The organism is Pseudomonas sp. I2 (assembly GCF_040984075.1).
In the GTDB taxonomy this organism is placed as follows: domain Bacteria; phylum Pseudomonadota; class Gammaproteobacteria; order Pseudomonadales; family Pseudomonadaceae; genus Aquipseudomonas; species Aquipseudomonas guariconensis_B.
The window spans coordinates 1-55,818 of sequence record NZ_JBCGFQ010000022.1 but is presented as its reverse complement, the minus strand read 5'-3'; the positions used below and the strand labels follow the sequence as shown (position 1 = coordinate 55,818).

General features: G+C 61.0%; 59 protein-coding genes, 5 tRNA genes and 1 pseudogene (1 of these 65 only partly in view). 4 read left to right on the top strand and 61 right to left on the bottom strand.

Annotated elements, in window-relative coordinates; genetic code table 11:
• Positions 1 to 570, bottom strand: partial view of a helix-turn-helix transcriptional regulator gene (locus WCE05_RS13335; RefSeq protein ID WP_225788795.1) — the 5' portion only. 243 nt of this gene lie to the left of the window's left edge; only the first 570 of its 813 coding nucleotides appear in the window; its start codon is at positions 568 to 570; the stop codon falls past the left edge of the window.
• 179 nt (positions 571 to 749) lie between these two features.
• Here WCE05_RS13335 and WCE05_RS13330 point away from each other — a divergent pair, with 179 nt between their 5' ends.
• Positions 750 to 2,192: a sodium:alanine symporter family protein gene (locus WCE05_RS13330; protein WP_225788796.1), complete on the top strand. Its 1,443-nt coding sequence runs from the start codon at positions 750 to 752 to the stop codon at positions 2,190 to 2,192.
• A 72-nt stretch (positions 2,193 to 2,264) separates the two neighbouring features.
• The gene (locus tag WCE05_RS13325) at positions 2,265 to 3,254 is read left to right on the top strand and encodes an asparaginase (protein WP_225788797.1); all 990 of its coding nucleotides are present in this window, start codon (positions 2,265 to 2,267) and stop codon (positions 3,252 to 3,254) included.
• Positions 3,255 to 3,328: 74 nt separating this feature from the next.
• Here the strand turns inward: WCE05_RS13325 and WCE05_RS13320 are convergent.
• From WCE05_RS13320 to fdnG, 7 genes are all read right to left on the bottom strand, one after another.
• A tRNA-Sec gene (locus tag WCE05_RS13320) sits at positions 3,329 to 3,424 on the bottom strand.
• A 6-nt stretch (positions 3,425 to 3,430) separates the two neighbouring features.
• Positions 3,431 to 5,353 (bottom strand): selenocysteine-specific translation elongation factor, encoded by a 1,923-nt coding sequence (gene selB, locus WCE05_RS13315; protein ID WP_368816052.1) that lies wholly within the window; start codon positions 5,351 to 5,353, stop codon positions 3,431 to 3,433.
• A complete protein-coding gene (selA, locus tag WCE05_RS13310; RefSeq protein ID WP_368816041.1) occupies positions 5,350 to 6,777 on the bottom strand; it encodes an L-seryl-tRNA(Sec) selenium transferase in 1,428 nt (475 codons plus the stop codon). The genes selB and selA overlap by 4 nt, the downstream gene beginning before the upstream one ends.
• A gap of 92 nt (positions 6,778 to 6,869) precedes the next feature.
• Positions 6,870 to 7,796, bottom strand: coding sequence for a formate dehydrogenase accessory protein FdhE (gene fdhE, locus WCE05_RS13305; protein ID WP_368816040.1), 927 nt, complete (start codon positions 7,794 to 7,796; stop codon positions 6,870 to 6,872).
• A gap of 4 nt (positions 7,797 to 7,800) precedes the next feature.
• Positions 7,801 to 8,457 carry a formate dehydrogenase subunit gamma gene (locus tag WCE05_RS13300; protein WP_253079908.1) on the bottom strand — a complete coding sequence of 219 codons (657 nt, stop codon included), beginning with the start codon at positions 8,455 to 8,457 and terminating at the stop codon, positions 7,801 to 7,803.
• Positions 8,454 to 9,404, bottom strand: coding sequence for a formate dehydrogenase subunit beta (gene fdxH / locus WCE05_RS13295; RefSeq protein ID WP_225788801.1), 951 nt, complete (start codon positions 9,402 to 9,404; stop codon positions 8,454 to 8,456). The genes WCE05_RS13300 and fdxH overlap by 4 nt, the downstream gene beginning before the upstream one ends.
• Positions 9,404 to 12,472 (bottom strand): formate dehydrogenase-N subunit alpha, encoded by a 3,069-nt coding sequence (gene fdnG, locus WCE05_RS13290; protein WP_253091369.1) that lies wholly within the window; start codon positions 12,470 to 12,472, stop codon positions 9,404 to 9,406. The genes fdxH and fdnG overlap by 1 nt, the downstream gene beginning before the upstream one ends.
• A gap of 245 nt (positions 12,473 to 12,717) precedes the next feature.
• Here fdnG and WCE05_RS13285 point away from each other — a divergent pair, with 245 nt between their 5' ends.
• Positions 12,718 to 13,221: a heme-binding protein gene (locus WCE05_RS13285; protein ID WP_225788803.1), complete on the top strand. Its 504-nt coding sequence runs from the start codon at positions 12,718 to 12,720 to the stop codon at positions 13,219 to 13,221.
• Between the two features lie 190 nt (positions 13,222 to 13,411).
• Here WCE05_RS13285 and WCE05_RS13280 read toward each other — a convergent pair.
• From WCE05_RS13280 to WCE05_RS13270, 3 genes and pseudogenes are all read right to left on the bottom strand, one after another.
• Positions 13,412 to 13,616: pseudogene (locus tag WCE05_RS13280) on the bottom strand (hypothetical protein); the annotation flags it as partial.
• Between the two features lie 427 nt (positions 13,617 to 14,043).
• On the bottom strand, positions 14,044 to 14,586 hold the full coding sequence (locus WCE05_RS13275; RefSeq protein WP_225788804.1) for a single-stranded DNA-binding protein: 543 nt from the start codon (positions 14,584 to 14,586) through the stop codon (positions 14,044 to 14,046).
• 9 nt (positions 14,587 to 14,595) lie between these two features.
• Positions 14,596 to 15,990, bottom strand: a complete 1,395-nt coding sequence (locus WCE05_RS13270; RefSeq protein WP_225788805.1) for an MFS transporter — start codon at positions 15,988 to 15,990, stop codon at positions 14,596 to 14,598.
• Between the two features lie 129 nt (positions 15,991 to 16,119).
• Here WCE05_RS13270 and uvrA point away from each other — a divergent pair, with 129 nt between their 5' ends.
• Positions 16,120 to 18,954 (top strand): excinuclease ABC subunit UvrA, encoded by a 2,835-nt coding sequence (gene uvrA, locus WCE05_RS13265; protein WP_368816039.1) that lies wholly within the window; start codon positions 16,120 to 16,122, stop codon positions 18,952 to 18,954.
• Between the two features lie 129 nt (positions 18,955 to 19,083).
• On the opposite strand, the gene bfr is transcribed toward uvrA, so the two are convergent.
• The 50 genes from bfr to birA form a co-directional block, all read right to left on the bottom strand.
• Complete coding sequence (bfr, locus tag WCE05_RS13260) at positions 19,084 to 19,548, bottom strand: bacterioferritin (RefSeq protein ID WP_225788807.1); 465 nt, start codon at positions 19,546 to 19,548, stop codon at positions 19,084 to 19,086.
• Between the two features lie 162 nt (positions 19,549 to 19,710).
• Positions 19,711 to 21,150, bottom strand: coding sequence for a catalase (locus tag WCE05_RS13255; protein ID WP_368816038.1), 1,440 nt, complete (start codon positions 21,148 to 21,150; stop codon positions 19,711 to 19,713).
• A gap of 171 nt (positions 21,151 to 21,321) precedes the next feature.
• Complete coding sequence (rplQ, locus tag WCE05_RS13250; RefSeq protein ID WP_043210290.1) at positions 21,322 to 21,708, bottom strand: 50S ribosomal protein L17; 387 nt, start codon at positions 21,706 to 21,708, stop codon at positions 21,322 to 21,324.
• A 42-nt stretch (positions 21,709 to 21,750) separates the two neighbouring features.
• Positions 21,751 to 22,752, bottom strand: a complete 1,002-nt coding sequence (rpoA, locus tag WCE05_RS13245; RefSeq protein WP_003255452.1) for a DNA-directed RNA polymerase subunit alpha — start codon at positions 22,750 to 22,752, stop codon at positions 21,751 to 21,753.
• Positions 22,753 to 22,774: 22 nt separating this feature from the next.
• The gene (rpsD, locus tag WCE05_RS13240) at positions 22,775 to 23,395 is read right to left on the bottom strand and encodes a 30S ribosomal protein S4 (RefSeq protein ID WP_084857327.1); all 621 of its coding nucleotides are present in this window, start codon (positions 23,393 to 23,395) and stop codon (positions 22,775 to 22,777) included.
• Between the two features lie 15 nt (positions 23,396 to 23,410).
• Positions 23,411 to 23,800, bottom strand: a complete 390-nt coding sequence (gene rpsK, locus WCE05_RS13235) for a 30S ribosomal protein S11 (protein WP_003255454.1) — start codon at positions 23,798 to 23,800, stop codon at positions 23,411 to 23,413.
• An 18-nt stretch (positions 23,801 to 23,818) separates the two neighbouring features.
• Complete coding sequence (rpsM, locus tag WCE05_RS13230) at positions 23,819 to 24,175, bottom strand: 30S ribosomal protein S13 (RefSeq protein WP_003255457.1); 357 nt, start codon at positions 24,173 to 24,175, stop codon at positions 23,819 to 23,821.
• Between the two features lie 131 nt (positions 24,176 to 24,306).
• The gene (gene rpmJ, locus WCE05_RS13225; RefSeq protein WP_011531897.1) at positions 24,307 to 24,423 is read right to left on the bottom strand and encodes a 50S ribosomal protein L36; all 117 of its coding nucleotides are present in this window, start codon (positions 24,421 to 24,423) and stop codon (positions 24,307 to 24,309) included.
• 28 nt (positions 24,424 to 24,451) lie between these two features.
• Positions 24,452 to 25,783, bottom strand: coding sequence for a preprotein translocase subunit SecY (secY, locus tag WCE05_RS13220; RefSeq protein ID WP_225788809.1), 1,332 nt, complete (start codon positions 25,781 to 25,783; stop codon positions 24,452 to 24,454).
• On the bottom strand, positions 25,784 to 26,218 hold the full coding sequence (gene rplO / locus WCE05_RS13215; RefSeq protein ID WP_003257107.1) for a 50S ribosomal protein L15: 435 nt from the start codon (positions 26,216 to 26,218) through the stop codon (positions 25,784 to 25,786).
• A gap of 3 nt (positions 26,219 to 26,221) precedes the next feature.
• A complete protein-coding gene (gene rpmD / locus WCE05_RS13210) occupies positions 26,222 to 26,398 on the bottom strand; it encodes a 50S ribosomal protein L30 (RefSeq protein ID WP_009397493.1) in 177 nt (58 codons plus the stop codon).
• Positions 26,399 to 26,400: 2 nt separating this feature from the next.
• Complete coding sequence (gene rpsE, locus WCE05_RS13205; RefSeq protein WP_023382626.1) at positions 26,401 to 26,901, bottom strand: 30S ribosomal protein S5; 501 nt, start codon at positions 26,899 to 26,901, stop codon at positions 26,401 to 26,403.
• 3 nt (positions 26,902 to 26,904) lie between these two features.
• Positions 26,905 to 27,255 (bottom strand): 50S ribosomal protein L18, encoded by a 351-nt coding sequence (rplR, locus tag WCE05_RS13200; RefSeq protein WP_225788810.1) that lies wholly within the window; start codon positions 27,253 to 27,255, stop codon positions 26,905 to 26,907.
• A gap of 10 nt (positions 27,256 to 27,265) precedes the next feature.
• A complete protein-coding gene (gene rplF, locus WCE05_RS13195) occupies positions 27,266 to 27,799 on the bottom strand; it encodes a 50S ribosomal protein L6 (protein ID WP_225788811.1) in 534 nt (177 codons plus the stop codon).
• A gap of 12 nt (positions 27,800 to 27,811) precedes the next feature.
• Entirely contained in the window at positions 27,812 to 28,204 is a 393-nt protein-coding gene (gene rpsH / locus WCE05_RS13190; protein ID WP_225788812.1) for a 30S ribosomal protein S8, read from the bottom strand.
• A gap of 209 nt (positions 28,205 to 28,413) precedes the next feature.
• On the bottom strand, positions 28,414 to 28,719 hold the full coding sequence (gene rpsN, locus WCE05_RS13185) for a 30S ribosomal protein S14 (protein WP_225788813.1): 306 nt from the start codon (positions 28,717 to 28,719) through the stop codon (positions 28,414 to 28,416).
• 13 nt (positions 28,720 to 28,732) lie between these two features.
• Positions 28,733 to 29,272, bottom strand: coding sequence for a 50S ribosomal protein L5 (rplE, locus tag WCE05_RS13180; protein ID WP_225788814.1), 540 nt, complete (start codon positions 29,270 to 29,272; stop codon positions 28,733 to 28,735).
• A gap of 20 nt (positions 29,273 to 29,292) precedes the next feature.
• Positions 29,293 to 29,607, bottom strand: coding sequence for a 50S ribosomal protein L24 (gene rplX, locus WCE05_RS13175; RefSeq protein ID WP_023382629.1), 315 nt, complete (start codon positions 29,605 to 29,607; stop codon positions 29,293 to 29,295).
• 11 nt (positions 29,608 to 29,618) lie between these two features.
• Entirely contained in the window at positions 29,619 to 29,987 is a 369-nt protein-coding gene (rplN, locus tag WCE05_RS13170; RefSeq protein WP_225788815.1) for a 50S ribosomal protein L14, read from the bottom strand.
• Positions 29,988 to 30,010: 23 nt separating this feature from the next.
• Positions 30,011 to 30,277, bottom strand: a complete 267-nt coding sequence (gene rpsQ, locus WCE05_RS13165; RefSeq protein ID WP_031303185.1) for a 30S ribosomal protein S17 — start codon at positions 30,275 to 30,277, stop codon at positions 30,011 to 30,013.
• Between the two features lie 2 nt (positions 30,278 to 30,279).
• Positions 30,280 to 30,471: a 50S ribosomal protein L29 gene (gene rpmC, locus WCE05_RS13160; RefSeq protein ID WP_002555481.1), complete on the bottom strand. Its 192-nt coding sequence runs from the start codon at positions 30,469 to 30,471 to the stop codon at positions 30,280 to 30,282.
• A complete protein-coding gene (gene rplP, locus WCE05_RS13155) occupies positions 30,471 to 30,884 on the bottom strand; it encodes a 50S ribosomal protein L16 (protein ID WP_225788816.1) in 414 nt (137 codons plus the stop codon). The genes rpmC and rplP overlap by 1 nt, the downstream gene beginning before the upstream one ends.
• Positions 30,885 to 30,896: 12 nt before the next feature.
• The gene (rpsC, locus tag WCE05_RS13150; RefSeq protein ID WP_060392311.1) at positions 30,897 to 31,583 is read right to left on the bottom strand and encodes a 30S ribosomal protein S3; all 687 of its coding nucleotides are present in this window, start codon (positions 31,581 to 31,583) and stop codon (positions 30,897 to 30,899) included.
• A gap of 13 nt (positions 31,584 to 31,596) precedes the next feature.
• On the bottom strand, positions 31,597 to 31,929 hold the full coding sequence (gene rplV / locus WCE05_RS13145) for a 50S ribosomal protein L22 (protein ID WP_003304070.1): 333 nt from the start codon (positions 31,927 to 31,929) through the stop codon (positions 31,597 to 31,599).
• An 11-nt stretch (positions 31,930 to 31,940) separates the two neighbouring features.
• Positions 31,941 to 32,216 (bottom strand): 30S ribosomal protein S19, encoded by a 276-nt coding sequence (rpsS, locus tag WCE05_RS13140; RefSeq protein WP_010486981.1) that lies wholly within the window; start codon positions 32,214 to 32,216, stop codon positions 31,941 to 31,943.
• 16 nt (positions 32,217 to 32,232) lie between these two features.
• Positions 32,233 to 33,057 carry a 50S ribosomal protein L2 gene (gene rplB, locus WCE05_RS13135; RefSeq protein ID WP_225788817.1) on the bottom strand — a complete coding sequence of 275 codons (825 nt, stop codon included), beginning with the start codon at positions 33,055 to 33,057 and terminating at the stop codon, positions 32,233 to 32,235.
• 14 nt (positions 33,058 to 33,071) lie between these two features.
• Entirely contained in the window at positions 33,072 to 33,371 is a 300-nt protein-coding gene (rplW, locus tag WCE05_RS13130) for a 50S ribosomal protein L23 (RefSeq protein WP_225788818.1), read from the bottom strand.
• Positions 33,368 to 33,970, bottom strand: a complete 603-nt coding sequence (gene rplD, locus WCE05_RS13125) for a 50S ribosomal protein L4 (protein WP_225788819.1) — start codon at positions 33,968 to 33,970, stop codon at positions 33,368 to 33,370. The genes rplW and rplD overlap by 4 nt, the downstream gene beginning before the upstream one ends.
• Positions 33,971 to 33,982: 12 nt before the next feature.
• The gene (gene rplC / locus WCE05_RS13120; protein WP_225788820.1) at positions 33,983 to 34,618 is read right to left on the bottom strand and encodes a 50S ribosomal protein L3; all 636 of its coding nucleotides are present in this window, start codon (positions 34,616 to 34,618) and stop codon (positions 33,983 to 33,985) included.
• Positions 34,619 to 34,698: 80 nt separating this feature from the next.
• Positions 34,699 to 35,010 (bottom strand): 30S ribosomal protein S10, encoded by a 312-nt coding sequence (gene rpsJ, locus WCE05_RS13115; RefSeq protein ID WP_003186070.1) that lies wholly within the window; start codon positions 35,008 to 35,010, stop codon positions 34,699 to 34,701.
• A gap of 141 nt (positions 35,011 to 35,151) precedes the next feature.
• Positions 35,152 to 36,345, bottom strand: a complete 1,194-nt coding sequence (gene tuf, locus WCE05_RS13110; RefSeq protein WP_253079911.1) for an elongation factor Tu — start codon at positions 36,343 to 36,345, stop codon at positions 35,152 to 35,154.
• A 30-nt stretch (positions 36,346 to 36,375) separates the two neighbouring features.
• A complete protein-coding gene (gene fusA, locus WCE05_RS13105; protein WP_225790921.1) occupies positions 36,376 to 38,508 on the bottom strand; it encodes an elongation factor G in 2,133 nt (710 codons plus the stop codon).
• A gap of 30 nt (positions 38,509 to 38,538) precedes the next feature.
• Positions 38,539 to 39,009: a 30S ribosomal protein S7 gene (rpsG, locus tag WCE05_RS13100; protein WP_003246741.1), complete on the bottom strand. Its 471-nt coding sequence runs from the start codon at positions 39,007 to 39,009 to the stop codon at positions 38,539 to 38,541.
• A 103-nt stretch (positions 39,010 to 39,112) separates the two neighbouring features.
• Entirely contained in the window at positions 39,113 to 39,484 is a 372-nt protein-coding gene (gene rpsL, locus WCE05_RS13095; RefSeq protein ID WP_058070022.1) for a 30S ribosomal protein S12, read from the bottom strand.
• A 211-nt stretch (positions 39,485 to 39,695) separates the two neighbouring features.
• Positions 39,696 to 43,895 (bottom strand): DNA-directed RNA polymerase subunit beta', encoded by a 4,200-nt coding sequence (gene rpoC / locus WCE05_RS13090; protein ID WP_225790920.1) that lies wholly within the window; start codon positions 43,893 to 43,895, stop codon positions 39,696 to 39,698.
• A gap of 64 nt (positions 43,896 to 43,959) precedes the next feature.
• Positions 43,960 to 48,033, bottom strand: coding sequence for a DNA-directed RNA polymerase subunit beta (rpoB, locus tag WCE05_RS13085; RefSeq protein ID WP_225790919.1), 4,074 nt, complete (start codon positions 48,031 to 48,033; stop codon positions 43,960 to 43,962).
• Between the two features lie 219 nt (positions 48,034 to 48,252).
• Positions 48,253 to 48,624, bottom strand: coding sequence for a 50S ribosomal protein L7/L12 (gene rplL, locus WCE05_RS13080; RefSeq protein ID WP_225790918.1), 372 nt, complete (start codon positions 48,622 to 48,624; stop codon positions 48,253 to 48,255).
• Positions 48,625 to 48,704: 80 nt separating this feature from the next.
• Complete coding sequence (rplJ, locus tag WCE05_RS13075; protein WP_225790917.1) at positions 48,705 to 49,205, bottom strand: 50S ribosomal protein L10; 501 nt, start codon at positions 49,203 to 49,205, stop codon at positions 48,705 to 48,707.
• Between the two features lie 199 nt (positions 49,206 to 49,404).
• Entirely contained in the window at positions 49,405 to 50,100 is a 696-nt protein-coding gene (gene rplA, locus WCE05_RS13070) for a 50S ribosomal protein L1 (protein WP_225790916.1), read from the bottom strand.
• The gene (gene rplK, locus WCE05_RS13065; protein ID WP_070094635.1) at positions 50,100 to 50,531 is read right to left on the bottom strand and encodes a 50S ribosomal protein L11; all 432 of its coding nucleotides are present in this window, start codon (positions 50,529 to 50,531) and stop codon (positions 50,100 to 50,102) included. Before rplK ends, rplA begins: the two co-directional genes overlap by 1 nt.
• Before the next feature lie 119 nt (positions 50,532 to 50,650).
• A complete protein-coding gene (gene nusG / locus WCE05_RS13060) occupies positions 50,651 to 51,184 on the bottom strand; it encodes a transcription termination/antitermination protein NusG (protein WP_011531880.1) in 534 nt (177 codons plus the stop codon).
• Between the two features lie 9 nt (positions 51,185 to 51,193).
• On the bottom strand, positions 51,194 to 51,562 hold the full coding sequence (gene secE / locus WCE05_RS13055; RefSeq protein ID WP_225790915.1) for a preprotein translocase subunit SecE: 369 nt from the start codon (positions 51,560 to 51,562) through the stop codon (positions 51,194 to 51,196).
• Positions 51,563 to 51,606: 44 nt separating this feature from the next.
• Positions 51,607 to 51,682, bottom strand: a tRNA-Trp gene (locus tag WCE05_RS13050).
• 55 nt (positions 51,683 to 51,737) lie between these two features.
• Complete coding sequence (tuf, locus tag WCE05_RS13045) at positions 51,738 to 52,931, bottom strand: elongation factor Tu (protein ID WP_368816037.1); 1,194 nt, start codon at positions 52,929 to 52,931, stop codon at positions 51,738 to 51,740.
• A gap of 85 nt (positions 52,932 to 53,016) precedes the next feature.
• A tRNA-Thr gene (locus WCE05_RS13040) sits at positions 53,017 to 53,092 on the bottom strand.
• 25 nt (positions 53,093 to 53,117) lie between these two features.
• Positions 53,118 to 53,191: transfer RNA gene (locus WCE05_RS13035), tRNA-Gly, on the bottom strand.
• Between the two features lie 23 nt (positions 53,192 to 53,214).
• A tRNA-Tyr gene (locus tag WCE05_RS13030) sits at positions 53,215 to 53,299 on the bottom strand.
• Positions 53,300 to 53,444: 145 nt separating this feature from the next.
• Positions 53,445 to 53,870: a hypothetical protein gene (locus WCE05_RS13025; RefSeq protein WP_225790950.1), complete on the bottom strand. Its 426-nt coding sequence runs from the start codon at positions 53,868 to 53,870 to the stop codon at positions 53,445 to 53,447.
• A gap of 7 nt (positions 53,871 to 53,877) precedes the next feature.
• Complete coding sequence (locus WCE05_RS13020) at positions 53,878 to 54,627, bottom strand: pantothenate kinase (RefSeq protein ID WP_368816036.1); 750 nt, start codon at positions 54,625 to 54,627, stop codon at positions 53,878 to 53,880.
• On the bottom strand, positions 54,617 to 55,576 hold the full coding sequence (birA, locus tag WCE05_RS13015) for a bifunctional biotin--[acetyl-CoA-carboxylase] ligase/biotin operon repressor BirA (protein WP_225790952.1): 960 nt from the start codon (positions 55,574 to 55,576) through the stop codon (positions 54,617 to 54,619). Before birA ends, WCE05_RS13020 begins: the two co-directional genes overlap by 11 nt.
• Positions 55,577 to 55,818 lie beyond the last annotated feature (242 nt).

Genomic DNA, 55,818 nt, shown 5'->3' with positions numbered 1-55,818 from the left:
GAGGATGGTCTGGCTCATCTCGTTGAGGGTCAGCGACTCGTAGTCGATCAGAAATACCCGGTCCTGCAGCTGGAAAGCCGCGCCCAGGTAGCGGCAGCGTATTTCGGCGTGCACGTCGGTGGCGCTGGTGCGCTCCTGCCGCTCCTGGCGCTCGAACAGGAAACGGCCGCGTTCCTCCCATAGATGCACCAGCGACACCAGGACCGAACCGGGTACCGACATGCAGTTGGAATACTCGAAGTAATAGCCGCAATAGCGCGACAGGTTGCCGGCGTGCTCGTGCAACGGCCTGAACAGCTCGCTGATCGGGTCATCGTGCTGCCCCGCCTGCGTGGACAGGTTGCGCACACCGATCAGGCGGGCGAACTGCTCCGGCGGCAGGCCCAGCTCGTAACCCTCGACGCCGAAAAAGTCGCCGATGCGCTTGAGGTTGTAGGCCGTCGGACGGCTCTGACCGCTCAGGTACTTGTTGAACTGCGCGCGGTTGATCGACAGTTGCCGGCAAACCTCCGAGATAGAGCGGTAATGGCTGCAGGCCAATTTGAGGTTGGTAGCGAAGTGATCGCCCATGAAACGATGTCCAGCTGATGCGAGTGACGCCATTCTAGCATCAAGTCGCATCAACTCAGAGCAACCCGCGAAATTGTAACCATTGGTGTCATGACCAACCATGCGCGCCAACGAAAGCGGCGCGTCCTTGCGCCCGCTGTTCTTTCCACGCGAAGAATAAGAATCGAGGTCATTTCCCAATGCTCGAAGCACTCAACGATTTCCTTTCGGGGAAACTCCTCATCGTGCTGATCGTCGGACTCGGCGGTTACTTCACCCTCCGTTCGCGGTTCGTCCAGTTCCGCCACTTCGGCCACATGTTCGGCGTCTTCAAGGAGTCGCTGCGTGGCCAGGCCGGCCAGTTGAGCTCGTTCCAGGCCCTGATGCTGAGCCTCGCCGGGCGCGTTGGCGCAGGCAATATCGCCGGTGTCGGCATCGCCGTGACCCTGGGCGGCCCGGGGGCGGTGTTCTGGATGTGGGTCACCGCGCTGGTGGGCATGTCCAGCAGCTTTTTCGAATGCACCCTGGCCCAGGTCTACAAGCGCACCGACGGCGATGGCCTGTACCGTGGCGGCCCGGCCTACTACATCCTGCACGGCCTGAAGCTCAAGAGCATGGCGGTGGTGTTCTCCATCCTGCTGCTGGTGACCTACGGCTTCGCCTTCAACGGCCTGCAGTCGTACACCGTCACCCACTCGCTGCAGAACGCCTTCGGCTTCGCCCCGAACCACACCGGTATCGCCCTGGCCGTGCTGCTGGCGATCGTCTTCCTCGGTGGCATCAAGCGCATCGCCGCGGTCTCGGACCTGCTGGTGCCGGTCAAGACCTTGGCCTACATCGGCGTGACCCTGTACGTGATCGGTAGCCAGATCGAGCACGTCCCGGCCATGCTGGAAACCATCTTCAAGAGCGCCTTCGGCCTCGACCCGGCCTTCGGCGGCCTGCTCGGCAGCGCCATCGTCATGGGCGTCAAGCGTGGTGTGTTCGCCAACGAAGCGGGTCTGGGCAGCGCCCCGAACGTTGCCGCCGTGGCGGCCGTGAAACACCCCGGTGCCCAGGGCGTGGTGCAGGCGTTCAGCGTGTTCCTCGATACCTTCGTGATCTGCACCTGCACCGCGCTGCTGATCCTGCTGTCGGGTTTCTATACCCCAGGCTTCGAAGGCGACGGTATCGTCCTGACCCAGAACTCCCTGGCGGCAGTGGTCGGTGACTGGGGCCGCCTGTTCGTCAGCGTTGCCCTGTCGCTGTTCGTCTTCACCTGCATCCTCTACAACTACTACCTGGGCGAGAACAGCCTGCTGTTCCTCAGCCGCAACCGCGCGGTGCTGATGGGCTACCGTGGCCTGGTGCTGGCGCTGGTCATCTGGGGTTCGGTGCAGGACCTGTCCACGGTGTTCGCCTTCGCCGACATCACCATGACCTGCCTGGCGTTCGTCAACCTGATCGCCCTGGCCCTGCTGTTCAAGATCGGCCTGCGGGTGATGCGCGACTACGACGCCCAGCGCCGTGCCGGTATCGCCCAGCCGGTATTCGACTCGGCCAAGTTCACCGACCTGGACCTGGACCGCAACGCCTGGCCTGCCAATCCACAGGCTGAAACAGCCGCTGACAACGCCGTCGGCCAAGTCCAGCCGCAGCGCTGATATCCTCCCCTGCCCAGCCGCCCCGTCCGCGGGCGGCTGCCCTTTCTCCGCTCACCGCTACGGAAGGTTCCCATGCGTGCAGTCAAGAATCTCCTCGTTCTCTATACCGGTGGCACCATCGGTATGCTGCAGTCACCCGAAGGCCTGGCACCGGCCGGCGGTTTCGAAGCGCGAATGCGCGAATACCTGGCGCAACAGGCCGATGCGCCGCGCCTTGCATGGGCCTTGCGCGAGCTCGACCCGCTGATCGATAGCGCCAACATGCAGCAGGCCAACTGGCTGGCCATGCGCGAGGCCATCGTCGAGGCGGTGGAACGCCAGGGCCATGACGGCGTGCTGGTGCTGCACGGCACCGACACCCTGGCCTACAGCGCCGCGGCCCTGTCCTTCCTGCTGCTTGGCCTGCCGGTACCGGTGCTGCTGACCGGCTCCATGCTGCCGGCAGGCGCTCCGGGCAGCGACGCCTGGAGCAACCTGTGCGGAGCCTTGCGCCTGTTCGAGAGTGGCCTGGAGGATGGCGTGCAGCTGTATTTCCACGGTCAGCTGTTGCACGGCTGCCGCACGTCGAAACTGCGTAGCGAAGCCTTCGATGCCTTTGCCGCCCTGCCCCGCCAGCGCGACGGTGAACGCGCCCCGGCGATTCCACCGGCGCTGGACTATCGCCAGCCGCGCCAGCCGGTGAACCTTGCGGTGCTGCCAGTCGTCCCCGGTTTGCGGGCGGATCTGCTGCAGGCCGTGTTCGACAGCGGCGTGCAGGGCCTGGTGCTGGAGTGCTATGGCAGCGGCACCGGCCCATCCGACGACCAGGCCCTGCTCGATGCCCTGCACGACGCGCGCCAGGGCGGGGTGATGATCGTGGCGATCAGCCAGTGTCCGGAGGGCTCGGTGGTGTTCGATACCTATGCCGCTGGCAGCCGCCTGCGCGATGCCGGGCTGGTCAGTGGCGGCGGCATGACCCGGGAAGCGGCGCTGGGCAAGTTGTTCGCCCTGCTGGGGGCTGGGTTGGATGTGCAGGCGGCCGAGCATTGGTTTGCCCTGGACCTTTGCGGCGAGCGGGCATGACGGCGGCGTCCGTACGGACGCACTCGCGGGGGGCTGCCGTCAACCGAGTCGTCTTAATGGGGCTGCTGGGAAAGTGGCGGAAGGCAGCGGGAGTCGAACCTGCCCGGGAACGGCTGCCGTCCCCAACCGGGTTTGAAGCCCGGCCGCGCCACCGGGCGCGATTGCCTTCCTTGTATTCAGTGCCTGGCCTGCTGCTGGGCCAGGGCGCTGTCGGCGCGGATATGACGCTGGTCGGCGACCCTCCGGGTCAGGCCGATACGGTCGAAGTATTCGAGGATCTGCACGGTGCGCTTGCGACCGATGCCCAACATATCGCGAAACGCGGCGACCTGCACTATCGGCGTACTGGCCGAATGCTGCAAGAGCATATCGGCCATGCGCCGCAGGGTCGCCTCGGGATAGAACAGGTCGCGCACCACCTGGTGCACCAGGCCAAGCCGGGCCAGCTTGCGCAGCAGAAGGCGCACTTGGGCCTCCTCTACGTTCTGCGCCCCGGCCAGCGTCCTGACCCAGGGCGGCTCGAACCCACCGGCCAGTAGCTGCGACTGCACACGCTCCCAGAGCGCGGCGTCAGCCTCGCTCAACTGCACCTTGTGGCCTGGCAGGTGCAACCACGGGCCGCTGCTGTCGATGGCCACCTCGGCCAGCAATTCGTCCAGCAGGCTGACGAAAGCCGGCCGCTCCAGGGGCAGCGCGACGAAACGGCGCAAGCGGTCGCGGTCCGGGCCCAACTGGTCCGGCTCCTGTTCATGGAACTGCGCCAACTGCTCCAGCACCTGATGCTTCAGCGCTTGCCAATGGCCAGTGGCGAACAGCAACTGGCCCTGGCGCGTGGCGACCACCAGCACGTCCTGCGGCAGATGCCAGGTGCCGCGCAGCCGGTTGAACTGGCGCTCCAGGCGCTGCGGGTCGAGCCCGGCAGGTGCGGCATCGAGCAAGGCAGGCAATGCCTGCTCCAGGTCCCGCGCAGTACGCAATACCTGCAACTGGCGCAGGCGCGCCTCGCTGCGGCGCTGCCGGCTCGGGGCGAAGGGGTCGAGCACCTGGCCGCCGCCAAGGGTTCGTTGTGCGCGCTGGTCGCGCAGCACCAGCCTGTCGCCGTGCACCGCCTGCAAAGGCGCGTTGAGCAACAACTGGGCGAACATGCGCTGGCCGGGCAGCAGTTTCTCACCTTCCAGCAGTGCCACCCGCGCCGTGACATCCTGGGTGCCTAGGTGCACATGCACGGCGCCGAAATGCTCGAACGCCCGTGTCTCGCCGGGCAACAACGCCAACTCGATGTCGACGCGGGTACTGGGCGCATGCAGCCACTCGGCCACCAACCAGTCACCGCGGTGGATCTGCTCCACGGCCAGGCGCTCGGCGCTGATGTTCAAGGCCACCCGCTGCCCGGCCTCGGCCACCAGCGCCGCCTGGTTCTGCGCATGCAGGCCTCGGACCCGCACCGGTTTGCCGGCCTTGCCCAGCAATAGCGTATCGCCCGCAGTCACGCGGCCGGCCAACGCGGTACCGGTGACCACGATACCTGCGCCCGACACGGCGAAGGCCCGGTCGATGGCCAGGCGAAAACCACCGGCCACGCTGCGCCGGGCCACGTCACCCTGGGCCTCGCGCAGGGCCTGGCGCAGCTCTTCGACACCTTCACCGGTGACGCTCGACAACGGGAACTGCGGCGCTCCAGCGTAAGGCCCCGGCGCCAGCAAGTCGGCCACCTGCGCCTGTACCTCGGCCAGGCGCGCCGGCTCCACCCGGTCGCACTTGCTGATCGCCACCAAGGCCCGGGGAATCCCCAGCAACTCGATGATCGCCAGGTGCTCACGGGTCTGCGGCATGACGCCATCGTCGGCGGCCACCACCAGCAACACCAGGTCGATGCCATGGGCGCCGGCAAGCATGTTGTGGATAAAGCGCTCGTGGCCCGGCACATCGATGAAGCCCGTCAGAGGCGCATCCTCGGCCAGGGCGGCGTAGCGGTAGCCCAGGTCGATGGTCATGCCTCGGGCACGTTCCTCCTGGCGCTGGTCGCCGGCCTGGCCGGTCAGGGCCTGGAGCAGCGCGGTCTTGCCATGGTCGATATGCCCGGCGGTACCGACGATCACTGCGCCGGCCCCACCTGCAGCGCAGGCAACTGCGCCAGCCATTGGGCTTCGTCATCCAGCTGGCGCAGGTCGAGCCAGAGGGCGTCGTCGTCGATACGCCCGAGCACCGGCACCGGCAGGCTGCGCAGGGCTCGCTCGAGCACATGCAGGCTGCGCCCACGCAGCTTCTTCGACACCTGCGGGCGCAGGCACAAGGCAGCACTGGGCAGACGTGCCACGGGTTGGCTGCCGCTGCCGATCATGCCCAGGGCCGGCTCGGCGCTCACAGTCCATTGCGGCCCCAGGCAGGCAGCCAGTGCCGGCGCCAGGCGCTGGGCCTGGGCCATGATCTCGGCCTGGGGACGGGTCAGCAGGCGCAGGCTGGGCAAGCGCTCGGCCAGGCGGTCGGGATTGCGGTAGAGCGCCAGCACCGCCTCCAGGGCGGCCAGGGTGATCTTGTCGACGCGCAGGGCGCGCTTGAGCGGGTTCTTCTTGATCCTGGCGATCAGCGCCTTGCGCCCGACGATGATGCCGGCCTGCGGCCCACCGAGCAGCTTGTCGCCACTGAAGGTGACGATATCGGCACCGTCGAGCAGGGCCTGGCGCACCGTCGGCTCTGCAGGCAGGCCCCAGCGGGTCAGGTCGAGCAGGCTGCCGCTGCCCAGGTCCTCGAGCAAGGGCAGGCCATGCTCATGGGCGATCCTTGCCAGTTCGGCGGTAGCCACCTGGGTGGTGAAGCCCTGGATGCTGTAGTTGCTGCAGTGCACGCGCATCAGCAGGCCGGTGCGCGGGTTGATCGCGCCCTCGTAGTCGCGGGCATGGGTACGGTTGGTGGTGCCGACCTCGTGCAGGCGCACACCGGCGCGGGCCATGATGTCGGGGATGCGGAAGGCGCCGCCGATCTCGATCAGCTCGCCACGGGAAATGATGCCCTCCTTGCGCGCGCCCAGGCTGTTGAGCGCCAGCAGCACGGCGGCGGCGTTGTTGTTGACCACGGTGACCGCCTCGGCGCCGGTGAGCTCGCGGATCAGGCCTTCGATCAGATCGTCGCGGTCCCCGCGCTTGCCGCTGGCCAGGTCGAACTCCAGGTTCAGCGGATAACGGGCGGCGGCCTGCATGGCCTCGACGGCTTCCTCGGGAAGCAGTGCGCGGCCGAGGTTGGTGTGCAGGACGGTGCCGGTAAGGTTGAAGACCCTGCGCACCTGGCTGCGTTGCTGGATGGCCAGGCGCTCGCCGGCGCGGCCGAGCAAGACTTGCGGGGCCAGCTCCAATGCATCGAGCTGGCCAAGCCGGGCCGGTTCGCGCAGGTCGTCGAGCAACTGGCGCAGCGCGGCCAGCACGGCGTCACGGCCGTGGCGCTCGATCAGCGGGTGGCCGTTCGGGTGTCGCAGCAGGGTATCGATGGAGGGGATGCGCGGGGTGTCGCTGGCGAGGCTCGAGGGCATGCGGTACTACCTTGCTCAAACGGGTCCGTTGTCTGTTCTGGCCCATACGCGGTTTGGCGCGTATGGGCCGTTCGCTGTTCCAGTGTAGTGCCTCAGCCACCTCCCGGTGCGAGCATCAGGTTCGGCGCCAGCCGATGGAAGCCCTCCTCGTCCAGGCGCATGTCCAGGGCCAGGCTGGCGAGGTCGTCGGCCAGCGGCTCCGCCGCGCTGTCGTTTTCCAGGTAGCACTGCTTGAGATAGCTGTCGCAGCCGGGGCAACACTCGGCCCTCAGCGGCGCCTTGCCGGCGGCGTGGCGATCGTCCTGCAGGTTGGTGTAGCGCAGGTCCTTGCTCGACTCGCAGTACACGCACTTGACCCGCACCACATGCCATTCGCAGGCACACAGCGAGCAAGCCAGGTAGCGCAGGCCGTTGTGCCGGCCGCGGTTGCGCACCACCCCGGCCATCGCCGGAGCGCCACAGGCCGGGCACTGGGCCAGGCTGCCCGTGGGCTTGAGCTCAGGCCCGGGCAAGCTCAGCAGCCAATGGCTCCAGGCCGCCTGCAGGGCTGCGCCGATGAACGGCACCAGGGCTGCCGGCACGGCATCGTACTGGCCGCCGAGCAAGGCGATACCCCAGCCTTTGCGCTGGCTTTCGTCGCTCTGACGCAGTTGCTCCAGTGCCTGGCCAGGCGGCCCGGTGGGTGCGTCGTCGAAACGTTCGAGCAGTGCCTGCAACCAGGCCAGCCACGGCCCTTCACGCACCAGGCTGTCGGCAGCCAGGGGCGGCAGGCCGTGGCTCAGGCACAGGCGTTGACGCTCCTCGGCCACCGGCAGCTCACTCGGTGGCTGCGCCAGCAACTGCTGCTGGATCCGGCACAACCGGGCGACCAACCGTAGGTAATCGCCCAGGACATGCCCTTCGGCCAGTTGTTCCAGGCGCGCGGCGCGCACGTCGAAAAGCGTGGCAGGTGGCAGGTGGAGGAACGGCGGCGCGCTCGCCGCCGCTTCAATCTGCCCGGGTTCGAGTAATGTGCTCAAGCGGTCATCCTTCTTTGCTACCCGGGCCGTGGGGCGTCTTGTCGCCGGTCACGTCCCGGTACCACAGTTCATGGTGCTTGCGCGCCCAGGCTCGACTGACCCAGCCATGCAGCATGGCGCCGACCGAGCCCTTGATCCAGATGCCGGCGTAGATGTGCACGATGATGCTGAGGATCAGCACGAAGGCCGCCAGCGCATGCAGCAAGGTGGCCAGGCGAATGGCGCCGATATCGAAGTAGTGGCTGAAATAGGCACGCCAGATCACCACGCCACTGACCAGCAGCACCAGCATGCACAACAGCAGGGTCCAGAACAGCAGCTTCTGCCCGGCGTTGTACTTGCCGATCGGCGGCACGCCCTCCTCCTGGTTGCGCATCACCCGGTCGATGCGGCGCAGCCACTGACGGTCGTTGGCGGTGATGAAGTTGGCACGCCAGAAGCGCAGCACCAGGCCGAGGAAGAACACGAACATCGCCACGCCCAGGAATGGGTGCAGGATACGCGTCCAGGGCCCGCCGCCGAACAGGTGGCTGAGCCAGAACAAGGCCGGGTGGAACAGCGCCAGCCCCGACAGCCCGGCCAGGACGAACAGGATCGCGACGATCCAGTGGTTGGTCCGTTCGTTGGCGTTGTAGCGCAGGATCGGTTTGTTGTCGTTCATGGCCGCTGCTCCCCTTGCCCGCCGGGCTTGGTCGGATCATAGACATGGACCGACGGGTCCACCTGGTGCACGCTGTCGTCGGCGGGCAGCGGGTGTTCGTCCTCCTCGACCCGCTGCGGCCCGACCCGCACATAGTGGAAGAACCCGGCCAGCACCGCCGCGCCCATGGCCAGCAGCGCCAGTGGCTTGCTGATGCCTTTCCACAGCCCGACCAGCGGGCTGATCACCGGCTGGTCCGGCAGGCCGGCATAGATCCTGGGCGTATCGGCGTGGTGCAACACGTACATCACATGGGTGCCGCCGACGCCGTCCGGGTCGTACAGCCCGGCATTGTCGTAGCCACGGGACTTGAGATCAGTGATGCGCTCGGCGGCATGATCCTTCATGTCCTGCTTGCTGCCGAAGACGATCGCCCCGGTCGGGCAGGTCTTCACGCAGGCCGGCTCCAGGCCCACGGCCACGCGGTCAGAACACAGGCTGCACTTGTAGGCCTTGTGGTCCTTCTGCGAGATCCGCGGGATGTTGAACGGGCAGCCGGTGATGCAGTAGCCGCAACCGATGCAGTGGTCCTGGTTGAAGTCGACGATGCCGTTGACGTGCTTGATGATCGCGCCCGGGCTCGGGCAGGCCTTCAGGCAGCCAGGGTCGGCGCAGTGCATGCAGCCATCCTTGCGGATCAGCCACTCCAGGTTGCCATCGTCGCGCTCGTGCTCGGTGAAGCGCATCAGGGTCCAGGTTTCGGCGGTGAGGTCCTGGGGGTTGTCGTAGGTGCCATGGTTGTGGCCGACCTCGTCACGCAGTTCGTTCCACTCCGAGCACGCCACCTGGCAGGCCTTGCAACCGATGCACTTGGTGGTGTCGATCAGCTTGGCCACTTCCTGCTGCTGGCGTACCGAGGGCGGTACGGTCGTGGTGGCCGAGCGGGCGATGATATCTTGCTGGGCCATCAGATTTTCTCCACGTTGACGAGGAACGACTTGGACTCCGGCGTCTGGGTGTTGCCATCACCGAGGAACGGCACCAAGGTGTTGGTCAAGTAGCCATGCCGGGTCGTCCCGGTGAAGCCCCAGTGCAGCGGGATGCCGATCTGGTGCACGGTCTGGTTGTTGACCTGCAGCGGACGGATCCGCTTGGTCACCACCGCCACCGCCTCGATATGCCCACGCTTGCAGGTGACACGCACGCGGTCGCCGGCCTTGATGCCTTTCTCGTTGGCCAGCACCTCGCCGATCTCGACGAACTGCTCGGGTTGCAAGACGGCATTGATCGGGCAGTGCTTGGTCCAGAAGTGGAAGTGCTCGGTCAGCCGGTAGGTGGTCGCCGCGTAGGGGAATTCCTGGTGATTGCCCAGGGTGTCCCACACCGAGTCGAAGATGCGGCCGGCCGGGTTGCTGGTCGCCTTCTTGTTCTGCGGGTGCAGCGGGTTGATGCCGATCGGCGTCTCGAACGGCTCGTAGTGTTCGGGGAACGGCCCCTCGGCCATCTTGTCGATGGCGAAGAAACGCGCGACGCCCTCGGGGTTCATGATGAACGGGTTCATCCCCGCTTCAGGTGGCGAGTCGACCTTGTAGTCCGGCACGTCGGTACCGGTCCAGGCCTTGCCGTTCCACCACACCAGGCGCTTCTTCTCCGGGTCCCAAGGCTTGCCTTGGGGGTCGCTGGAAGCGCGGTTGTAGAGGATCCGCCGGTTAGCCGGCCAGGCCCAGGCCCAGTTCTGCACCTGGTGCATGCCGTACGGGTCGCTGTTGTCGCGCCGGGCCATCTGGTTGCCCTGCTCGGTCCAGCAGCCGGTGAAGATCCAGCAGCCCGCCGCGGTGCTGCCGTCGTCCTTGAGCTGGGCGAAACTGGCCAACTGCTGGCCGCCCTTGATCACGGCGCCGGTGGCGTCGGCCTGGTCGGTCACCGCCCAGCCGTTCATCTCCTTGGCCAACTCCTCAGGCGAAGGCTCCTCGGGGACCTTGTACGGCCAGCTGATGTTGAGCAGCGGGTCGGGATAGGCGCCGCCCTCGGCCGTGTAGCGCGCGCGCAGGCGCAGAAACAGCTCGCTCATGATGTGCACGTCGGTACGGGCCTCGCCCGGGCCGTCGGCGCCTTTCCAGTGCCACTGCAGCCAGCGGCTGCTGTTGACCAGCGAGCCGTCCTCCTCGGCGAAGCAGGTGGTGGGCAGGCGGATCACCTCGGTCTGGATGTTGGCCGTGTCGACATCGTTGTACGGGCCTGCGTTGCGCCAGAACTCCGAGGTCTCGGTAGCCAGCGGGTCCATGATGACCAGCCACTTGAGCTTGCCCAGCGCCGCAGTGACGCGGTTCTTGTCCGGCAGCGCGGCGATCGGGTTGAAGCCTTGGCACATGTAGCCGTTGACCTTGCCCTGGCCCATCATCTCGAACATGCGCAGCACGTCGTAGGCCGGTACGTCGAGCTTGGGCAGCCAGTCGTAGCCCCAGTTGTTCTCGGCAGTGGCGTTGTCGCCATACCAGGCCTTCATCAGGCTGACGTGGAACTTGCCGTAGTTCTGCCAGTACGACAGCTGGCCCGGGCGCAACGGCTTCGATGCACGTTTGTCGATGAACGCGGCGTAGTCCTGCTCGGCATCGCCGGCCAGGGTCAGGTAGCCCGGCAGCGAGTTGGACAGCAGCCCCAGGTCGGTCAGGCCCTGGATGTTGGAGTGACCACGTAGGGCGTTGACCCCGCCACCCGGCATGCCGACGTTGCCCAACAGCAGCTGGACCATGGCCGCGCTGCGGATGATCTGCGCACCGATCGAATGCTGCGTCCAGCCCAGGGCATAGAGGATCGTCATGGTCTTGCCCGGTTGCGAGCAGGTGGCGATCTCTTCCCAGATCTTCATCATCTGGTCCTGGGGCATGCCGCAGGTCATGCTCGCCAGTTCCGGCGTGTAGCGGCTGTAGTGCTGCTTCATCAGCTGGTACACGCAACGCGGGTGCTGCAAGGTCGGATCGACCTTGGCGTAGCCATCCTCACCGAGCTCGTAGCCCCAGCCGGACTTGTCGGCATAGATGCGCTTGTCCGCGTCATAGCCGCTGAACAGCCCATCCTCGAAGCCATAGTTCTCTTTGACGATGAACGACACGTCGGTGTAGTTGCGCACGTACTCGTGCTGGATCTTGTCGTTGCTCAGCAGGTAGTTGATCAACCCGCCCATGAAGGCGATGTCGGTACCGGTACGGATCGGCGCGTAGTAGTCCGCTACCGAAGCGGTACGGGTAAACCGCGGGTCGACCACGATCAGCCGCGCCTTGTTGTGCGCCTTGGCCTCGGTCACCCACTTGAAGCCGCAAGGGTGCGCTTCTGCTGCGTTGCCACCCATCACCAGGACCAGATTCGCGTTGGCGATATCGGACCAGTGGTTGGTCATGGCACCACGGCCATACGTCGGGGCAAGACTTGCCACCGTCGGGCCGTGTCAGACACGCGCTTGGTTATCGAACCCCAGCATGCCCAGCGAACGGATGACCTTGTGGGTCAGATAGCCGGCTTCGCTGGAGGCGGCGGATGCGGCGAGAAAACCGGTGGAGAGCCAGCGGTTGACCGTTTGGCCCTGGTCGTTCTTCTCGATGAAATTGGCGTCGCGGTCCTGTTTCATCAGCTCGGCGACGCGGTCGAGCGCCTCGTCCCAGCTGACCCGGGTCCACTCCTTGCTGCCCGCCTTGCGTACCTGGGGGTACTGCAGGCGGTTGGGGCTGTGGATGAAGTCCAGCAGGCCGGCGCCCTTCGGGCACAGGGTGCCGCGGTTGACCGGGTGGTCCGCGTCGCCCTCGATGTGGATGATGTTCTGCTTGACGTTCTTGCCCGCGTCCCCCTGGCTGTACAGGATCAGGCCGCAGCCGACCGAGCAGTAGGGGCAGGTATTGCGGGTTTCTTTGGTGTGGGCCAGCTTGAAGTGACGCACCTGCTCGGCGAACGCGGGTGTCGGGGCCATGCCCAACGCCGCGAGGCTCGAGCCTCCAAGGCCGACGGCGGCGACCTTGAAGAACTGCCGACGGTTGAGGTCCATCGTGCACTCCTGATCAGGTTCTGGGCCCCGGGACGTTGCCGGTGCCTCTAGGACAATCACGGTGGCGGCAAACTGATGGCCGCCAATCGTTAAGATTAGTCAAGAATCAGGAAAGTGCGCTGACCTGGATCACGAATGCGCCTTGCCGCATTCACCGATAAGCCCTACATCCATCAAGGAAAGAGACTACATCCTTACGCATAAATCTCCTGAAAGGTTGTCCCAAACCTCCATGGACGATAAATATGAACAAAATATGCACACTGGCTGGGCTCATGATAGGCGCTTCACTGCTGGCGATGCCCGCCGTGGCCGATCCACAACCAGTCGATCGAACCCGCGCAGGACAACCTTCCCCCATTACCGCAGAACGCGCCCGCAGCATGGCCAAGGCCGCTGAGCGCGCTGCCCGCGCCGAAGGCTTCGCCATCGTCATCAGCATCGTCGACAACCATGGCAACCTCAAGCACTTCCACCGCATGGACGGTACCAGCAGTGGCAGCATCAAGGTCGCCCAGCTCAAGGCATCGACGTCTGCCCGCTTCCCTTTATCTTCCAGGTCACTCGCAGAACGCAGCGCCGCGCTGCCGGCGAGCCCATATGCATCACTGCCGGGATTCACCTTACTGGAGGGCGGGTTGCCGATCATGGACGCAAACGGCGAGCATGTTGGTGGCATCGGGATCAGCGGCGCAACACCAGAACTGGATACGCAGTTTGCCCAGGCCGCGCTCGATAGCGAAGGTTGAGACGGAGTATGGAGCCCCGTACCAGCAAGCCTTCCCTCATGAAGTCCATGCGGGGCAGCGCTGCTGGGAGGTTGTCATCATGAGAACCGGCTTGCCGGTAATAGGAAAACTCCGAACAAGCCACTCAGCAACCGGCAATGACTGGCGTTATGGGCGCGTCAATGATCGCGGCATCGACAATCGTGCCCTAGCGCAACGACAGGTCCTTGTCTCGCTGGTAGTCGTTGATGGTCTCCAGAATTCCCGCCGCCACCTGCCTTTGGGTAATACGGCTCGATCAACGCAACCAATCTGCTCCACCGCACGACTTGCTCCATCTCGGCCAGGAAACGCTTGCGGCGGTTTTGCTTGCGCTTACCGGCGTACTCGAAATCGGAAAAGCTCATCTGACTCATGGAATGGAGGGCTTGCTGGAGGCAGTTGAACGGAGGGCTCTTTCAGTACAGGCCGGACAGTCTGTACTGACTTGATCGAAAAATCCCTAAAGACGGGGTATCGGTAACTCTTATACCGATATCGATGTTTTCAGCAATGAAGTACAGCCCTCTTCATTCGCAATGAGTTGAGAACTAACACCAGGATAACGTTCGAGAAGCTCGGAAACCAGTTGATGACATGAGCGGGGTACCACGATGCGAATAAGCCCTTGCGGGCTTTCAAGAAAGCGTTCTTTGAGTCGAAATACATTTGCCGAAGACTCAAGCAACTCTTTGCAATGCGAATAGATCTGAGCACGTTATTTTTTACATACCCAAAACGAAGAAAACCCCGCAAGTGCGGGGCTCTCCAAGGAAAACTTTACAGTTTTCGCTAAGGTGCTCTCTAGAACGGAATATCGTCATCGAAGCTGTCGAAGTCAGCGGCAGGCTGCGGAGCCGGCTGCTGCGGCGCAGGACGTTGTGGCGCCTGCTGCGGGCGCGGGGCCTGCTGGCGTGGCGCTTGGTTGTACTGCTGCTGGCCGCCCTGATTGTAGTTGCCACCACCCTGGTTGTACGGATCGCCACCCTGCTGCTGGTTCTGCGGGCGGCCGCCGAGCAGCTGCATGGTGCCCTGCATGTCGACGATGATCTCGGTGGTGTAGCGCTTGATGCCGTCCTTTTCCCATTCGCGGGTCTGCAGCTTGCCCTCGATGTACACCTGCGAGCCTTTGCGCAGGTACTCACCGGCAATTTCCGCGACCTTGCCAAACATGGCCACGCGGTGCCACTCGGTGCGCTCGACCTTCTGGCCGGTTTGCTTGTCGGTCCACTGCTCGCTGGTGGCCAGGCTCAGGTTGGTCACGGCGTTACCGTTGGGCAGGTAGCGGACTTCGGGATCCTGGCCACAGGTGCCGACCAGAATGACTTTGTTAACCCCACGGGCCATAACGTTCTCCTAGGCTTCGCACGCCGAAGAGGCCGGATTCACCAGACGCTCCAGGGTCGCACGGTCCAAAATTTTCGTATCCAGTTTGATGTAGATGGCGGCTTCTTCCGCCACCACCACGGCGTCGGTCACACCCGGCACGGCCATCAGGCGTTCGGTCAGCCCGGCTTCCCGGACCGCCTCTGGCGTCAGCGACATGCGCAGGCTGGTCACGTAGGGCGGCTCGTTCATGCGCAACGCAGTGACCAGCCACACGGCACACAGGCCTGCACAACCGAGGAACACCATGCCCAGGCCACCGTGCTGGAACAACCAGCCACCGATGATTCCTCCCAGGGCAGCACCAAGGAACTGGCTGGTGGAATAGACCCCCATGGCCGTCCCCTTGCCGCCGGCGGGCGACACCTTGCTGACCAGCGAAGGCAAGGATGCCTCCAGCAGGTTGAAGGCAGTAAAGAATACCACGGTGCCAATCACCAGTCCGCGCAAGTTGTCAGCCCATTGCCAGAAGAACAGCTCGACCACCAGCAATACACTGACCGCGCCAAGCAACACGCGTTTCATCTTGCGCTTTTTTTCGCCGTAGATAATGAACGGGACCATTGCAAAAAATGAGACGAGCAAAGCGGTCAGGTAGACCCACCAGTGCTGCTCCTTGGGCAGGCCTCCGCGCTCGACGAACGCCAGGGGCAGCGCGACGAAGCTGGCCATGAGGATGGCATGGAGGACAAAAATGCCCACGTTCAGGCGCAACAGGTCCGGATGACGCAGTGTCGGGCCCAGTGCCTGGCGCGCTACCCCCGACTCCCGGTGCTGCAAGGCACCATGGGCATGGGGTACGACGAAGGCGATCAGGCCGATGCCGACCAGAGCGAGCCCGGCGGTGACGAGGAACAATCCTGACAGGCCGAAGGCACGTGTCAGCAATGGGCCGGCGACCATGGCCACGGCGAACGACAGGCCGATGCTCATGCCGATCATGGCCATGGCCTTGGTCCGGTGCTGCTCGCGGGTGAGGTCGGAAAGCAGTGCCATCACCGCCGCGGAAATGGCCCCGGCACCTTGCATAATACGCCCGGCGATCACACCCCAGATCGAGTCGGCCTGGGCTGCCAGCACACTGCCCAGGGCGAAGATCACCAGCCCCAGGTAGATCACCGGGCGGCGACCGATGCGGTCGGAAATCACCCCGAACGGTATCTGCAGCACGGCCTGGGTCAGCCCGTAGGCACCGATGGCCAGGCCGATCAGCGCGGGCGTCGCGCCAGCCAGGTCCATGCCGTAGGTCGCCAGCACCGGCAAGACCATGAACATGCCCAGCATACGAAAGGCAAAGACCAGGGCCAGGCCGCCTGCGGCGCGGGTTTCGCTGCCACTCATGCGTTCGTTGTGAGTGTCGTGCATGGATTAACCTCGTGTGAACCGGCGGCGATTCTATCAGTCCGACGGCTTGACGGCATCTGCGCGACGCTTTGCCGCGTACTGGCCGCGCGCCTTATACTTCCTTGTTTATGCCCGCCGAGCGAGGCCTTAGTGGACAAGATCCTGATCCGTGGGGCACGTACCCACAACCTGAAGAACATCGACCTGACCCTGCCGCGTGACAAGCTGATCGTGATCACCGGCCTGTCCGGATCCGGCAAGTCGTCCCTGGCCTTCGACACCCTGTACGCCGAAGGCCAGCGCCGTTACGTCGAGTCGCTGTCGGCCTACGCCCGGCAGTTCCTGTCGATGATGGAAAAGCCCGATGTCGACACCATCGAAGGATTGTCGCCGGCCATCTCCATCGAGCAGAAGTCGACTTCGCACAACCCGCGCTCGACGGTCGGCACCATCACCGAGATCTACGACTACCTGCGCCTGCTCTATGCACGGGTCGGCACGCCGCGCTGCCCGGACCACGACATTCCGTTGGAGGCGCAAACGATCAGCCAGATGGTCGACCTGGTGCTGGAAAAGCCCGAGGGCAGCAAGTTGATGCTGCTGGCACCGGTGGTGCGCGAGCGCAAGGGCGAGCACCTGGCGGTGTTCGACGAGCTGCGTGCGCAGGGGTTCGTCCGCGCCCGGGTCAATGGCAAGCTCTACGAGCTCGACGAGCTGCCCAAGCTGGACAAGCAGAAAAAGCACAGCATCGATGTGGTGGTGGACCGCTTCAAGGTCCGCGAAGACTTGCAGCAACGCCTGGCCGAGTCGTTCGAGACGGCGCTCAAGCTGGCGGACGGCATCGCCTTGGTAGCGCCGATGGACGACGAAGCAGGCGAAGAGATGATCTTCTCCGCGCGCTTCGCCTGCCCCGTGTGCGGCCATGCGATCAGCGAACTGGAGCCGAAGCTGTTCTCCTTCAATAACCCGGCCGGCGCCTGCCCGACCTGCGACGGCCTGGGGGTCAAGCAGTTCTTCGACACCAAACGCCTGGTCAACAATGAACTGACCCTGGCCGAGGGTGCCATCCGCGGATGGGACCGGCGCAACGTCTATTACTTCCAGATGCTCGGCTCCTTGGCCGCGCACTATGGCTTCAGCCTCGAAGAGCCCTTCGGCGAGCTGTCGGCCGAGCACCAGAAGGTCATCCTGCACGGCAGCGGCAAGCAGAGCGTCGACTTCAAGTACCTCAACGACCGTGGCGACATCGTCAAGCGCTCGCACCCGTTCGAAGGCATCGTGCCGAACCTGGAGCGACGCTATCGGGAAACCGAGTCGGCCACCGTGCGCGAGGAGCTGGCCAAGTACCTCGGCACACAGCCCTGCCCGGACTGCCGCGGCACCCGCCTGCGTCGTGAAGCGCGTCATGTGTGGGTGGGCGAGAAGACCCTGCCGGCGGTCACCAACCTGCCGATCGGCGAGGCCAGCGACTATTTCGACAGCTTGAGCCTGACCGGCCGGCGCGGCGAGATCGCGGCGAAGATCCTCAAGGAAATCTGCGAGCGTCTGCAGTTCCTGGTCAACGTCGGCCTCGACTACCTGACCCTGGACCGCAGCGCCGAGACCCTGTCCGGCGGCGAGGCCCAGCGCATCCGCCTGGCCAGCCAGATCGGCGCTGGCCTGGTGGGCGTGATGTACATCCTCGACGAACCGTCCATCGGCCTGCACCAGCGCGACAACGACCGCTTGCTGGCAACCCTCAACCACCTGCGCGACCTGGGCAACACGGTGATCGTGGTGGAGCATGACGAGGACGCCATCCGCCTGGCCGACTACGTGGTGGACATCGGCCCGGGCGCGGGTGTGCATGGTGGGCGGATCGTTGCCGAAGGCTCGCCCGAGGAAGTCATGGCGCACCCCGACTCCCTCACCGGCAAGTACCTGTCCGGGCGCAAGAAGATCGTCGTCCCGGCCAAACGCACACCACGCAACAAGAAGCTGTCGCTGAAACTCAAGGGCGCGCGTGGCAACAACCTGCAGAACGTCGACCTGGAAATCCCGATCGGCCTGCTGACCTGCGTCACCGGGGTTTCCGGCTCGGGCAAGTCGACGCTGATCAACAATACCCTGTTCCCCTTGGCAGCCACCGCGCTCAATGGCGCCACCAGCCTGGAGGCGGCACCGCACAACAGCCTGGACGGGCTGCAGCACCTCGACAAGGTGGTCGACATCGACCAGAGCCCGATCGGCCGCACGCCACGTTCCAACCCGGCGACCTACACCGGCATCTTCACCCCGATCCGCGAGCTGTTCGCCGGCGTGCCGGAGTCCCGTGCCCGCGGCTACGGCCCGGGGCGTTTCTCGTTCAACGTCAAGGGTGGCCGCTGCGAGGCCTGCCAGGGCGATGGCCTGATCAAGGTGGAGATGCACTTCCTGCCGGACATCTACGTACCGTGCGATGTGTGCAAGAGCAAGCGCTACAACCGCGAGACCCTGGAGATCAAGTACAAGGGCAAGAATATCCACGAGGTCCTGGAAATGACCATCGAGGACGCCCGCGCCTTCTTCGATGCGGTACCGGCCCTGGCGCGCAAGCTGCAAACGCTGATGGACGTGGGGCTTTCCTACATCAAGCTGGGGCAGTCGGCCACGACGCTCTCAGGCGGCGAGGCGCAGCGGGTCAAGTTGTCGCGCGAGTTGTCCAAGCGTGACACGGGCAAGACTCTGTACATTCTCGACGAGCCGACCACCGGCCTGCACTTCGCCGATATCCAGCAGTTGCTGGACGTGCTGCACCGCCTGCGCGACCACGGCAACACCGTGGTGGTGATCGAACACAACCTGGACGTGATCAAGACCGCCGACTGGCTGGTGGACTTGGGGCCGGAAGGCGGTTCGAAAGGCGGCCAGATCATCGCCTGCGGTACGCCCGAAGAGCTGGCCAAGATGAAACAGTCCCATACAGGGCACTATCTGAAACCGCTGCTGGAGCGGGATCGGGCCTGATCCCTAGGGGCGCCTTCGCGCTCCTCTCGCGACAAGGCCGCTCCCACGAGTAACGCGCACCCCATCATGAGGGCGCGATACTCGTGGGAGCGGCCTTGGTCGGAAGGCTGCTCGGAATCCCAGCCGGGCTTACATCTGCGACTGCAGGTAGTTCTCCAGGCCGATGGACTTGATCAGGCCCTGCTGCTTTTCCAGCCAGTAGGTGTGGTCTTCCTCGGTATCGGCCAGTTGCGCGCGCAGGATGTCGCGGCTGATGTAGTCCTTGTGCAGCTCGCACAACTCGATGCCCTTGCACAGCGCAGCACGCACCTTGTACTCCAGGCGCAGGTCGGCAGCGATCATGTCCGGCACGGTGGTGCCCACGTCCAGGTCGTCCGGGCGCATGCGTGGCGTGCCCTCGAGCATCAGGATGCGGCGCATCAAGGCGTCGGCGTGTTGCGTCTCTTCTTCCATCTCGTGGTTGATGCGCTCATAGAGCTTGGTCAGGCCCCAGTCTTCGTACATCCGCGAGTGAATGAAATACTGGTCGCGTGCTGCCAGTTCGCCCGTCAGCAACGTGTTGAGGTAGTCGATTACGTCCGGGTGACCTTGCATCGCCCTGCTTCTCCTAGTGGAACCTTATTAGCACATAGTGTGAACCAGGATTGGCCGAAGGTCACTGAAAAGTGCGCAATAACATGCAAAAAAACCGGCAAACAGTAGTGATATTCATTGAAAAACCGCCCAAATGAGGGCGGTTCTCCTTATCACTTCGAGTTAGGCGAAATTCACGCCCAACGCTTTGGCGATACCCTCGCCGTAGGCCGGGTCGGCCTTGAAGAAATGCTGCAGTTGACGCTGCACCACATCCTCGCTGACGCCTGCCATCGCACCGGCGATGTTGTTGATGAGCAATGCCTTCTGTTCGGCATCCATCAGGCGGAACAACGCCCCGGCATGGCTGTAGTAGTCGTCGTCCTCGCGGTGATCGTAGCGATCGGCCACACCTTGCAGGGCCAATGCAGGCTCCGCGTGACGAGGCGACTGCTTCGGCGCATCGCCATAGCTGTTGGGCTCGTAGTTCGGCGCGCTGCCGTAGCTGCCCAGGGCCATCGAACCGTCACGCTGGTAGCTGTGCACTGGGCAACGCGGGGCATTGACCGGCAGCTGCTGATGGTTGGTACCGATACGGTAGCGGTGGGCGTCAGCATAGGCGAACACCCGGCCTTGCAGCATGCGGTCCGGCGAGAGACCGACACCCGGCACCATGTTGCTTGGGCCGAAGGCGGCCTGCTCGACTTCGGCGAAGTAGTTGAGCGGGTTACGATTCAGCTCCAGCACGCCGACCTCGATCAGCGGGTAGTCCTTCTGCGACCAGGTCTTGGTCACGTCGAAGGGGTTTTCCTGGCGGTTGGCGGCTTCCTCTTCGCTCATTACCTGGATGCAGACGGTCCAGCGCGGGTAGTCACCACGCTCGATGGCCTCGAACAGGTCACGCTGGGCGTAGTCCGGGTCGCTGCCCGCCAGGCGCGCTGCCTCGGCCGGTGCCAGGTTCTTGATGCCCTGCTGGGTCTTGAAGTGCCACTTGACCCAGGTGCGCTCGCCGGTGGCGCTGATCAGGCTATAGGTGTGGCTACCGAAGCCGTGCATGTGGCGGTAGCCATCCGGGATGCCCCGGTCGGAGAAGAGGATGGTGACCTGGTGCAGCGCTTCGGGCGAATGCGACCAGAAGTCCCACATCATCTGGGCATTCTTCAGGTTGGTCTGCGGATGGCGCTTCTGCGTGTGGATGAAGTCCGGGAACTTCAGCGGGTCACGGATGAAGAACACTGGCGTATTGTTGCCGACGATGTCCCAGTTGCCTTCCTCGGTATAGAACTTGACCGCGAAACCGCGTGGATCCCGCTCGGTGTCGGCCGAGCCACGCTCACCACCGACGGTAGAGAAACGCAGGAAGGTTTCGGTCTGCTTGCCGACCTGCTCGAACAGCTTGGCGCTGGTGTAGCGGGTGATGTCACGCGTGACGGTGAAGGTGCCATAGGCGCCCGACCCTTTGGCGTGCACACGGCGCTCGGGGATGTTCTCACGGTTGAAGTGGGCGAGCTTCTCGATCAGGTGAATGTCATCGAGCAGCAGCGGGCCGCGTCGGCCTGCCGAACGGGAATTCTGGTTGTCGGCTACAGGTGCACCGCTGGCGGTGGTGAGAATCTTGCTCATGGGCTCTCCTTATCGGTCTTGAACTGCCGGCTAATCGGCTTGGTGATAAGTATCCGCGAGCTGTATTACAAGAACTAATTCATTGATCCATTCGCTTCGATAGAAAATAACAATTCATACGCGCACAAAAAACCGGGCACGAGGCCCGGCTTCTTGCAGCAGACAGACGTCTTACTCGGCAGCTTCTACAGCACCACCGACCGGACGATCAACCAGCTCGACGTACGCCATAGGCGCGTTGTCGCCAGCGCGGAAACCGCACTTCAGGATGCGCAGGTAGCCGCCCTGACGAGTGGCGTAACGCTTGCCCAGGTCGTTGAACAGCTTGCCAACGGCAGCTTTCGAACGGGTACGGTCGAAAGCCAGACGACGGTTGGCGACGCTGTCTTCCTTGGCCAGGGTGATCAGCGGCTCGGCAACGCGGCGCAGTTCCTTGGCTTTCGGCAGGGTGGTTTTGATCAGCTCGTGCTCGATCAGCGACACTGCCATGTTCTGGAACATGGCCTTGCGGTGAGAGCTGGTACGGCTCAGGTGACGTCCACTTTTACGATGACGCATGATTCATTCCTTACCAAACACTACGTTCGGTGATTACGACGATCAGGCAGTCGCCTTGTCGTCTTTCTTAAGACTTGCAGGCGGCCAGTTGTCGAGGCGCATGCCGAGAGACAGACCACGAGAGGCCAGGACGTCCTTGATTTCGGTCAGGGACTTCTTGCCCAGGTTCGGAGTTTTCAACAGTTCTACTTCGGTACGCTGAATCAGGTCGCCGATGTAGTAGATGTTCTCCGCCTTCAGGCAGTTGGCCGAACGTACGGTCAGTTCCAGATCGTCAACCGGACGCAGCAGGATCGGATCGATCTCGTCTTCCTGCTCGACTACGACAGGCTCGCTGTCACCCTTGAGGTCGACGAACGCGGCCAGCTGCTGCTGCAGGATGGTCGCGGCGCGGCGGATAGCCTCTTCAGGGTCCAGGGTGCCGTTGGTTTCCAGATCGATGACCAGCTTGTCCAGGTTGGTACGCTGTTCAACACGGGCGTTCTCGACCACGTAGGCGATACGACGCACCGGGCTGAACGAGGCGTCCAGCTGCAAGCGGCCAATGCTGCGGCTTTCGTCTTCGTCGGTCTGACGCGAGTCGGCCGGCTCGTAACCACGACCACGAGCTACGGTGAGCTTCATGTTCAGGGCGCCGTTGGACGCCAGGTTCGCGATTACGTGATCGGGGTTGACGATCTCGACATCGTGATCCAGCTGAATATCGGCAGCGGTAACCACCCCCGAACCCTTTTTCGACAAGGTCAGCGTAACTTCGTCACGACCGTGCAGCTTGATAGCCAGGCCTTTGAGGTTCAACAGGATTTCAATGACGTCTTCCTGTACACCTTCGATCGCGGAGTACTCGTGGAGTACGCCATCGATCTCGGCCTCGACTACTGCACAGCCAGGCATGGAGGACAACAGGATGCGGCGCAGCGCGTTGCCCAGGGTATGGCCGAAACCACGCTCGAGAGGCTCGAGCGTGATCTTGGCGCGGGTTGGACTGACGACCTGCACATCGATGTGGCGGGGCGTCAGGAACTCATTTACCGAAATCTGCATGGATGCACCTATTTTCTAGCCCTTACTTGGAGTAGAGCTCGACAATCAGGTTTTCGTTGATGTCGGCGGACAGGTCGCTGCGAGCAGGAACGTTCTTGAAAACGCCCGACTTCTTGGCAGCATCCACGTCAACCCACTCAACGCGGCCACGCTGGGCGCACAGTTCAAGGGCTTGAACAATGCGCAGCTGGTTCTGCGACTTCTCGCGAACCGCGACCACGTCACCCGGACGAACTTGGTAGGATGGAATGTTTACGGTCTTGCCGTTAACGCTGATTGCCTTGTGCGAAACCAGCTGACGGGATTCGGAACGAGTCGAACCGAAGCCCATGCGGTAAACGACGTTGTCCAGACGGCATTCGAGCAGTTGCAGCAGGTTCTCACCGGTAGCGCCTTTCTTCGAGGCTGCCAGCTGGTAGTAACCGCGGAACTGACGTTCCAGAACACCGTAGATACGACGGACTTTCTGTTTCTCGCGCAGCTGGGTGCCGTAGTCGGACTGACGGCCACGGCGCTGACCGTGGATACCCGGGGCTGCTTCGATGTTGCACTTCGATTCCAGAGCGCGAACGCCGCTCTTCAGGAACAGATCGGTGCCTTCACGACGAGACAGTTTGCATTTTGGACCAATGTAACGTGCCATTTATCTGTCTCCTGATTACACGCGACGCTTCTTCGGCGGACGGCACCCGTTGTGCGGGATTGGCGTCACGTCGGTGATGCTGGCGATCTTGTAGCCGCAGCTGTTCAGAGCACGAACAGCGGACTCACGACCTGGACCTGGGCCCTTGACGTTGACGTCGAGGTTCTTCAGGCCGTATTCCAGCGCAGCTTGACCAGCGCGCTCGGCAGCGATCTGGGCTGCGAACGGGGTGGATTTGCGCGAACCACGGAAACCCGAACCACCGGAGGTCGCCCAGGACAGTGCGTTGCCCTGACGGTCGGTGATGGTCACGATGGTGTTGTTGAAAGACGCATGGATGTGGGCGATGCCATCAACCACTGTCTTTTTGACTTTCTTACGAGGACGAGCAGCAGGTTTTGCCATGTCTATATTCCTGGGCGATTACTTGCGGATCGGCTTACGCGGGCCCTTACGGGTGCGTGCGTTGGTCTTGGTGCGCTGACCGCGAACCGGCAGACCTTTACGATGACGCAGGCCGCGGTAGCAACCCAGGTCCATCAAGCGCTTGATCTTCATGTTGATGTCACGACGCAGGTCACCTTCGGTGGTGAACTTCGCGACTTCGCCACGCAGGGTTTCGATTTGCTCGTCGCTCAGATCCTTGATCTTAGCGGCTGGGTTGACCCCAGCGTCTGCACAGATCTTCTGCGCAGTGGTGCGACCGACACCATAGATGTAGGTCAGCGAGATAACAGTGTGCTTGTTATCTGGAATGTTGACGCCTGCAATACGGGCCATTCAGTGGGACTCCAATTGACAGCTACCTACGCCCCGGAAGCCAAGAAATAGGGCGCGAGATAATATCGCTGTAGAAACGAATAATCAACCCAGCAGCGCACTAGCTGCTGGGTTTGAAGCGCGAATCACACTCAGCCTTGGCGCTGCTTGTGACGCGGTTCCGCGCTGCAAATCACTCGCACGATACCTTCGCGGCGAATAATCTTGCAGTTACGGCACAGCTTTTTCACCGATGCACGAACTTTCATTACCGACTCCTCGAACCTTAGGGGCCTATCAGCGCAGCAGACCGCTGCCGCCGTAGCCTTTCAGGTTAGCTTTCTTCATCAGGGATTCGTACTGGTGCGAAACGAGGTGCGATTGTACTTGGGACATGAAGTCCATCACAACCACTACCACAATCAGCAACGAGGTCCCGCCAAGGTAGAACGGAACGTTTGCCGCCACCACCAGGAACTGGGGCAGGAGGCACACGGCCGTCATGTAAAGAGCACCGAACATGGTCAGACGGGTCAGAACGCCATCAATGTAGCGCGCCGACTGCTCACCAGGACGGATACCCGGAATAAAGGCACCGGACTTCTTCAGGTTTTCCGCTACGTCTTTCGGATTGAACATCAGCGCCGTGTAGAAGAAGCAGAAGAAAATGATCCCTGCACTAAACAGCAGAATGTTCAACGGCTGACCAGGAGCGATCGACTGCGAGATGTCCTGCAGCCAGCCCATACCTTCGGACTGACCGAACCAGGCACCCAGCGAAGCCGGAAACAGCAGAATGCTGCTGGCGAAAATGGCCGGGATGACCCCTGCCATGTTCACCTTGAGCGGCAAGTGGCTGGTCTGCGCAGCGAAGACCTTGCGGCCCTGCTGACGCTTGGCGTAGTGAACGGCGATACGACGCTGACCACGCTCGATGAACACCACGAAGCCGATAATCGCTACTGCCAGCAAACCGATAGCGACCAGGGCGAAAATGTTGATATCGCCTGTGCGTGCAGACTCGAAAGACTGCCCGATTGCTCTCGGAAGACCGGCAACGATACCCGCGAAGATCAACATCGAGATACCGTTGCCCACACCGCGCTCGGTGATCTGCTCGCCCAGCCACATCATGAACATCGCGCCCGCCACGAACGTGGAGACGGCGACCACATGGAAGCCCAGGCCCGCAGAAAACGCCACGCCCTGGTTGGCCAGGCCAATGGACATGCCAATGGCCTGGACCAGCGCCAGGATAACGGTGCCGTAGCGGGTGTACTGGCTGATCTTGCGACGGCCAGCTTCACCTTCCTTCTTCAACTGCTCCAGTTGCGGGCTGACCGCGGTCATGAGCTGCATGATGATCGACGCCGAGATGTACGGCATGATCCCCAGTGCGAAAATGCTCATGCGCTCCAGCGCGCCACCGGAAAACATGTTGAACAAGCTAAGAATGGTCCCCTCATTCTGTCGAAACAGATCCGCCAGACGGTCCGGGTTGATGCCGGGCACCGGGATATGCGCACCTATCCGATAGACGATGATCGCCATGAACAGGAAGCGCAGACGAGCCCAGAGTTCCGACATCCCGCCCTTACCGAGCGAAGAGAGAGCACCTTGCTTAGCCATTTATTCCTCGAACTTGCCGCCAGCTGCTTCGATAGCCGCACGCGCACCCTTGGTGGCTGCGATACCCTTGATGGTGACTGCACGAGTGACTTCGCCCGACAGCATGATTTTCACACGCTGTACGTTCTGGCCGATCACGTTGGCATCCTTCAGGGATTGCACGGAAATCACGTCGCCTTCCACCTTGGCCAGCTCGGACAGACGCACTTCGGCGCGGTCCATGGCTTTCAGGGAAACGAAGCCGAACTTCGGCAGGCGACGGTGCAGCGGCTGTTGACCGCCTTCGAAGCCCGGAGCGATCGAACCACCGGAACGGGAGGTCTGACCCTTGTGGCCGCGGCCACCGGTCTTGCCCAAACCGCTACCGATACCACGACCCGGACGATGCTTCTCGCGACGGGAACCCGGCGCTGGACTCAGATCATTGAGTTTCATCGATTAACCCTCGACGCGCAGCATGTAGTAAGCCTTGTTGATCATCCCGCGGTTCTCGGGAGTATCCTGGACTTCTACAGTGTGACCGATGCGGCGCAGACCCAGGCCCTTAACGCACAGCTTGTGGTTGGGCAGGCGGCCGGCGGTGCTTTTGATCAGCGTTACTTTTACGGTTGCCATGATCAGATGATCTCCTCAACGCTCTTGCCGCGCTTGGCAGCAATGGACTCAGGAGATTGCATGGCTTTCAGACCCTTGAAGGTGGCATAGACCACGTTCACTGGGTTGGTCGAACCGTAGCACTTGGCCAGGACGTTCTGGACGCCAGCAACTTCCAGGACAGCACGCATTGCGCCGCCGGCGATGATACCGGTACCTTCGGAGGCAGGCTGCATGTAGACCTTCGAGGCGCCATGGGCGGCCTTGGTGGCGTACTGCAGGGTGGTGCCCTTCAGGTCGACCTGGATCATGTTGCGACGGGCAGCTTCCATGGCTTTCTGGATCGCGGCAGGTACTTCGCGCGACTTGCCACGGCCGAAGCCGACACGGCCCTTGCCATCACCTACCACGGTCAACGCGGTGAAGGTGAAGATACGGCCGCCTTTGACGGTTTTTGCAACGCGGTTAACTTGAACCAGCTTCTCGATGTAGCCTTCGTCGCGCTTTTGGTCGTTATTTGCCATAACTTAGAACTCCAGCCCGCCTTCACGAGCAGCATCGGCCAGCGCCTTGACGCGGCCGTGGTACTTGAAGCCAGAACGGTCGAAAGCAACTTGAGAGATGCCGGCGGCTTTCGCGCGCTCAGCTACCAGCTTGCCAACCTTAGTGGCCGCGTCGATGTTGCCGGTGGCGCCATCACGCAGTTCTTTGTCCAAGGTAGAGGCGCTTGCCAGAACCTTGCTGCCGTCGGCCGAAATGACCTGGGCGTAGATGTGCTGCGAGGAGCGGAACACGCACAGACGCACGACTTCGAGTTCGTGCATCTTCAGGCGTGCTTTGCGAGCGCGACGCAGTCGAGTAACTTTTTTGTCGGTCATTTGCTAGGCCCTACTTCTTCTTGGCTTCTTTACGACGGACTACTTCGTCCGCGTAACGCACACCCTTGCCTTTGTAAGGCTCTGGCGGACGGAAGTCGCGGATTTCAGCGGCCACCTGACCAACCAGCTGCTTGTCGATACCCTTGATCAGGATGTCGGTCTGGCTGGGGGTTTCAGCGGTGATGCCGGCTGGCAGTTCGTAGTCCACGGGGTGCGAGAAGCCCAGAGCCAGGTTCAGGACATTGCCCTTGGCCTGCGCCTTGTAACCAACACCGACCAGCTGGAGCTTGCGCTCGAAGCCTTGGCTTACGCCCTGGACCATGTTGTTGACCAGGGCACGGGTGGTACCGGCCATGGCGCGAGCTTGCTGGTCACCATTGCGAGCAGCGAAACGCAGTTCGCCAGACTCTTCGATAACTTCAACAGACGAGTGAACGTTCAGTTCGAGAGTGCCCTTGGCACCCTTCACCGAAAGCTGCTGGCCGGCGAATTTGATTTCGACGCCTGCTGGCAGCTTAACGGGGTTCTTAGCGACGCGAGACATGCTTATCCCCCCTTAGAACACTGTGCAGAGAACTTCGCCGCCAACACCGGCAGCACGCGCAGCACGATCAGTCATCACACCCTTGTTGGTGGAGACGATGGACACGCCCAGGCCGCCACGAACTTTCGGCAGGTCTGCAACGGACTTGTACTGGCGCAGGCCTGGACGGCTGGCGCGCTTCAGTTCCTCGATGACCGGACGGCCTTCGAAGTACTTCAGCTCGATCGACAGGGAGGGTTTGACTTCGCTGCTGACCTGGTAGCCAGCGATGTAACCTTCGTCTTTCAGAACTTTGGCTACCGCTACCTTCAGGTTCGAGGAAGGCATGCTTACGACGGACTTTTCAGCCATCTGGGCATTACGGATGCGAGTTAGCATGTCCGCTAACGGGTCCTGCATACTCATGGGCTAGATGCTCCTGATACAAGAAATATTAGCCTTGCGGCTATCACAACCACCCGAGCAGGCAGGGCAAAAAACCCGGGCTCAGGTGAGCCGGTCATTCTAGACACAAGACAGAAACGAAACAAGCCCCATATAGGGGCTTGTTTCGTTGCGAGGTCACCGGCGGTCGGAAGATTGCTCCCCTTGCGCCGGGATCACACCAACCGCGATTACCAGCTGGCCTTGACCAGACCTGGAACATCACCGCGCATTGCAGCCTGGCGCAGCATGTTACGGCCCAGGCCGAACTTACGGTAGACACCGTGCGGACGACCGGTCAGGCGGCAGCGGTTGCGCAGGCGCGAGGCGCTGGCGTCACGCGGCTGCTTCTGCAGGGCGACTACGGCGGCGAAACGCTCCTCAGGGGAGACGTCCTGGTTGACGATGATCGCTTTCAGCTCGGCACGCTTCTTGGCGTACTTGGCTACCGTGAGCTGACGCTTCAGCTCGCGGTTTTTCATGCTCTTCTTGGCCATTTTCCTACTCCAATCAGTTGCGGAACGGGAATTTGAAAGCACGCAGCAGGGCGCGGCCTTCTTCATCCGTACGAGCAGTGGTGGTCAGGGTGATGTCCAGACCGCGCAGAGCATCGATCTTGTCGTAGTCGATTTCCGGGAAGATGATCTGCTCTTTCACACCCATGCTGTAGTTGCCACGACCATCGAAGGACTTGGCATTCAGGCCGCGGAAGTCGCGGACCCGAGGCAGGGAGATCGACAGCAGACGATCCAGGAATTCGTACATACGGTCGCGGCGCAGGGTTACCTTGACGCCGATCGGCCAACCTTCACGAACCTTGAAACCCGCAATGGACTTGCGAGCGAAAGTCACGACCGGCTTCTGACCGGTGATCTTTTCCAGGTCGGCAACAGCGTTCTCGATGACTTTCTTGTCACCGATCGCTTCGCCCAGGCCCATGTTCAGGGTGATCTTGGTAACGCGCGGAACTTCCATCACGTTCGCGAGCTTAAGTTCTTCCTTAAGCTTGGGAGCGATTTCGTTCCGGTAAATCTCTTTCAGTCGTGCCATTGTCTTCTACCTAGCAGTGTTCAAGCATCAACCGCTTTCTGGGTCGACTTGAAGACACGAATTTTCTTGCCGTCTTCGACTTTGAAGCCAACGCGGTCAGCCTTGTTGGTTTCACTGTTGAAGATGGCAACGTTGGAAGCGTGCAGAGGCGCTTCTTTCTCGACGATACCGCCCTGGACGCCTGCCATCGGGTTAGGCTTGGTATGACGCTTGACCAGGTTGACACCGCCAACGACCAGACGGTCGTCAGCGAGGACCTTCAGCACCTTACCGCGCTTGCCCTTGTCTTTGCCGGCGATCACGATGATCTCGTCGTCACGACGAATCTTTTGCATGTCGGATCTCCTTACAGCACTTCAGGGGCGAGCGAGACGATCTTCATGAACTTCTCGGAACGAAGCTCACGGGTCACTGGCCCGAAGATGCGAGTGCCGATCGGCTCTTGCTTGTTGTTCAGCAGAACAGCAGCGTTGCCGTCGAAACGAATGATGGAACCGTCAGCGCGGCGAACACCGTGCTTGGTGCGGACGACGACAGCGGTCATCACCTGGCCTTTCTTGACCTTGCCGCGCGGAATCGCTTCCTTCACGGTCACCTTGATGATGTCACCGATGCCGGCGTAACGGCGGTGGGAACCGCCGAGCACCTTGATGCACATGACGCGACGAGCGCCGCTGTTATCGGCCACATCGAGCATGGATTGAGTCTGAATCATAAAATATCTCCGACCCTTCGCCCTTAGACTTCAACAGCGCGTTCGAGAACTTCAACCAGGGCCCAGGACTTGGTCTTGGCCAGCGGACGGGTTTCACGGATGGAAACCTTGTCGCCGATGTGGCACTGGTTGTTTTCGTCGTGCGCGTGCAGCTTAGTCGAACGCTTAACGTATTTACCGTAGATCGGGTGCTTGACGCGACGCTCGATCAGAACGGTGATGGTCTTGTCCATTTTGTCGCTGACGACACGGCCAGTCAGCGTACGGACGGTTTTTTCAGCTTCAGCCATGATCACTTACCTGCCTGCTGGTTGAGCACAGTTTTCACGCGAGCGATGTCACGCTTAACTTGCGAGAGCAGGTGCGACTGCCCCAACTGGCCAGTTGCCTTCTGCATGCGCAGATTGAACTGGTCGCGCAGCAAGCCGAGCAGTTGCTCATTCAGTTGCTGTGCCGATTTTTCACGAAGTTCATTCGCTTTCATCACATCACCGTCCGCTTAACAAAGGAGGTGGCGAGAGGCAGCTTTGCAGCAGCCAGGGCGAAAGCCTCGCGCGCCAGCTCTTCAGAAACACCCTCGATCTCGTACAGGACTTTGCCTGGCTGGATCTGGGCAACCCAGTACTCCACGGAACCCTTACCTTTACCCATACGCACTTCGAGAGGCTTCTTGGTAACCGGCTTGTCCGGGAATACACGGATCCAGATCTTGCCGCCACGTTTTACGTGACGGGTCAGGGCACGACGTGCCGACTCGATCTGGCGGGCGGTGAGACGACCGCGGGATACAGCTTTCAGGGCGAATTCGCCGAAGCTGACCTTGCTACCGCGCAGGGCCAGACCACGGTTGTGGCCGGTCATCTGCTTGCGGAATTTTGTACGCTTTGGTTGCAACATTTGGCGTACCCCTTACTTAGCAGCTTTTTTACGAGGCGCTGGTGCTTGAGGCTTCAGCTCTTCCTGGCGACCACCAATAACTTCGCCTTTGAAGATCCAAACCTTGACACCGATCACACCGTAGGTGGTGTGGGCTTCGTAGGTGGCATAGTCGATATCGGCACGCAGGGTGTGCAGTGGCACACGACCTTCGCGATACCATTCAGTACGTGCAATCTCGGCACCGCCGAGACGACCGCTCACCTGGATCTTGATGCCCTTGGCACCAATACGCATGGCGTTCTGCACGGCGCGCTTCATGGCGCGACGGAACATTACGCGGCGCTCCAGCTGCTGGGCTACGCTCTGGGCAACCAGCATGGCGTCGAGTTCCGGCTTGCGGATCTCTTCGATGTTGATGTGCACAGGCACACCCATCTGCTTGGTCAGGTCCTGACGCAGCTTCTCAACGTCCTCACCTTTCTTGCCGATAACGATACCGGGACGAGCGGTGTGGATGGTGATGCGTGCAGTTTGAGCCGGACGATGAATATCGATACGGCTTACGGACGCGCTTTTTAGTTTGTCCTGGAGGTACTCACGCGTTTTCAGATCCTTGAGCAGGTAATCTGCGTAAGTAGCGCCGTCTGCATACCAGACGGAGGTGTGCTCCTTGACGATTCCCAGGCGAATGCCAGTGGGATGTACTTTCTGACCCATCTGATCGACTCCGTTACTTGTCCGCAACCTTGACAGTGATATGGCAAGACCGCTTGACGATGCGATCAGCGCGGCCTTTGGCACGCGGCATGATGCGCTTCAGCGAACGCCCTTCGTTGACGAAAACGGTGCTGACCTTCAGGTCATCAACGTCTGCGCCTTCGTTATGCTCGGCGTTGGCAACGGCCGACTCGAGGACTTTCTTCATGATTTCAGCGGCTTTTTTGCTGCTGAAGGCCAACAGGTTGAGCGCGTCGCCCACCTTCTTCCCGCGGATCTGGTCGGCGACCAAGCGGGCTTTCTGGGCGGAGATTCGAGCGCCCGACAACTTAGCGGCTACTTCCATTTCCTTACCCCTTAACGCTTGGCTTTCTTGTCAGCCACGTGCCCGCGATAGGTGCGGGTACCGGCGAACTCGCCCAGTTTGTGGCCGACCATGTCTTCGTTCACGAGAACGGGGACATGCTGACGACCGTTGTGTACCGCGATGGTCAGACCGACCATTTGTGGCAGGATCATGGAACGGCGCGACCAGGTTTTGACTGGCTTGCGATCGTTCTTCTCCACCGCCACTTCGATCTTCTTCAGAAGGTGAAGATCGATAAAAGGACCTTTTTTCAGAGAACGTGGCACTGTCGTATCCCTCTAGTTACTTGCGACGACGGACGATCATGTTGTCGGTACGCTTATTACCACGGGTCTTCGCACCCTTGGTTGGGAAGCCCCATGGCGATACCGGATGACGACCACCGGAGGTACGACCTTCACCACCACCGTGCGGGTGGTCAACCGGGTTCATGGCAACGCCACGAACGGTTGGGCGAACGCCGCGCCAGCGTTTGGCACCAGCTTTACCCAGCGAGCGCAGGCTGTGCTCGGAGTTCGAGACTTCGCCCAGGGTCGCACGGCACTCGGCCAGCACTTTACGCATCTCACCAGAGCGCAGACGCAGAGTCACGTAGACGCCTTCGCGAGCGATCAGCTGAGCCGAAGCACCAGCGGAACGAGCGATTTGAGCACCTTTACCCGGCTTCAGTTCGATGCCGTGAACGGTGCTACCTACTGGGATGTTGCGCAGCTGCAGGGAGTTGCCCGGCTTGATTGGAGCCAGGGCGCCTGCGATCAGCTGGTCGCCAGCGCTCACGCCCTTCGGCGCGATGATGTAGCGACGCTCGCCGTCTGCGTAGCACAGCAGGGCGATGTGAGCAGTACGGTTCGGGTCGTATTCGATACGCTCGACGGTGGCTGGGATGCCATCCTTGTCGTTGCGACGGAAGTCGACCAGACGGTAGTGCTGCTTATGACCACCACCAACGTGACGAGTGGTGATGCGGCCATTGTTGTTACGACCACCAGACTTCGATTTCTTCTCGATCAGCGGTGCGTGAGGAGCGCCTTTGTGCAGCTCCTGGTTGACCACCTTGACCACGAAACGGCGGCCAGGGGAAGTCGGTTTGCATTTAACGATTGCCATGATGCACCCCTTCCTTACTCAGCACTGCTGCTGAAATCGAGATCTTGGCCTGGCTGAAGGGAGACGATCGCCTTCTTCCAGTCATTACGCTTGCCCAGACCACGTACAGTGCGCTTGGTCTTGCCCAGAACGTTGACGGTGGTCACGTTCTCGACCTTGACGCCGAACAGGCCTTCGACAGCTTTCTTGATTTCCAGCTTGGTTGCGTCGGTAGCAACCTTGAATACGAACTGGCCTTTTTTCTCAGCCAGAACGGTAGCCTTCTCGGAAACGTGCGGGCCAAGGAGGACTTTAAATACGCGTTCCTGGTTCATCCCAGCAGCTCCTCGAATTTCTTCACGGCCGAGACAGTGATCAACACTTTCTCGTATGCGATCAGACTGACCGGGTCGGAACCCTGGACGTCACGTACGTCGACGTGCGGCAGGTTACGAGCAGCCAGGTACAGGTTCTGATCAACGGCGTCGGAAACGATCAGTACGTCGTTCAGACCCATGCCGTTCAGCTTGTTCAGCAGGTCCTTGGTCTTCGGCGCTTCGACAGCGAAGTCCTGGACAACGACCAGACGCTCGCTACGTACCAGCTCGGAGAGGATGGAGCGCAGGGCTGCGCGGTACATCTTCTTGTTGAGCTTCTGCGAGTGGTCCTGAGGACGAGCTGCGAAGGTGACACCACCGCCGCGCCAGATCGGGCCACGGGTGGTACCGGCACGAGCGCGGCCGGTGCCTTTCTGACGCCACGGGCGCTTGCCACCACCGGTCACGTCGGAACGGGTCTTCTGCTGCTTGGTGCCCTGACGGCCGCCGGCCATATAGGCCACGACTGCTTGGTGTACCAGCGTCTCGTTGAATTCGCCACCGAAAGTCAGTTCGGAAACTTCGATCGCCTGAGCGTCATTTACATTAAGTTGCATGTCAGTTTCCCCTTAACCGCGAGCCTTGACAGCCGGACGCACGACCACGTCGCCGCCAGTAGCGCCTGGAACGGCACCCTTGATCAGCAGCAGGTTGCGCTCAGCGTCTACGCGTACCACTTCCAGGGACTGAACAGTCACGCGCTCGGCGCCCATGTGACCGGACATTTTCTTGCCCTTGAATACACGACCAGGAGTCTGGCACTGGCCGATGGAGCCTGGGACGCGGTGCGATACGGAGTTACCGTGGGTGTTGTCCTGGCCGCGGAAGTTCCAGCGCTTGATGGTACCGGCGAAGCCTTTACCCTTGGACTGACCCGTAACGTCTACCAGCTGGCCTGCAGTGAAGAGTTCAGCTTTGATCAAGTCGCCAGCCTGGAACTCGCCTTCTTCAAGACGGAACTCCCAGACACCGCGACCAGCGGCAACGTTCGCTTTGGCGAAGTGACCAGCCTGAGCGGCAGTCACGCGCGAAGCACGACGCTCGCCGACAGTGACTTGCACTGCACGGTAGCCATCGGTTTCTTCAGTTTTGAACTGGGTGACGCGATTCGGCTCGATCTCGATGACCGTGACCGGAATGGAGACACCTTCTTCGGTGAAAATGCGGGTCATGCCGCACTTACGACCGACTACACCAATAGTCATGTTGTAAACCTCATGAGTGTACGGGGCTTTCACCCGCTATGGCCGCCCATTTCAGAGCGTTACACGACCAGACCGAAGTCTTAGCCGAGGCTGATCTGTACTTCCACGCCGGCCGCGAGATCGAGCTTCATCAGCGCGTCAACGGTTTTATCCGTCGGCTGGACGATGTCCAGAACACGCTTGTGAGTACGGATCTCGTACTGGTCACGCGCGTCTTTGTTGACGTGCGGGGAGACCAGAACGGTGAACCGCTCTTTGCGGGTAGGCAGTGGAATAGGACCACGCACTTGTGCACCAGTACGTTTCGCGGTTTCCACGATTTCCTGGGTGGATTGGTCGATCAGGCGATGGTCGAATGCCTTCAACCTGATGCGGATTTGCTGATTTTGCATTGGATTTCAGACTCCAGGCTGTTCCCACCGGGCGCACTACGCCCGTTAAAAGGAGGCGTGATTCTATAGACGCCCCTATATAGTGTCAACCCAATAAAAAAAGCCCCCGCTGAGCGGGGGCTTTTTCAACCGATCGAGTGATTACTCGATGATTTTGGCTACGACGCCGGCGCCGACGGTACGACCGCCTTCACGGATGGCGAAACGCAGACCTTCTTCCATCGCGATGGTCTTGATCAGGGTGACTTCCATCTGGATGTTGTCACCTGGCATTACCATCTCGACGCCTTCCGGCAGTTCGCAGGAACCGGTCACGTCAGTGGTACGGAAGTAGAACTGAGGACGGTAGCCTTTGAAGAACGGAGTGTGACGGCCGCCTTCTTCCTTCGACAGGACGTAGACTTCTGCGGTGAACTTGGTGTGCGGCTTGACCGAACCCGGCTTGGCCAGAACCTGACCACGCTCGACTTCGTCACGCTTGGTGCCACGCAGCAGAACGCCGCAGTTCTCGCCAGCACGGCCTTCGTCCAGCAGCTTGCGGAACATTTCAACGCCGGTGCAGGTAGTCTTGGTGGTCGGACGCAGGCCGACGATCTCGACTTCTTCCTGGATGCGGACGATGCCACGCTCAACACGGCCAGTTACAACGGTACCGCGACCCGAGATCGAGAACACGTCTTCGATCGGCATCAGGAACGGCAGGTCGATGGCACGAACCGGCTCAGGAATGTAGCTGTCCAGGGTTTCGACCAGCTTCTTGACGGCGGTGGTACCCATTTCGTTGGTATCTTCGCCGTTCAGCGCCATCAGGGCCGAACCGATGATGATCGGGGTGTCGTCACCCGGGAAGTCGTAGGTGGACAGCAGGTCGCGAACTTCCATCTCGACCAGCTCCAGCAGCTCGGCGTCGTCAACCATGTCAGCCTTGTTCAGGAAGACAACGATGTACGGAACGCCAACCTGACGGGACAGCAGGATGTGCTCACGAGTCTGAGGCATCGGACCATCGGCAGCCGAGCAGACCAGGATAGCGCCGTCCATCTGGGCAGCACCGGTGATCATGTTCTTGACGTAGTCGGCGTGGCCCGGGCAGTCAACGTGCGCGTAGTGACGAATGTTGGAGTCGTACTCTACGTGAGCGGTGTTGATGGTGATACCGCGAGCTTTCTCTTCCGGAGCGGAGTCGATCTTGTCGAAGTCGACCTTGGCCGAACCGAAGACTTCGGAGCAGACGCGGGTCAGAGCTGCGGTCAGAGTGGTTTTACCGTGGTCAACGTGACCGATGGTGCCAACGTTGACGTGCGGTTTGTTACGTTCAAATTTTTCTTTAGCCACGACAGTGAACCTCTTGCCTAAAGGGCTGGATTAGCCTTGTTTTTTAACGAGCGCTTCGACGATGTTCGACGGAGCTTCGGCGTATTTGGAGAATTCCATGGAGTAGCTCGCGCGACCCTGAGACATGGAACGAACGTCGGTTGCATAACCGAACATCTCTCCGAGCGGAACTTCAGCACGGATAACCTTGCCGGAGACCGAGTCTTCCATACCCTGGATCAGACCACGACGACGGTTCAGGTCACCCATCACGTCACCCATGTAGTCTTCAGGGGTCACCACTTCCACCTTCATGATCGGCTCAAGCACCTTACCACCGCCCTTCTGGGCCAGTTGCTTGGTCGCCATGGAGGCAGCGATCTTGAACGCCATCTCGTTGGAGTCGACGTCGTGGTAGGAACCGTCAAACACGGTAGCCTTCAGACCGATCAGCGGATAGCCGGCGACAACGCCGTTCTTCATCTGCTCTTCGATACCCTTCTGGATCGCTGGGATGTATTCCTTCGGAACCACACCACCCACGACTTCGTTGGTGAAGACCAGACCTTCGGTGATGTTGCCCTTTTCGTCGGCATCAGGCTGCGAGAAGCGAACCCAGCAGTGACCGAACTGACCGCGACCACCGGACTGACGAACGAACTTGCCTTCGATCTCGACGTTGTCCTTGGTGATGGTTTCACGGTAGGAAACCTGCGGCTTGCCGATGTTGGCCTCAACGTTGAACTCGCGCTTCATGCGGTCGACGATGATGTCCAGGTGCAGCTCACCCATACCGGAGATGATGGTCTGACCGGTTTCTTCGTCAGTCTTGACGCGGAACGACGGGTCTTCCTGGGCCAGCTTGCTCAGGGCGATGCCCATCTTCTCCTGGTCAGCCTTGGTCTTCGGCTCAACGGCTACCGAGATGACCGGCTCCGGGAAGTCCATGCGCTCGAGGATGATTGGCTTGTCGGCGTCGCACAGGGTTTCACCGGTGGTGACGTCCTTCATGCCGATCAGGGCCGCGATGTCGCCAGCGCGCACTTCCTTGATCTCTTCACGCTGGTTGGCGTGCATCTGCACCATACGACCAACGCGCTCTTTCTTGCCCTTGACCGAGTTGATGACGGAGTCACCGGAGTTCAGGACGCCCGAGTAGACGCGAACGAAGGTCAGGGTACCGACGAACGGGTCGGTAGCAATCTTGAACGCCAGAGCCGAGAACGGCTCGTTGTCGTCGGCACGACGCTCGTCTTTCGGAGCGTTCTCGTCTTCGATGTGGTCCGGGTGGATACCCTGGATTGCAGGGATCTCGGTCGGAGCAGGCAGGAAGTCGATGACGGCGTCGAGAACCAGGGGAACACCCTTGTTCTTGAACGAGGAGCCGCAGACGGCAGGAACGATCTCGCTTGCCAGGGTACGGGCGCGCAGACCAGCCTTGATGTCTTCGACGGACAGGTCACCTTCTTCAAGGTACTTGTTCATCAGCTCTTCGTTGGCCTCGGCAGCGGACTCGACCATGTTGGCACGCCACTCTTCAGCCAGCTCCAGCATATCGGCAGGAATTTCTTCCTCGCGATAGGTGGTGCCCTTGTCGTCATCGTTCCAGTAGATGGCTTTCATCTTGATCAGGTCGACCTGACCCTGGAAGTTGTCCTCGGCACCGATAGCCAGCTGGATCGGGACCGGGGTGTGACCCAGGCGGTTCTTGATCTGACCGACAACGCGCAGGAAGTTGGCGCCGGCGCGGTCCATCTTGTTCACGTAGACAACACGTGGAACGCCGTACTTGTTGGCCTGACGCCATACGGTTTCGGACTGCGGCTCAACGCCGGAGGTACCGCAGAACACGACGACCGCCCCGTCGAGTACGCGCAGCGAACGCTCTACTTCGATGGTGAAGTCAACGTGGCCGGGGGTATCGATGACGTTTACGCGGTAGTTGTCGTACTGACCACGAGAACCTTTCCAGAAGGTGGTGACAGCAGCGGAGGTAATGGTGATACCGCGCTCCTGCTCCTGAACCATCCAGTCGGTGGTCGCGGCGCCGTCATGCACCTCGCCCATCTTGTGGCTCAGGCCTGTGTAGAACAGGATCCGCTCGGTAGTGGTAGTCTTGCCCGCGTCAACGTGGGCACAGATACCGATGTTACGGTAGCGGTTAATTGCTGTAGTACGAGCCATAAAGCCCTCGCAAAAAGATTGATGCCTGAATTAGAAGCGGTAGTGCGAGAAAGCCTTGTTGGCTTCGGCCATACGGTGTACGTCTTCACGCTTCTTGACTGCAGCACCTTTGCCTTCAGCGGCATCCAGCAGCTCGCCAGCCAGGCGCAGCGCCATGGACTTCTCGCCGCGCTTGCGGGCGTAATCTACCAGCCAGCGCATTGCCAGCGCGTTACGACGGGATGGGCGAACTTCGACCGGAACCTGGTAAGTGGCACCGCCGACACGGCGGGACTTTACTTCGACCAGCGGAGCGATGGCGTCGAGAGCTTTCTCGAAGATTTCCAGGGGATCGCTGTTCTTGCGTGCTTTGACGGTATCCAGGGCACCGTAAACGATGCGCTCGGCTACGGCCTTCTTGCCGCTTTCCATCACGTGGTTCATGAACTTGGCGAGGATCTGGCTTCCGTATTTCGGATCGTCCAGGATCTCACGCTTGGCTGCTACACGACGTCTTGGCATTGATAAGCCCTCAAACGGTCTTCAGGTTAGCTCGGGACTGACGGCGATGCCGCACCCGACCTTACTCTTATCGACTCAAATAGATAAAAAGGTGCAAGCGGCCTTACTTCGGACGCTTGGTACCGTACTTCGAACGGCCCTGCTTACGGTCTTTGACGCCGGAGGTATCCAGCGAACCGCGCACGGTGTGGTAACGAACACCTGGCAAGTCCTTTACACGACCGCCACGGATCAGAACAACGCTGTGCTCTTGCAGGTTGTGGCCTTCACCGCCGATGTACGAGGAAACCTCGAAACCGTTGGTCAGACGCACACGGCATACTTTACGCAGTGCCGAGTTAGGTTTTTTCGGCGTAGTGGTGTACACGCGAGTGCACACACCACGACGTTGCGGGCAGTTCTGCAGCGCAGGAACGTCGGATTTATCGACGATACGCTTACGCGGCTGACGTACCAGCTGGTTGATAGTTGCCATCTACTAGCTCCACTGATTGTCTTGCGACGCTATTGTCTTGCAAGAAAAGCCAAAAATTGGCGAGACAGAGCCTCACCAAATTTAAGGGTACAAAAGTCTAAAGAGGATCTTGCACCCAGTCAAGACGAGGCCCCGGCCCTCCCCGCCCGGTCATCGGCAACAATTCATGTCACCGATGACCACGAGGATGTGCCGGGGCCCTGCCCTGTACTCAGTTGCCGCTGGAGTTCAGCGCTTCGGTCAGTGCGGCTTCCACCTCACTGGCACTCACGCGCAGCGGCTTGTCGGCATCACGGCGACGCTTGCGCTCGCTGTGATAGGCCAGACCGGTACCGGCCGGGATCAGACGACCCACGACCACGTTCTCCTTCAGGCCGCGCAGGTAGTCGCGCTTGCCGGTTACCGCCGCTTCGGTCAGCACGCGGGTGGTTTCCTGGAAGGACGCCGCGGAGATGAACGACTCGGTCGACAACGAGGCCTTGGTGATACCCAGCAGGACGCGACCGAACTTGGCCGGGAACTTGTCCTCGGTAGCCAGGCGCTCGTTCTCCACCAGCACCTGGGTCAGCTCGACCTGGTCGCCCTTGATGAAGCTCGAGTCGCCGGCCTCGGTGACTTCGACCTTGCGCAGCATCTGACGCAGGATGGTCTCGATGTGCTTGTCGTTGATCTTCACGCCTTGCAGGCGGTAGACGTCCTGGATCTCGTTGACGATGTACTTGGCCAGCGCGCTCACACCCAGCAGGCGCAGGATGTCGTGCGGATCGCTCGGACCGTCGGAGATGACTTCGCCGCGGTTGACCTGTTCGCCTTCGAAGACGTTCAGGTGGCGCCACTTCGGAATCAGCTCCTCGTACGGATCGCTGCCATCGTTCGGGGTGATGACCAGACGACGCTTGCCCTTGGTCTCCTTGCCGAACGCGATGGTGCCGCTGACCTCCGCCAGGATCGAAGCCTCCTTCGGACGGCGCGCTTCGAACAGGTCGGCAACGCGTGGCAGACCACCGGTGATGTCGCGGGTCTTCGAGGTTTCCTGCGGGATACGCGCGATGACGTCGCCGACACCGATCTGCGCACCGTCAGCCACACCCACCAGCGCGTTGGCCGGCAGGAAGTACTGGGCAGGCACGTCGGTGCCTGGCAGGTACAGGTCCTTGCCATTGGCGTCGACCATCTTGATCGCAGGACGGATTTCCTTGCCTGCGGCCGGACGATCCTTGACGTCCATCACCTCGATGTTGGTCAGGCCGGTCAGTTCGTCGGTCTGACGCTTGATGGTGATGCCTTCCTCCATGCCCACGAAGGTCACGGTACCTTTCAGCTCGGTGACGATCGGGTGGGTGTGCGGGTCCCACTTGGCGACGATGGCGCCAGCTTCGACCTTCTCGCCTTCCTTGACCGAAATCACCGCACCGTATGGCAGCTTGTAGCGCTCGCGCTCGCGGCCGAATTCGTCGGCAATGGCCAGCTCGCCGGAACGCGATACGGCAACCAGGTTGCCATCGGCGCGCTCGACCTGCTTGAGGTTGTGCAGACGGACCATACCGCCGTTCTTCACCTGGACGCTGTCAGCGGCCGAGGTACGGCTCGCGGCACCACCGATGTGGAAGGTACGCATGGTCAGCTGGGTACCCGGCTCACCGATCGACTGGGCGGCGATGACGCCGACAGCTTCACCGATGTTCACCTGGTGACCGCGAGCCAGGTCGCGACCGTAGCACTTGGCGCAGATGCCGTAGCGGGTTTCGCAGCTGATCGGCGAACGCACGACCACTTCGTCGATGCTGTTCAGCTCGATGAACTCGACCCACTTCTCGTCGACCAGGGTACCGGCCGGAACGATGACATCGTCGGTGCCAGGCTTGAACACGTCGCGGGCAACCACACGGCCCAGTACGCGCTCGCCCAGCGGCTCGACCACGTCGCCGCCTTCGATGTGCGGGGTCATGACCAGGCCTTGGTCGGTGCCGCAGTCGATCTCGGTCACCACCAGGTCCTGGGCCACGTCGACCAGACGACGGGTCAGGTAACCGGAGTTCGCGGTCTTCAGCGCGGTATCCGCCAGACCCTTACGAGCACCGTGGGTCGAGATGAAGTACTGCAGAACGCTCAGGCCTTCACGGAAGTTCGCGGTGATCGGGGTCTCGATGATCGAGCCGTCCGGCTTGGCCATCAGGCCACGCATACCGGCCAGCTGACGGATCTGGGCCGCGGAACCCCGCGCACCGGAGTCCGCCATCATGTACATGGAGTTGAAGGACTCCTGCTCGACTTCCTTGCCCTCGCGGTCGATGACCTTCTCTTTCGAGAGGTTGGCCATCATCGCCTTGGACACTTCGTCGTTGGCCTTGGACCACAGGTCGATCACCTTGTTGTACTTCTCGCCCTGGGTTACCAGGCCGGAAGCGTACTGGCTCTCGATCTCCTTCACTTCCTCGGTGGCGGTACCGATGATGCGCGCCTTCTCATCCGGGATGACGAAGTCGTTCACACCGATGGACACGCCGGAAATGGTCGAGTAGGCAAAACCGGTGTACATCAGTTGGTCAGCGAAGATGACGGTTTCCTTCAGACCCACCACGCGATAGCACTGGTTGATCAGCTTGGAGATCGCCTTCTTCTTCATCGGCTGGTTGACCACGTCGAACGGCAGGCCCGCCGGGACAACCTGGAACAGCAGCGCACGGCCGACAGTGGTGTCGACGATGCGGGTGTTATGGACGACACTGCCATCACGCTCTTTCACGGTCTCGTTGATACGGACCTTGATCTTGGCGTGCAGGGCAGCCTCGCCGGCGCGGAATACGCGGTCGACTTCCTGCAGGTCGGCGAACACACGGCCTTCGCCTTTTGCATTCACGGCTTCACGGGTCATGTAGTACAGACCCAGGACCACGTCCTGGGACGGCACGATGATCGGCTCACCGTTGGCAGGCGACAGGATGTTGTTGGTCGACATCATCAGCGCACGCGCTTCGAGCTGGGCTTCCAGGGTCAGCGGCACGTGAACGGCCATCTGGTCACCGTCGAAGTCGGCGTTGTACGCAGCACAGACCAGCGGGTGCAGCTGGATCGCCTTGCCTTCGATGAGCACCGGCTCGAACGCCTGGATACCCAGACGGTGCAGGGTCGGTGCACGGTTGAGCAGGACGGGGTGTTCGCGGATCACCTCGGCGAGAACGTCCCAGACCTCCGGCAGCTCGCGCTCGACCATCTTCTTGGCGGCCTTGATGGTGGTCGCCAGGCCACGCATTTCCAGCTTGCCGAAAATGAACGGCTTGAACAGCTCCAGAGCCATCTTCTTCGGCAGGCCGCACTGATGCAGGCGCAGGGTCGGGCCTACGGTAATTACCGAACGGCCGGAGTAGTCCACACGCTTACCGAGCAGGTTCTGACGGAAACGACCCTGCTTACCTTTGATCATGTCGGCCAGGGACTTCAGCGGACGCTTGTTCGAGCCGGTGATGGCGCGACCGCGACGGCCGTTGTCCAGCAGGGCGTCGACCGCTTCCTGCAGCATGCGCTTTTCGTTGCGCACGATGATGTCCGGCGCCGACAGGTCGAGCAGGCGCTTCAGACGGTTGTTACGGTTGATCACCCGACGATACAGGTCGTTCAGGTCGGAGGTCGCGAAACGACCGCCATCCAGCGGCACCAGCGGGCGCAGGTCCGGCGGCAGCACCGGCAGGACGGTCAGGACCATCCACTCGGGCAGGTTGCCCGAACCCTGGAACGCTTCCATCAGCTTCAGGCGCTTGGACAGCTTCTTGATCTTGGTTTCCGAGTTGGTCTGCGGAATCTCTTCGCGCAGGCGGCCGATCTCGTGCTCCAGGTCGATGGCGTGCAGCAGCTCGCGGACAGCCTCGGCACCCATGCGGGCGTCGAAGTCGTCACCGAACTCTTCCAGCGCTTCGAAGTACTGCTCGTCGTTCAGCAGCTGGCCCTTCTCCAGGGTGGTCATGCCCGGATCGATCACAACGTAGCTCTCGAAGTAGAGCACGCGTTCGATGTCACGCAGGGTCATGTCCATCAGCAGGCCGATACGGGACGGCAGCGACTTCAGGAACCAGATGTGGGCAACCGGCGAGGCCAGCTCGATGTGCGCCATGCGCTCACGACGAACCTTGGCCAGGGCGACTTCGACGCCGCACTTCTCGCAGATCACGCCGCGGTGCTTGAGGCGCTTGTACTTGCCGCACAGGCACTCGTAGTCCTTGACTGGGCCAAAGATCTTGGCGCAGAACAGGCCGTCGCGCTCAGGTTTGAACGTACGGTAGTTGATGGTTTCCGGCTTCTTAACTTCACCGAACGACCACGAACGGATCATCTCAGGCGACGCCAGACCGATGCGGATAGCGTCGAACTCTTCGACTTGACCCTGGTTTTTCAGCAAATTCAGTAGGTCTTTCAAGGCCTTTCCTCCTGGCGGAGCAGGGAGCGGGCTCTAGCAGCCCCGCCCCCCTTCGCGTCACGTGTTATTCGGTTTCCAGATCGATATCGATACCGAGCGAACGGATCTCTTTGATCAACACGTTGAAGGACTCGGGCATGCCCGGCTCCATACGGTGATCGCCATCCACGATGTTCTTGTACATCTTGGTACGGCCGTTCACGTCGTCCGACTTCACTGTGAGCATTTCTTGCAGGGTGTATGCCGCGCCATATGCTTCCAGCGCCCACACTTCCATCTCCCCGAAACGCTGACCACCGAACTGCGCCTTACCACCCAGCGGTTGCTGGGTAACCAGGCTGTAGGAACCAGTGGAACGCGCGTGCATCTTGTCGTCCACCAAGTGGTTCAGCTTGAGCATGTACATGTAACCCACGGTCACAGGACGCTCGAACTTGTTGCCGGTGCGACCGTCGAACAGCTCCATCTGGCCGCTCTCAGGCATGTCGGCCAGCTTCAGCATGGCCTTGATCTCGCGCTCCTTGGCACCATCGAAGACCGGGGTAGCCATCGGCACGCCCTTCTTCAGGTTGTTCGCCAGTTCCAGGATCTCCTGGTCGCTGAACTCGTCCAGGTTTTCCTGGCGGCCACCGATCTCGTTGTAGATCTCGGTCAGGAAGCCACGCAGCTCCGCGGCCTTGCGCTGCTCTTCGAGCATGCGGTTGATCTTCTCGCCCAGGCCCTTGGCCGCGAGGCCCAGGTGGGTTTCGAGGATCTGACCGACGTTCATACGCGAAGGTACGCCCAGCGGGTTGAGGACCACGTCGACCGGAGTGCCATTGGCATCATGCGGCATGTCCTCGACCGGCATGATCACCGAGACCACACCCTTGTTACCGTGACGACCAGCCATCTTGTCACCCGGCTGGATGCGACGGCGGATAGCCAGGTAGACCTTGACGATCTTCAGGACGCCCGGTGCCAGGTCATCGCCCTGCTGCAGCTTGCGCTTCTTGTCCTCGAACTTGTCGTCCAGCAGACGACGACGGTCGACGATGTAGGCCTGGGCCTTCTCCAACTGCTCGTTCAGGGCGTCTTCGGCCATGCGCAGCTTGAACCACTGGCCGTGCTCCAGGCCGTCCAGCACTTCGTCAGTGATCACGGTGCCCTTCTTCAGGCCCGCGCCACCGTCGACCACCTGGCCGTTCAGGGCTGCACGCAGACGCTCGAAGGTTGCGCCTTCGACGATGCGGAACTCTTCGTTGAGGTCCTTGCGGATCTCGTCCAACTGCATCTTCTCGATGGCCAGAGCGCGACTGTCACGCTCGACGCCATCGCGAGTGAAGACCTGGACGTCGATGACGGTACCCTTGGTGCCGGTCGGCACACGCAGGGAGGTGTCCTTCACGTCGCTGGCCTTCTCACCGAAGATCGCGCGCAGCAGTTTCTCTTCCGGCGTCAGCTGGGTCTCGCCTTTTGGCGTGACCTTGCCGACCAGGATGTCGCCAGCGCCGACTTCGGCACCCACGTAGACGATACCGGCTTCGTCCAGCTTGTTCAGCGCCGCTTCACCGACATTCGGGATATCCGCAGTGATTTCCTCTGGGCCGAGCTTGGTGTCGCGGGCCACACAGGTCAGTTCCTGGATGTGGATGGTGGTGAAGCGATCTTCCTGGACCACACGTTCCGACAGGCAGATGGAGTCCTCGAAGTTGAAGCCGTTCCACGCCATGAACGCGATGCGCATGTTCTGGCCCAGGGCCAGCTCACCCATGTCGGTGGACGGACCGTCGGCCATGATGTCGCCGCGCTGGACCACATCACCCTTGCTGACCAGCGGACGCTGGTTGATGCAGGTGTTCTGGTTCGAACGGGTGTACTTGGTCAGGTTGTAGATGTCGACACCTGCTTCGCCGGTCTCGACCTCGTCATCGGCAACGCGCACGACGATACGGCTGGCGTCGACCGAGTCGATCACGCCACCACGGCGGGCCACGACGCAGACACCGGAGTCACGGGCGACGTTGCGCTCCATGCCGGTACCGACCAGCGGCTTGTCAGCACGCAGAGTCGGCACGGCCTGACGCTGCATGTTCGAACCCATCAGTGCACGGTTGGCGTCGTCGTGCTCGAGGAACGGGATCAGCGAGGCAGCGACGGAAACGACCTGCTTCGGCGAAACGTCCATCAGGGTGACGTCTTCCGGCGCCTTGACGGTGAATTCGTTCAGGTGACGGACGGCAACCAGTTCGTCGATCAGTTGCTTCTGCTCGTTCATCGCGGCCGAAGCCTGGGCAATGACGTGGTCAGCCTCTTCGATCGCCGACAGGAACACGATCTCGTCGGTGACGACACCTTCCTTCACCACGCGGTACGGGCTTTCCAGGAAGCCGTACTGGTTGGTGCGGGCATAGGCCGCCAGGGAGTTGATCAGACCGATGTTCGGACCTTCAGGCGTTTCGATCGGGCACACGCGGCCGTAGTGGGTCGGGTGTACGTCACGGACTTCGAAGCCAGCGCGCTCACGGGTCAGACCACCTGGGCCGAGCGCGGAGACGCGGCGCTTGTGGGTGATCTCGGAAAGCGGGTTGTTCTGGTCCATGAACTGGGACAGCTGGCTGGAACCGAAGAACTCTTTCACCGCCGCCGCAACCGGCTTGGCGTTGATCAGGTCCTGTGGCATCAGGCCTTCGCTTTCGGCCATCGACAGGCGTTCCTTGACCGCGCGCTCGACGCGCACCAGGCCAACACGGAACTGGTTCTCGGCCATTTCGCCGACGCAACGGACGCGACGGTTGCCCAGGTGGTCGATGTCATCGACGATACCCTTGCCGTTACGGATGTCGACCAGGGTCTTGAGCACGTCGACGATGTCTTCCCGGCTCAGCACGCCAGAACCTTCGATCTCGGTGCGACCGATACGACGGTTGAACTTCATGCGGCCAACGGCGGACAGGTCGTAACGCTCGGCGCTGAAGAACAGGTTGTTGAACAGGGTCTCGGCGGCATCCTTGGTTGGCGGCTCGCCCGGACGCATCATGCGGTAGATCTCGACCAGGGCTTCCAGCTGGTTGCTGGTGGTGTCGATCTTCAGGGTATCCGAAATGAACGGACCGCAATCGATGTCGTTGGTGTACAGGGTTTCGATGCGGACGACCTGAGCCTTGGCGATCTTGATCATCAGCTCGGTGGTCATCTCGGTGTTGCACTCGGCCAGGATCTCGCCGGTGGCCGGATGCACGATGGCCTTGGCGGTGGTGCGGCCCAGTACGTATTCCAGCGGGACGTCCAGCTCCTTGACGCCAGCTTTCTCCAGCTGGTTGATGTGGCGCGCGGTGATACGGCGGCCTTGCTCGACGATGATCTTGCCGTTGCCGTCATGGATGTCCATGACCGCGACTTCGCCACGCAGACGCTGCGGCACCAGCTCCAGGCTCAACTTCTCACCGGAAACGTGGAACACGTTGGTGGTGTAGAAGGTGTTCAGGATTTCTTCGGTGCTGTAGCCCAGGGCGCGCAGCAGTACCGAGGCCGGCAGCTTGCGGCGACGGTCGATACGCACGAACACGCAGTCCTTCGGATCGAACTCGAAGTCCAGCCAGGAACCGCGGTAAGGAATGATGCGAGCGGAGTACAGCAGCTTGCCGGAGCTGTGGGTCTTGCCACGGTCGTGGTCGAAGAACACACCAGGCGAACGGTGCAGCTGGGAAACGATCACACGCTCGGTACCGTTGATAACGAAGGTACCGTTCTCAGTCATCAGGGGGATTTCACCCATGTAGACTTCTTGCTCTTTGATGTCCTTGATCGCTTTGTTCGACGACTCCTTGTCGAAGATGATCAGGCGCACCTTCACCCGCAGCGGGACGGCGAACGTCACGCCACGAAGGACACATTCCTTCACATCGAAGGCCGGCTCGCCCAGGCGATAGCCGACGTACTCCAGGGCAGCATTGCCGGAGTAGCTGATGATCGGGAATACCGATTTGAAGGCCGCGTGCAGGCCGACGTCGCGGAACTGATCCTTGGATGCTCCCGCCTGCAGGAATTCGCGGTACGAATCCAGCTGGATGGCCAGGAGGTAAGGCACATCCATGACGTCCGGCAACTTGCTAAAGTCCTTGCGGATACGTTTTTTCTCAGTGTATGAGTAAGCCATCAGCGTTCCCCAGCTTGGTCACCTGCTTGTTTGGCTTCTCCCGGCGGGAGCAGCCAGAAAATCGTGCAAACCCCATGGTTTGCGCCACCCTCTTGGGTGTTTGCAGCTCGTTATCGGGGCCGATCTGACCGGCCACCAATAACGGAAAAAGGCCGGTGGCATAAGCCACCAGCCATCAGCCGTTTGCTCAACGCTCGGGCTGGGATCGCAAAGTCGCGATTACTTCAGCTCGACGCCAGCGCCAGCTTCTTCCAGCTTCTTCTTCGCGTCTTCAGCGGCTTCTTTCGAAACGCCTTCCAGCAGAACCTGCGGAGCGCCGTCGACTTTCTCTTTGGCTTCCTTCAGGCCCAGGCCGGTGATTTCACGAACGACCTTGATCACGTTGACTTTCTTCTCGCCAGCGGAAGCCAGGACAACGTTGAACTCGGTTTGCTCTTCAGCAGCAGCAGCGCCGCCAGCGGCAGGAGCAGCAGCAACGGCAGCAGCAGCGGTAACACCGAAGGTTTCTTCCATCGCCTTGATCAGCTCGACGATTTCCATAACGGATTTCTGGCCGATCGCTTCGATGATTTGCTCGTTAGTCAGAGACATGACTATGAATTCCTGTATTGGGGTGACAGCCTACGCAGCCATCAAATTAAACATGTGATTTCGAAAGTACTCACGCCGCCTTAGGCAGCAGCAGCTTCTTTCTGGTCGCGAATAGCTGCCAGGGTACGAGCCAGCTTGCTGGTAGCGCCTTGAATAACGCTCATCAGCTGCGCGATGGCCTCGTCGCGGGTCGGCAGGGTTGCCAGTACGTCGATCTCGTTTGCTGCGAGGAACTTGCCCTCGAACGCAGCTGCCTTGATCTCGAACTTGTCCTGACCCTTGGCGAACTCCTTGAACAGACGAGCGGCAGCGCCCGGGTGTTCGTTGGAGAAAGCGATCAGGGTCGGGCCTTTGAACGCGTCGTTCAGGACCGAGTAGTCGGTGCCTTCAACAGCGCGCTTGAGCAGGGTGTTACGTACGACACGTACGTAAACGCCAGCTTCGCGGGCCTCTTTACGGAGTCCGGTCATTGCGCCTACAGTCACACCACGGGCATCGGCCACGACAGCGGACAGAGCGACTTTGGCAGCCTCGTTGACTTCAGCGACGATGGCCTTCTTGTCTTCGAGTTTAATTGCCACGGGTTTACTCCTGGTTTTTACCGTTTCATCCGACCGAGGCCGGATGTCGTTTTGGTGTCTGATTCGGTAACGAATCGGGAGCACCATCTGCGTAGGCTTGAGGTTTAAGGCTTGCGCCGCCTACGGTCTTGGACAGCCCCCGCCAGGCAGGGACCCCAATCTCTTGCTGCCGGCGCGAACCTGTCGCGCCGGCATGGTGTTACACGTTCAGCGAGCTCTGATCGATGACCAGACCTGGGCCCATGGTGGTGCTCAGGGTGACGCGCTTGACGTAGATACCTTTCGCGGAAGCCGGCTTGATACGCTTCAGGTCGGCGATCAGGGCTTCAACGTTTTCCTTCAGCTTGACAGGCTCGAAGCCGACCTTGCCGACGGAGGTGTGGATGATACCGTTCTTGTCGGTACGGTAGCGAACCTGACCGGCCTTGGCGTTTTTGACGGCGCCGGCCACGTCTGGGGTCACGGTACCGACTTTCGGGTTCGGCATCAGGCCACGAGGACCCAGAACCTGGCCCAGTTGGCCGACAACGCGCATGGCATCCGGGGAAGCGATGACGACGTCGTAGTTCAGGTCGCCGCCTTTCATTTCGGCAGCCAGGTCGTCCATACCTACACGGTCAGCACCGGCAGCCAGAGCGGCTTCGGCAGCTGGACCCTGGGTGAAGACAGCAACGCGGACAGTCTTGCCAGTGCCATGCGGCAGCACGGTGGCGCTGCGAACGACCTGGTCGGACTTACGCGGGTCAACGCCGAGGTTGACAGCGACGTCGAAGGACTCGGTGAACTTCACGGCGGACAGTTCAGCCAGCAGGGCAGCGGCCTCTTCGATGTTGTAGCTCTTGCCAGCTTCGACTTTCGAAGCAATGGCCTTTTGGCGCTTGGTCAGCTTAGCCATTACACACCCTCCACGTTCAGGCCCATGCTGCGGGCGGAGCCGGCGATGGTGCGCACGGCAGCGTCCAGGTCAGCTGCAGTCAGATCAGCCTGCTTGGTCTTGGCGATCTCTTCGAGCTGGGCACGGGTCACGGTACCGACCTTGACAGTGTTCGGGCGAGCCGAACCGCTGGTCAGGCCAGCTGCTTTCTTCAGCAGAACCGAGGCAGGGGTGCTCTTGGTTTCGAAAGTGAAGCTACGGTCACTGTATACAGTGATGATCACCGGAGTCGGCAGGCCTGGCTCTTGACCCTGGGTACGGGCGTTGAAGGCCTTGCAGAATTCCATGATGTTCACACCGTGTTGACCCAGTGCTGGGCCAACGGGTGGGCTTGGGTTGGCCTGGCCGGCCTTAACTTGCAGCTTGATGTAAGCCTGAATCTTCTTAGCCATGAGCTACTCCAAAATCGGGTACGAACGCCAGATGGCTCCCCGGATGACTTGCGTTTTATCCCAGTGACGACAAAACCCCGCAGCACATGGAGCTGCGGGGTATGGGATGCGTCGTTCGCCTAGACCTTCTCGACCTGGCTGAACTCGAGCTCCACCGGAGTAGAGCGACCGAAAATGAGCACTGCCACCTGGAGCCGGCTCTTTTCGTAGTTAACTTCTTCGACACTGCCGTTGAAGTCAGCGAAGGGACCGTCAATGACGCGAACCACTTCACCCGGCTCGAACAGCGTCTTCGGCTTCGGCTTGTCGCTGCCGTCGGCTACGCGACGCAGGATGGCCTCGGCCTCTTTATCGGTGATCGGCGCAGGCTTGTCTGCGGTACCACCAATGAAACCCATGACACGAGGGGTATCCTTGACAAGGTGCCAAGTCCCTTCGTTCATTTCCATCTGGACCAATACATAGCCAGGGAAGAACTTACGCTCGCTCTTGCGCTTCTGGCCGTTACGCATTTCTACGACTTCTTCGGTCGGAACCAGAATCTCGCCGAATTCATCTTCCATGCCAGCCAGCTTGACGCGCTCGATCAGGGAGCGCATGACATGCTTCTCGTAACCCGAGTAAGCATGCACAACGTACCAACGCTTAGCCACGGGACACCCTTAGCCAACAATCAAGGAGACCAACCAGCCGAGCAGGGAGTCGAGCCCCCACAGCAGCAGTGCCATGACCAACACGACAACCACGACGATCAGCGTGGTTTGAGTGGTTTCCTGGCGGGTCGGCCACACGACTTTACGGATCTCGGTACGAGCTTCCTTCGCCAGCGCAAAGAACGACTTGCCCTTTGCAGTCTGCAGGGCAACGAAGCCTGCGACAGCAGCTAGAGCGAGCAGCGCGAGAACGCGGTACAGAATCGGAGAAGCGGAGTAATATTGATTACCCACTACGCCAACAACTACCAATGCAACAACAGCCAGCCACTTGAACAGATCAAAACGCGATTCTTGGGCTTCAGTCTTGGGAGTCATCGGGGAGGATCCTGTGAGAAGAAAGCCAATCACACCGAGGTGAATGGCAGGTCAGGAGGGAATCGAACCCCCAACCTACGGTTTTGGAGACCGTCGCTCTGCCAATTGAGCTACTGACCTTTAACGCTGTATCAGGCCGGCCATTATGCCGGCCTGATCGAGAGAAATCAACTACTTATTCAATAATTTTCGCTACGACACCGGCGCCGACGGTACGACCGCCTTCACGGATGGCGAAACGCAGACCTTCTTCCATCGCGATGGTCTTGATCAGGGTGACTTCCATCTGGATGTTGTCACCTGGCATTACCATCTCGACGCCTTCCGGCAGTTCGCAGGAACCGGTCACGTCAGTGGTACGGAAGTAGAACTGAGGACGGTAGCCTTTGAAGAACGGAGTGTGACGGCCGCCTTCTTCCTTCGACAGGACGTAGACTTCTGCGGTGAACTTGGTGTGCGGCTTGACCGAACCCGGCTTGGCCAGAACCTGACCACGCTCGACTTCGTCACGCTTGGTGCCACGCAGCAGAACGCCGCAGTTCTCGCCAGCACGGCCTTCGTCCAGCAGCTTGCGGAACATTTCAACGCCGGTGCAGGTAGTCTTGGTGGTCGGACGCAGGCCGACGATCTCGACTTCTTCCTGGATGCGGACGATGCCACGCTCAACACGGCCAGTTACAACGGTACCGCGACCCGAGATCGAGAACACGTCTTCGATCGGCATCAGGAACGGCAGGTCGATGGCACGAACCGGCTCAGGAATGTAGCTGTCCAGGGTTTCGACCAGCTTCTTGACGGCGGTGGTACCCATTTCGATGGTATCTTCGCCGTTCAGCGCCATCAGGGCCGAAACGATGATGATCGGGGTGTCGTCACCCGGGAAGTCGTAGGTGGACAGCAGGTCGCGAACTTCCATCTCGACCAGTTCCAGCAGCTCGGCGTCGTCAACCATGTCAGCCTTGTTCAGGAAGACAACGATGTACGGAACGCCAACCTGACGGGACAGCAGGATGTGCTCACGAGTCTGAGGCATCGGACCATCGGCAGCCGAGCAGACCAGGATAGCGCCGTCCATCTGGGCAGCACCGGTGATCATGTTCTTGACGTAGTCGGCGTGGCCCGGGCAGTCAACGTGCGCGTAGTGACGAATGTTGGAGTCGTACTCTACGTGAGCGGTGTTGATGGTGATACCGCGAGCTTTCTCTTCCGGAGCGGAGTCGATCTTGTCGAAGTCGACCTTGGCCGAACCGAAGACTTCGGAGCAGACGCGGGTCAGAGCAGCAGTCAGGGTCGTCTTGCCATGGTCAACGTGACCGATGGTGCCGACGTTGACGTGCGGCTTGTTACGTTCGAACTTTTCCTTGGCCATCGAGGCAATCCTCCGCGGAAGAAATAAGCAAGTCACTATCGCCATTAAAACAAAGGCAGATATTTTCATATCTGCCTTGTCTATATGGAGCTCTTGAGCGGACTTGAACCGCTGACCTCACCCTTACCAAGGGTGTGCTCTACCAACTGAGCTACAAGAGCGAAACTCTTTCGAAAACAGCAAGCCTGGAGCGGGTAGCGGGAATCGAACCCGCATCATCAGCTTGGAAGGCTGAGGTTCTACCACTAAACTATACCCGCGGAGCTTACGGCTCTCGCTAAACTGGTGGAGGGGGAAGGATTCGAACCTTCGAAGTCGTAGACGTCAGATTTACAGTCTGATCCCTTTGGCCACTCGGGAACCCCTCCTAAGTGTGGGCGGCATTTTCAACTCTTGCCATCCCGCTGTCAAGCTTTTTCTCATTTAAAATCTTGAGGTTAGCTACGTTGACAGCAGCTTCCGGTTCCATCACCTCAGTGGTGTTCCCTGCGAAGCGGGCGCCATTCTATCAAGCTATTCGCCAGTTGCAATACCCTCGCACAAAATAATTTTATGTTTTAAGTCTTTGAAATCCTTGGAAAGACTATCGAGCACGGCTTGGTCCAGCAAACGCTCGCTTTGCGCCGCGACCTTCAACCAGCGACCGTCCGCCCCTGGCAGTTGGCCAGACACAGGAACAGTCGCAATGTCCAGACTCAACAAGCGCTGACGCAACGCATCGATCTGCTCCTGGGCCGCCAGACCACCAATCACCAGGCATTCGTCGCGACGCCTGGCCGGCGACGCCACACCGGTTTCGCGAAGCAGGCGAATTTCCTGCTGGTTACCTTTGTACAACGACAACGGAGCGACCTCCTTGACCTTCAAGGGGGCTTCCTGCTGGTGCCAGATGTAATAGACAACGTTGAGCACCACCAACAGCAGAAACAACCAGCGCATAGACACCTCAATCCAAGGGGCAGGCCATTGCCAGACCGACGAAGACCAAGTCAGGAACCACGCGCGCCTGCGGAGCCGACTCACGCACCAGTGGCGCATCCCCCCCGGTCAGGAACACCGCGAAATCATCACCCCATAACGCATGCGCCTGCTCGATCTGCGTACGCGCAAAGCCCTGGAGCATGAGCACACAGCCGCGCTCGACCGCCTCGACGGTGGAGCGTCCAGGGGCAAGGCTGGCCAGCGCACGCTCCGCCGATGCGTCGTCATAGCGGATCCGTCGGGTGTGAGTGCGTAGCTGGCTGCGCATCAGCGGCATGCCCGGACAGATGTAGCCACCCAGGTGCAAGCCGTCGGCAGCCACGAAGTCAGCCTTTGCAGCCGTTCCCAGGTCGATGACCAGGCAGGCGCCCTTCGCGAGGTGATAGGCCCCCAGGGCGGCCAGCCAGCGGTCCATCCCCAGGCGCTCGTAGTCTTCGTAGCCATTGCGCACGCCGGCCATCTCCCTCGCTGGTTGAGCGACCTGCGACTGGACGGCGAAGTTTCGCCCGAGCAGCGCACAGAGTGCGTCGGTTTCTTCCTCGCTGCGCACACTCACCATCCGGCATCCCACCAAGCACAGGGAAGGCAGCGCCGACACCGCGACCAGGAGAGCCTGGTCGGAATCAACGATCCCTCCACCTACGATCGTCGCATCGCAAGCATGGATCACGCGCCACTTGATGAAGCTGTTACCGCAATCGAGCTCAAGAATCATCCCGCAACCTCAAACTGAGCTCACCACCGCTGAAGCTCTTTTCCACACCCTCGACATCAAGGCGCAAGCCGCCTTGCCCATCTACACCCAGCACGACGCCGTCGACCCGGTTATTCCCGGCGATCAGAGACACCTTACGACCTTGCCACAGGTTGGCCTGCTCCCATTCTTCCTGGAAGGCTGCAAAGCCATAGCGCCGATGACGCGCCAACTCATGCTGCAACTGCTGGTTGAGCAACGCGACAAGACGATTGCGATCGACCGCCATGCCAGTCTCACGCTTCATCGACGTCCATACCTGGTCGACCTGGTCGTTGGCCTGCATATTCACATTGATACCGATGCCCAGTACCACATGGCAGACGTCTGCCGGGTCTCCCACAAGCTCCAGGAGGATGCCGGCGATCTTGCACTCTCCGACCAACAGGTCGTTTGGCCACTTCAGGCCGACACCACCCACCCCGAACGCCTGCAGGGTGCGCATTACAGCAAGGCCCACCACCAGGCTCAGGCCCTCGAGCTGGCGCATGCCGCCTTCGACTCGCAACACCAGGCTGTAGTAGAGATTCTCGGCGAAAGGGCTCACCCACTGTCGACCACGTCGTCCACGACCGGCACTTTGCCGCTCGGCCAACACCACGAAGGGGGCTGGCTGGCCCTGCGCAATGCAACGCAGCGCCTCGGCGTTGGTCGAATCGATCGTCTCATGGATGAACAGCGGCCAATGCTCGCCCTCGGAATAGTTGGCGATCAGCTGCGACTCGAGCAGGGTCAAGGGCACGGCCAATTGATAGCCGCGCCCACGCACCTTATGAATGACAAGGTTCAATTCGCTTTCCAGGTGCTGCAGCTGCTTCCAGACAGCGCTGCGACTCACCCCCAAGGCTTCCCCCAGGGCCTGCCCGGAATGAAACCGGCCATCCTTGAGGAGATTCAACAACTTCAGCATGCCAGTCTCGACCAGGAATAAGGCTGGCATGATAGCCACGGCCTGAAGGCTTGCATAGGTAAAGGGTGTTAGCGGACGACCGCCTGGGGTTGTTGGCACCGGCCCCGTCGCCAATCCCCAGCCAGACGCCAGAAAGACAAAACCCCTACCTGCTCGCGCAGATAGGGGTTTTGCGAAATGAATCTTGACGATGACCTACTCTCACATGGGGAAACCCCACACTACCATCGGCGATGCATCGT

Excerpts from the sequence above, each read along its gene's own strand:
- rplV (WP_003304070.1), bottom strand. The coding sequence starts at position 31,929 with ATGGAAGTAGCCGCTAAGTTGTCGGGCGCTCGAATCTCCGCCCAGAAA.
- bfr (WP_225788807.1), bottom strand. The coding sequence starts at position 19,548 with ATGCAAGGTCACCCGGACGTAATCGACTACCTCAACACGTTGCTGACG.
- WCE05_RS13300 (WP_253079908.1), bottom strand. The coding sequence starts at position 8,457 with ATGAACGACAACAAACCGATCCTGCGCTACAACGCCAACGAACGGACC.
- rplW (WP_225788818.1), bottom strand. The coding sequence starts at position 33,371 with ATGAACCAGGAACGCGTATTTAAAGTCCTCCTTGGCCCGCACGTTTCC.
- rpsD (WP_084857327.1), bottom strand. The coding sequence starts at position 23,395 with ATGGCACGTTACATTGGTCCAAAATGCAAACTGTCTCGTCGTGAAGGC.
- rpsG (WP_003246741.1), bottom strand. The coding sequence starts at position 39,009 with ATGCCAAGACGTCGTGTAGCAGCCAAGCGTGAGATCCTGGACGATCCG.
- selA (WP_368816041.1), bottom strand. The coding sequence starts at position 6,777 with ATGCCCTCGAGCCTCGCCAGCGACACCCCGCGCATCCCCTCCATCGAT.
- WCE05_RS13020 (WP_368816036.1), bottom strand. The coding sequence starts at position 54,627 with ATGATTCTTGAGCTCGATTGCGGTAACAGCTTCATCAAGTGGCGCGTG.
- birA (WP_225790952.1), bottom strand. The coding sequence starts at position 55,576 with ATGCTGAAGTTGTTGAATCTCCTCAAGGATGGCCGGTTTCATTCCGGG.
- tuf (WP_368816037.1), bottom strand. The coding sequence starts at position 52,931 with ATGGCCAAGGAAAAGTTCGAACGTAACAAGCCGCACGTCAACGTCGGC.
- rpsH (WP_225788812.1), bottom strand. The coding sequence starts at position 28,204 with ATGAGTATGCAGGACCCGTTAGCGGACATGCTAACTCGCATCCGTAAT.
- rpsN (WP_225788813.1), bottom strand. The coding sequence starts at position 28,719 with ATGGCCAAGAAGAGCATGAAAAACCGCGAGCTGAAGCGTCAGCTCACG.
- rpsK (WP_003255454.1), bottom strand. The coding sequence starts at position 23,800 with ATGGCAAAACCTGCTGCTCGTCCTCGTAAGAAAGTCAAAAAGACAGTG.
- WCE05_RS13275 (WP_225788804.1), bottom strand. The coding sequence starts at position 14,586 with ATGGCCCGTGGGGTTAACAAAGTCATTCTGGTCGGCACCTGTGGCCAG.
- rplX (WP_023382629.1), bottom strand. The coding sequence starts at position 29,607 with ATGCAAAAGATTCGTCGTGACGACGAGATCATCGTGATCGCCGGCAAA.
- WCE05_RS13255 (WP_368816038.1), bottom strand. The coding sequence starts at position 21,150 with ATGAGCAAGATTCTCACCACCGCCAGCGGTGCACCTGTAGCCGACAAC.
- rplA (WP_225790916.1), bottom strand. The coding sequence starts at position 50,100 with ATGGCTAAGCTGACCAAGCGCCAAAAGGCCATTGCTTCGAAAGTCGAA.
- rpsE (WP_023382626.1), bottom strand. The coding sequence starts at position 26,901 with ATGGCAAATAACGACCAAAAGCGCGACGAAGGCTACATCGAGAAGCTG.
- rpmJ (WP_011531897.1), bottom strand. The coding sequence starts at position 24,423 with ATGAAAGTTCGTGCATCGGTGAAAAAGCTGTGCCGTAACTGCAAGATT.
- rpoB (WP_225790919.1), bottom strand. The coding sequence starts at position 48,033 with ATGGCTTACTCATACACTGAGAAAAAACGTATCCGCAAGGACTTTAGC.
- secE (WP_225790915.1), bottom strand. The coding sequence starts at position 51,562 with ATGACTCCCAAGACTGAAGCCCAAGAATCGCGTTTTGATCTGTTCAAG.
- fusA (WP_225790921.1), bottom strand. The coding sequence starts at position 38,508 with ATGGCTCGTACTACAGCAATTAACCGCTACCGTAACATCGGTATCTGT.
- rplD (WP_225788819.1), bottom strand. The coding sequence starts at position 33,970 with ATGCAACTTAATGTAAATGACGCTCAGGCGATCGAAGTTTCCGAACTG.
- rpsJ (WP_003186070.1), bottom strand. The coding sequence starts at position 35,010 with ATGCAAAATCAGCAAATCCGCATCAGGTTGAAGGCATTCGACCATCGC.
- rplN (WP_225788815.1), bottom strand. The coding sequence starts at position 29,987 with ATGATTCAGACTCAATCCATGCTCGATGTGGCCGATAACAGCGGCGCT.
- WCE05_RS13270 (WP_225788805.1), bottom strand. The coding sequence starts at position 15,990 with ATGCACGACACTCACAACGAACGCATGAGTGGCAGCGAAACCCGCGCC.
- WCE05_RS13330 (WP_225788796.1), top strand. The coding sequence starts at position 750 with ATGCTCGAAGCACTCAACGATTTCCTTTCGGGGAAACTCCTCATCGTG.
- rplO (WP_003257107.1), bottom strand. The coding sequence starts at position 26,218 with ATGAAACTCAATGATCTGAGTCCAGCGCCGGGTTCCCGTCGCGAGAAG.
- rplL (WP_225790918.1), bottom strand. The coding sequence starts at position 48,624 with ATGTCTCTGACTAACGAGCAAATCATCGAAGCGATCGGCCAGAAATCC.
- rplK (WP_070094635.1), bottom strand. The coding sequence starts at position 50,531 with ATGGCTAAGAAGATTCAGGCTTACATCAAGCTGCAAGTTAAGGCCGGC.
- WCE05_RS13285 (WP_225788803.1), top strand. The coding sequence starts at position 12,718 with ATGAACAAAATATGCACACTGGCTGGGCTCATGATAGGCGCTTCACTG.
- rpsL (WP_058070022.1), bottom strand. The coding sequence starts at position 39,484 with ATGGCAACTATCAACCAGCTGGTACGTCAGCCGCGTAAGCGTATCGTC.
- WCE05_RS13025 (WP_225790950.1), bottom strand. The coding sequence starts at position 53,870 with ATGCGCTGGTTGTTTCTGCTGTTGGTGGTGCTCAACGTTGTCTATTAC.
- rplP (WP_225788816.1), bottom strand. The coding sequence starts at position 30,884 with ATGTTGCAACCAAAGCGTACAAAATTCCGCAAGCAGATGACCGGCCAC.
- rplF (WP_225788811.1), bottom strand. The coding sequence starts at position 27,799 with ATGTCTCGCGTCGCTAAGAACCCCGTTAAGCTGCCAGCAGGCGTCGAA.
- rpsM (WP_003255457.1), bottom strand. The coding sequence starts at position 24,175 with ATGGCCCGTATTGCAGGCGTCAACATTCCAGATAACAAGCACACTGTT.
- rpoA (WP_003255452.1), bottom strand. The coding sequence starts at position 22,752 with ATGCAGATTTCGGTAAATGAGTTCCTGACGCCCCGCCACATCGATGTG.
- rplB (WP_225788817.1), bottom strand. The coding sequence starts at position 33,057 with ATGGCAATCGTTAAATGCAAACCGACTTCCCCTGGCCGCCGTTTCGTG.
- rplR (WP_225788810.1), bottom strand. The coding sequence starts at position 27,255 with ATGACCGACAAAAAAGTTACTCGACTGCGTCGCGCTCGCAAAGCACGC.
- rpsC (WP_060392311.1), bottom strand. The coding sequence starts at position 31,583 with ATGGGTCAGAAAGTACATCCCACTGGCATTCGCCTGGGAATCGTCAAG.
- rpmC (WP_002555481.1), bottom strand. The coding sequence starts at position 30,471 with ATGAAAGCGAATGAACTTCGTGAAAAATCGGCACAGCAACTGAATGAG.
- fdxH (WP_225788801.1), bottom strand. The coding sequence starts at position 9,404 with ATGGCCCAGCAAGATATCATCGCCCGCTCGGCCACCACGACCGTACCG.
- rpsQ (WP_031303185.1), bottom strand. The coding sequence starts at position 30,277 with ATGGCTGAAGCTGAAAAAACCGTCCGTACGCTGACTGGCCGTGTCGTC.
- rplC (WP_225788820.1), bottom strand. The coding sequence starts at position 34,618 with ATGACTATTGGTGTAGTCGGTCGTAAGTGCGGCATGACCCGCATTTTC.
- rpmD (WP_009397493.1), bottom strand. The coding sequence starts at position 26,398 with ATGGCAACCGTAAAAGTAACGCTGATCAAAAGCACCGCCGGCCGCCTG.
- rplQ (WP_043210290.1), bottom strand. The coding sequence starts at position 21,708 with ATGCGTCATCGTAAAAGTGGACGTCACCTGAGCCGTACCAGCTCTCAC.
- WCE05_RS13325 (WP_225788797.1), top strand. The coding sequence starts at position 2,265 with ATGCGTGCAGTCAAGAATCTCCTCGTTCTCTATACCGGTGGCACCATC.
- rplE (WP_225788814.1), bottom strand. The coding sequence starts at position 29,272 with ATGGCACGACTGAAAGAGATTTACCGGAACGAAATCGCTCCCAAGCTT.
- secY (WP_225788809.1), bottom strand. The coding sequence starts at position 25,783 with ATGGCTAAGCAAGGTGCTCTCTCTTCGCTCGGTAAGGGCGGGATGTCG.